Origin of the sequence: Clostridium frigidicarnis, from assembly GCF_900111985.1 — a bacterium.
Taxonomy (GTDB): domain Bacteria; phylum Bacillota; class Clostridia; order Clostridiales; family Clostridiaceae; genus Clostridium_Z; species Clostridium_Z frigidicarnis.
The window spans coordinates 115,343-173,013 of record NZ_FOKI01000003.1 but is presented as its reverse complement, the minus strand read 5'-3'; the positions used below and the strand labels follow the sequence as shown (position 1 = coordinate 173,013).

The 57,671-nt window shown below is 27.4% G+C and carries 40 protein-coding genes (2 of these 40 running past the window's edge); 29 read left to right on the top strand and 11 right to left on the bottom strand.

The genetic code is table 11. The annotated features are described in order from the left end of the window. Nucleotides 1-654, bottom strand: the 5' portion of a protein-coding gene (locus BM119_RS02805) for a methyl-accepting chemotaxis protein (RefSeq protein ID WP_090038697.1). Its footprint begins 594 nt before the window's first position; only the first 654 of its 1,248 coding nucleotides appear in the window; it begins with the start codon at nt 652-654; its stop codon lies off the left edge, out of view. A 383-nt stretch (nt 655-1,037) separates the two neighbouring features. On the opposite strand from BM119_RS02805, the gene BM119_RS02800 reads away from it, so the two are divergent. Then, nucleotides 1,038-1,976 (top strand): YihY/virulence factor BrkB family protein, encoded by a 939-nt coding sequence (locus BM119_RS02800; RefSeq protein ID WP_242948284.1) that lies wholly within the window; start codon nt 1,038-1,040, stop codon nt 1,974-1,976. A 211-nt stretch (nt 1,977-2,187) separates the two neighbouring features. On the opposite strand, the gene BM119_RS02795 is transcribed toward BM119_RS02800, so the two are convergent. From BM119_RS02795 to BM119_RS02785, 3 genes are all read right to left on the bottom strand, one after another. Then, nucleotides 2,188-3,345 (bottom strand): sensor histidine kinase, encoded by a 1,158-nt coding sequence (locus BM119_RS02795; RefSeq protein WP_090038696.1) that lies wholly within the window; start codon nt 3,343-3,345, stop codon nt 2,188-2,190. Then, nucleotides 3,335-4,030: a response regulator transcription factor gene (locus BM119_RS02790; protein ID WP_090038694.1), complete on the bottom strand. Its 696-nt coding sequence runs from the start codon at nt 4,028-4,030 to the stop codon at nt 3,335-3,337. The genes BM119_RS02795 and BM119_RS02790 overlap by 11 nt, the downstream gene beginning before the upstream one ends. A gap of 87 nt (nt 4,031-4,117) precedes the next feature. After that, nucleotides 4,118-4,312, bottom strand: a complete 195-nt coding sequence (locus tag BM119_RS02785) for a hypothetical protein (protein ID WP_090038692.1) — start codon at nt 4,310-4,312, stop codon at nt 4,118-4,120. 846 nt (nt 4,313-5,158) lie between these two features. Between BM119_RS02785 and BM119_RS02780 the strand changes: the two genes are divergently transcribed. Beyond that, the gene (locus tag BM119_RS02780) at nt 5,159-6,322 is read left to right on the top strand and encodes a hypothetical protein (RefSeq protein ID WP_090038690.1); all 1,164 of its coding nucleotides are present in this window, start codon (nt 5,159-5,161) and stop codon (nt 6,320-6,322) included. A gap of 131 nt (nt 6,323-6,453) precedes the next feature. Here BM119_RS02780 and BM119_RS02775 read toward each other — a convergent pair whose 3' ends face one another. From BM119_RS02775 to BM119_RS02765, 3 genes are all read right to left on the bottom strand, one after another. Continuing rightward, a complete protein-coding gene (locus BM119_RS02775) occupies nt 6,454-7,575 on the bottom strand; it encodes an LCP family protein (RefSeq protein WP_242948283.1) in 1,122 nt (373 codons plus the stop codon). A 276-nt stretch (nt 7,576-7,851) separates the two neighbouring features. After that, nucleotides 7,852-8,946 carry an LCP family protein gene (locus tag BM119_RS02770; RefSeq protein WP_090038689.1) on the bottom strand — a complete coding sequence of 365 codons (1,095 nt, stop codon included), beginning with the start codon at nt 8,944-8,946 and terminating at the stop codon, nt 7,852-7,854. 196 nt (nt 8,947-9,142) lie between these two features. Beyond that, entirely contained in the window at nt 9,143-10,165 is a 1,023-nt protein-coding gene (locus tag BM119_RS02765) for an LCP family protein (protein WP_090038687.1), read from the bottom strand. Nucleotides 10,166-10,725: 560 nt separating this feature from the next. Here BM119_RS02765 and BM119_RS02760 point away from each other — a divergent pair. From BM119_RS02760 to BM119_RS02675, 18 genes are all read left to right on the top strand, one after another. Further along, complete coding sequence (locus BM119_RS02760; RefSeq protein WP_090038685.1) at nt 10,726-10,950, top strand: DUF1659 domain-containing protein; 225 nt, start codon at nt 10,726-10,728, stop codon at nt 10,948-10,950. Between the two features lie 60 nt (nt 10,951-11,010). Next, nucleotides 11,011-11,235, top strand: a complete 225-nt coding sequence (locus BM119_RS02755) for a DUF2922 domain-containing protein (RefSeq protein WP_090038683.1) — start codon at nt 11,011-11,013, stop codon at nt 11,233-11,235. A 203-nt stretch (nt 11,236-11,438) separates the two neighbouring features. After that, the gene (locus BM119_RS02750) at nt 11,439-11,807 is read left to right on the top strand and encodes a hypothetical protein (protein WP_177199295.1); all 369 of its coding nucleotides are present in this window, start codon (nt 11,439-11,441) and stop codon (nt 11,805-11,807) included. Nucleotides 11,808-11,834: 27 nt separating this feature from the next. After that, nucleotides 11,835-12,548: a protein kinase domain-containing protein gene (locus BM119_RS02745; RefSeq protein ID WP_090038681.1), complete on the top strand. Its 714-nt coding sequence runs from the start codon at nt 11,835-11,837 to the stop codon at nt 12,546-12,548. A 95-nt stretch (nt 12,549-12,643) separates the two neighbouring features. Beyond that, nucleotides 12,644-13,210, top strand: coding sequence for a hypothetical protein (locus tag BM119_RS02740; RefSeq protein WP_090038680.1), 567 nt, complete (start codon nt 12,644-12,646; stop codon nt 13,208-13,210). Continuing rightward, nucleotides 13,197-13,397, top strand: coding sequence for a hypothetical protein (locus BM119_RS02735; RefSeq protein ID WP_090038678.1), 201 nt, complete (start codon nt 13,197-13,199; stop codon nt 13,395-13,397). The genes BM119_RS02740 and BM119_RS02735 overlap by 14 nt, the downstream gene beginning before the upstream one ends. Before the next feature lie 163 nt (nt 13,398-13,560). Beyond that, nucleotides 13,561-14,988 carry an MBOAT family O-acyltransferase gene (locus BM119_RS02730; protein ID WP_090038676.1) on the top strand — a complete coding sequence of 476 codons (1,428 nt, stop codon included), beginning with the start codon at nt 13,561-13,563 and terminating at the stop codon, nt 14,986-14,988. Nucleotides 14,989-15,007: 19 nt separating this feature from the next. After that, the gene (locus BM119_RS02725; protein WP_090038674.1) at nt 15,008-16,123 is read left to right on the top strand and encodes an alginate O-acetyltransferase AlgX-related protein; all 1,116 of its coding nucleotides are present in this window, start codon (nt 15,008-15,010) and stop codon (nt 16,121-16,123) included. A gap of 552 nt (nt 16,124-16,675) precedes the next feature. Continuing rightward, the gene (locus BM119_RS02720; RefSeq protein WP_090038672.1) at nt 16,676-16,891 is read left to right on the top strand and encodes a helix-turn-helix domain-containing protein; all 216 of its coding nucleotides are present in this window, start codon (nt 16,676-16,678) and stop codon (nt 16,889-16,891) included. A gap of 22 nt (nt 16,892-16,913) precedes the next feature. Next, a complete protein-coding gene (locus BM119_RS02715; RefSeq protein WP_090038670.1) occupies nt 16,914-17,147 on the top strand; it encodes a helix-turn-helix domain-containing protein in 234 nt (77 codons plus the stop codon). Nucleotides 17,148-17,322: 175 nt separating this feature from the next. Continuing rightward, nucleotides 17,323-18,225 (top strand): ABC transporter substrate-binding protein, encoded by a 903-nt coding sequence (locus tag BM119_RS02710; RefSeq protein ID WP_090038668.1) that lies wholly within the window; start codon nt 17,323-17,325, stop codon nt 18,223-18,225. Nucleotides 18,226-19,286: 1,061 nt separating this feature from the next. Then, nucleotides 19,287-22,562 carry a hypothetical protein gene (locus BM119_RS02705; protein ID WP_090038666.1) on the top strand — a complete coding sequence of 1,092 codons (3,276 nt, stop codon included), beginning with the start codon at nt 19,287-19,289 and terminating at the stop codon, nt 22,560-22,562. A 487-nt stretch (nt 22,563-23,049) separates the two neighbouring features. Next, entirely contained in the window at nt 23,050-26,751 is a 3,702-nt protein-coding gene (locus tag BM119_RS02700) for an Ig-like domain-containing protein (RefSeq protein WP_090038664.1), read from the top strand. 383 nt (nt 26,752-27,134) lie between these two features. Continuing rightward, on the top strand, nt 27,135-29,912 hold the full coding sequence (locus tag BM119_RS02695; protein ID WP_090038663.1) for a hypothetical protein: 2,778 nt from the start codon (nt 27,135-27,137) through the stop codon (nt 29,910-29,912). Nucleotides 29,913-30,504: 592 nt separating this feature from the next. After that, entirely contained in the window at nt 30,505-33,735 is a 3,231-nt protein-coding gene (locus BM119_RS02690; protein WP_090038661.1) for a hypothetical protein, read from the top strand. Between the two features lie 610 nt (nt 33,736-34,345). Next, nucleotides 34,346-35,161: an SLAP domain-containing protein gene (locus BM119_RS02685; RefSeq protein ID WP_090038659.1), complete on the top strand. Its 816-nt coding sequence runs from the start codon at nt 34,346-34,348 to the stop codon at nt 35,159-35,161. A 425-nt stretch (nt 35,162-35,586) separates the two neighbouring features. Then, the gene (locus BM119_RS02680; protein ID WP_090038657.1) at nt 35,587-35,811 is read left to right on the top strand and encodes a hypothetical protein; all 225 of its coding nucleotides are present in this window, start codon (nt 35,587-35,589) and stop codon (nt 35,809-35,811) included. Nucleotides 35,812-36,262: 451 nt separating this feature from the next. Further along, complete coding sequence (locus BM119_RS02675) at nt 36,263-37,072, top strand: Rpn family recombination-promoting nuclease/putative transposase (protein ID WP_242948281.1); 810 nt, start codon at nt 36,263-36,265, stop codon at nt 37,070-37,072. Nucleotides 37,073-37,808: 736 nt separating this feature from the next. Here BM119_RS02675 and BM119_RS02670 read toward each other — a convergent pair. From BM119_RS02670 to BM119_RS02660, 3 genes are all read right to left on the bottom strand, one after another. Further along, complete coding sequence (locus BM119_RS02670) at nt 37,809-38,873, bottom strand: hypothetical protein (RefSeq protein WP_090038655.1); 1,065 nt, start codon at nt 38,871-38,873, stop codon at nt 37,809-37,811. 13 nt (nt 38,874-38,886) lie between these two features. Next, the gene (locus BM119_RS02665) at nt 38,887-39,870 is read right to left on the bottom strand and encodes an MBOAT family O-acyltransferase (RefSeq protein ID WP_341465743.1); all 984 of its coding nucleotides are present in this window, start codon (nt 39,868-39,870) and stop codon (nt 38,887-38,889) included. 678 nt (nt 39,871-40,548) lie between these two features. Beyond that, nucleotides 40,549-41,619 carry an acyltransferase family protein gene (locus BM119_RS02660; protein ID WP_177199294.1) on the bottom strand — a complete coding sequence of 357 codons (1,071 nt, stop codon included), beginning with the start codon at nt 41,617-41,619 and terminating at the stop codon, nt 40,549-40,551. Nucleotides 41,620-41,832: 213 nt separating this feature from the next. Between BM119_RS02660 and BM119_RS02655 the strand changes: the two genes are divergently transcribed. The 5 genes from BM119_RS02655 to BM119_RS02635 all read left to right on the top strand — a co-directional run bounded on the left by BM119_RS02655 (nt 41,833) and on the right by BM119_RS02635 (nt 49,378). After that, nucleotides 41,833-44,508 carry a hypothetical protein gene (locus BM119_RS02655; RefSeq protein ID WP_090038650.1) on the top strand — a complete coding sequence of 892 codons (2,676 nt, stop codon included), beginning with the start codon at nt 41,833-41,835 and terminating at the stop codon, nt 44,506-44,508. Nucleotides 44,509-44,800: 292 nt separating this feature from the next. Further along, on the top strand, nt 44,801-45,208 hold the full coding sequence (gene mntA / locus BM119_RS02650; protein ID WP_090038649.1) for a type VII toxin-antitoxin system MntA family adenylyltransferase antitoxin: 408 nt from the start codon (nt 44,801-44,803) through the stop codon (nt 45,206-45,208). Nucleotides 45,209-45,210: 2 nt separating this feature from the next. Then, entirely contained in the window at nt 45,211-45,627 is a 417-nt protein-coding gene (hepT, locus tag BM119_RS02645; protein WP_090038647.1) for a type VII toxin-antitoxin system HepT family RNase toxin, read from the top strand. A gap of 88 nt (nt 45,628-45,715) precedes the next feature. Beyond that, complete coding sequence (locus BM119_RS02640; protein WP_090038646.1) at nt 45,716-47,695, top strand: FUSC family protein; 1,980 nt, start codon at nt 45,716-45,718, stop codon at nt 47,693-47,695. A 267-nt stretch (nt 47,696-47,962) separates the two neighbouring features. Next, on the top strand, nt 47,963-49,378 hold the full coding sequence (locus BM119_RS02635; protein ID WP_090038644.1) for a hypothetical protein: 1,416 nt from the start codon (nt 47,963-47,965) through the stop codon (nt 49,376-49,378). Between the two features lie 300 nt (nt 49,379-49,678). On the opposite strand, the gene BM119_RS20365 is transcribed toward BM119_RS02635, so the two are convergent. Continuing rightward, nucleotides 49,679-52,261, bottom strand: coding sequence for an N-acetylmuramoyl-L-alanine amidase family protein (locus tag BM119_RS20365; protein WP_278336777.1), 2,583 nt, complete (start codon nt 52,259-52,261; stop codon nt 49,679-49,681). Between the two features lie 1,548 nt (nt 52,262-53,809). On the opposite strand from BM119_RS20365, the gene BM119_RS02625 reads away from it, so the two are divergent. The 4 genes from BM119_RS02625 to BM119_RS02610 all read left to right on the top strand — a co-directional run. Beyond that, nucleotides 53,810-54,679: a hypothetical protein gene (locus tag BM119_RS02625; RefSeq protein ID WP_090038642.1), complete on the top strand. Its 870-nt coding sequence runs from the start codon at nt 53,810-53,812 to the stop codon at nt 54,677-54,679. Between the two features lie 207 nt (nt 54,680-54,886). Next, nucleotides 54,887-55,957, top strand: coding sequence for a GDP-mannose 4,6-dehydratase (gene gmd, locus BM119_RS02620; RefSeq protein ID WP_090038640.1), 1,071 nt, complete (start codon nt 54,887-54,889; stop codon nt 55,955-55,957). 10 nt (nt 55,958-55,967) lie between these two features. Beyond that, complete coding sequence (locus BM119_RS02615; RefSeq protein WP_090038639.1) at nt 55,968-57,101, top strand: glycosyltransferase; 1,134 nt, start codon at nt 55,968-55,970, stop codon at nt 57,099-57,101. A gap of 154 nt (nt 57,102-57,255) precedes the next feature. Further along, nucleotides 57,256-57,671: the beginning of an oligosaccharide flippase family protein gene (locus tag BM119_RS02610; RefSeq protein WP_090038637.1), read on the top strand. 886 nt of this gene lie beyond the right edge of the window; only the first 416 of its 1,302 coding nucleotides appear in the window; the start codon lies at nt 57,256-57,258; its stop codon lies beyond the right edge, outside the window.

The following is a 57,671-nucleotide window of genomic DNA, read 5'->3' as shown; positions in this document are numbered from 1 at the left end:
ATGAGTTTTAGATGTTGCCGTCATATCAGCCTTCATTTTAGCTGAAAGATCATGTAAAGCCGATAGACCATCTGAATTATCCTGAATAATTTTATCTGAATTATTCTTAAGTTCCTTTGAAAGATCAACTATCAAATCAACTTGTTCTCCTAAAGAATTAAGTTTTGTAGATATTTCAGAAGTATGAACTGCTTGATTTTGAGCGCCGCTTGCTAAATCATCTATTGTATTAGAAACAGATTCTATAGCGTGTACCATTTCATCTGATGATGATGAAAGTTCTGAAGAGGCAAGTAAAGTTTCAGAGGATATGTTTTTAAATTCATCAACTAAATTTTTGAATTTTATCCTCATTGAACTTATAGACCTAGCAAGATCACCAACTTCTGAATGGCGATTTGCTAAAAATTCAAAGTCCTTATCTTCTATTAAATCAAATTGCTCAGTTTTGTCTAAAACATTTTTAGCTTTTAAAATGTACTTACTAAGAGTTGCATTTAATACAATGAATCCTATAATTAATGAAAGTGCAACATTTATTAAAATTATAAGTGCAAAATGGATTTTAAACTTACTCAATAGTACAGATATAACAGATATTGATAAGGTTATTAATGATATAAGTAACAATAGTTTGGTAGATATTTTTTTCAATTAGAACCCCCCCAATTTAAACATAACATTATTATAATAATTATAGCATAAAAATTTGAATATATTTCAAGCAAAACAAAAAATTAACTTGTTTAAAACATAAGGCACATTCAAAAAAATAACAAGTCAGTATACTAGTTTATTTTCTTTCATGTGCCTAATAAAAACTAAGAAATTATGTATAATTAAAAACAATATGCAAAAATAAATTGAGATTTTAAAATATGTAAAATAATTAATGGTATAAATTTACAATAGTATAAGGTATAATATAAATGTGGCAAGTTACAAGTTAAGAAAACATGTGGTTTTTAACAATAAATTGTAAATTGTAACTCAAAAAAAGTGTATACATTAAAAAATGTAGTTAACAATAACTTTATATGATGGAGAAGAATCGTTCTATATTGAAATACATGTATGTTTTGTTTAAAATGATAAGATACTCTAAAAATAAAAAGGACGTGAAGTTTATAATGATGTCGGTTATTCATAAGGTGAAAATCATTCAAAACAAGATAAGTGATGATGATATATTTGCTCTAGCATCTCAGTTAGCATATAGTTTAGTCTTAGCTTTTTTCCCTTTTTTGATATTCTTAATGACCCTTATAGGACATTTAAAGTTAAATCCAAATGAAGTACTAAATACATTAAATGCTTTATTGCCAACTAGTGCATATAACCTTATAGAGCAGACGGTAAAAGATATATTAACATATCAAAATGGAAATATATTATCACTGAGCTTAATCTTAACTATATGGACAGCTGCTTCTGGGTTTAGGGCCATAATAAGAGGTCTTAATAAAGCATATAGTACAAATGAAGTAAGGGGATACATAAGTACGTTTTTTTTATCTATAGTTTTTACAATTGCAATATGTATAATAATAATAACAGCATTAAGTTTATTGGTATTTGGTGACATAATAGGAAAAGAAATATTTAAATTAACAAAATACGATCTCATATTTATACAAGTCTGGCAGCTCCTTCGGTATGGTGTAATTATAGTAATGATGATATTAGTTTTTACATTATTATATATATATACTCCATGTAAAAGACAGAAGTGGGTTGATGTATTGCCAGGAGCAATATTTGCAACTTTAGGATGGATAATAACCTCAGCATGTTTTTCATATTATGTAAATAACATAGCTAACTATGCAAAAAGATATGGAGGCATAGGAGCAGTAATTGTTCTTATGACGTGGCTTTATTTAAGTTCATTAATAATACTTCTTGGTGGAGAGGTAAACGCATTTTTAACCCAAAAATCAATTTTTTTAAGGGATGCAAAGCAACATAAAAAATAGTTAATATTATCAATAATATTAACTATTTTTTTATTTTATTTAAAAACTTATTATTTAAAAATAAAGAATTTTAGCCTGGCACTTACAAATTTCAGTTTAAATTTAATTAACTTGAATCTTAACTTAATTAATAACAACTTATCAATTTATAAATTGACAAGTTTGAAAAATTTAATATTAAAATAGTTTGTAACTTGTATAAGTTTTTTACTTAAAATTGCTTAGGTAAATCATAGATATAATAAGGTAGTAGTACGTTGACTGTCGTTCCAACATCTTTATTACTCTTAACATTTATTGTACCGCTATGCTTTTCTATTACAGTTTTTACAATTGATAAACCTAAGCCAGAACCACTGATTTCACGGGAACGGGATTTATCAACACGATAAAATGGATCAAATATATTTTCAATCTCATCATGGGGGATTCCAATCCCCGTATCAGATATACTAATAACGGCCATATCATTACACAGTTCTGTAGATACTTCAATACTTCCACCTTGCTTATTGTACTTTACTGCATTTTCAAGTATATTGAAAAATGCTCTGTAGATAAGAGGTTTATTTCCTAGCACATCAATACTAAAATCACTTAAATGTATGTGAATATTTTTAGATGATATAGTCTCATCAAGTTCTTTTATAATATCTTGAAATACTTTATTAACTGATATGATATCGTCAAATTCTTTGATTTCATTATAAGTTAACTTAAGCAAATCATCTACAACTTGTATTAGACGTTGAGTACTTTGTTCTGTAATATCTATATTTTCTTTATAATCATCAATAGATGGATTTTCGTCTAGTTTCAAAACCTGTATTCCTGACTTTATTATAGCAAGGGGAGTTTTTAACTCATGAGCTGCGTTGGCAGCAAATCTTTTTTGATTAGAAAAAGATTTATCCAATCTACTAAGCATCTTGTTAAATGAAGTAGCAAGACTACCAATTTCATCCTTGGTAGAAAAATTTTCAATGGGCTGAGATAAATTATATTCATTAATATTTTTAATTGTATTACTAAGATTATTCAATGGTTTTAATGCTCTACTAACTATTATGTAAGTTGCACCTATTCCAACTATAATAATTCCAATCATCCATATAAGGATAGAAACTTTAAATTGCTTTTTAGCCTCTGAGATCTGAATTGTAACACCAAGTTGAGAATTGTCTTTTTCACGAGAGATATTACTAGGGATAATCTCTGATGAGAATATAGCATTTTTATTTAACTGAGGATAAGAAAATTTATTATCAATATTATAAATTGATGTTGCAGTTAAACACATGGCTATAGCTATAATAATGCAACCAGTAAGAATTGTTAATCGCATTTTTAGAGATAGTTTATTTATCATAATCTTCACCTTGGTTTTCTAAAATAGTATAACCTTGACCACGTATATTTTTAATTATTTCTTTTTCACCTAATATCATAGAAAGTTTTTTCTTTAGAGAATGTATATGGAATTTTAAAGAGTTTGAAAATAAATCAACATCACTATCCCATATATGTTCAATTAATTCCTCAGAACTTATAACTTTATTTTTATTCAACATAAGGTACTCAAAAATAGAGTATTCTTTTTTTGTTAAATTTATTAAGTGCTCATCTATAAATACACTTTTTAAGGAAGTATCCATTTTTATATTTTCAAAATTAAGGATGGTAGGATTTTGGATAAAAGAACGTCTTAATAAACAGCGTATTCTTGCATCTAATTCTTTAAAATCAAAAGGTTTTACTAAATAATCATTGGCACCATTGTCAAGACCAGTAATTTTATCATCAATTTCTGAACGTGCTGAAAGAATTAGTATTTTTATTTCATTATTCTTTTGTCTTATAAGGCTTAAGACTTCTATACCATCTATTTTAGGTAAATTTAAATCAAGAATAATTAAGTCATATTCATTGATTTCAAAGAGTTCAATTGCTTCTTCTCCATCAAAGGCTAGATCTATAGCATAGCCACATTTTTTAAGTCCTTTACAAATAATATTTGAAAGCATTATTTCATCTTCTACCAATAAAAGTTTCATTTATATCACCACTTTCAATAAAAGTTAATAATTACACAATAGCGGTGCACTATAATGCATCGCTATTGTAAGTTTAATTGATATATTTTAGTTAAGTTGAGTTTTTCCTTCAGAAGATGACATATCAAGATCTTCACCAGAAGTTTTAAGTGTACCCGCTTCAACTGGAGCAAGTTTTGATGATATACCATCATAGTTACTTGTTGCTGCAAAAGCACTAACGGATGTTAGTCCCATAATAGCTGCAATAATTAAACCTGTGTGCATTTTATTTAATTTCATAATACTTCCCTCCTGTATATTTATTAATTTATACCATGGCTACTAAAATTGCTAATACTCCCGAGTCTTAAATGGGAGATAAGTACTGATATGTGCCTCTGGATTACTTTTAATCAAATTTAATCTGAATATTAGAATCATTTGATTAAGTTGTGATTTACAACCTATGATTTAAGTATACAGAATAGAAAGTTAGATAAAGGTTAGTTTTTTATATATAATAAAAACTTATTTTAAAAGTTATATGTGATTTACAATTATTTTGTGTATGAGTATTTCTTATTATACTAAGGCACATTCAAAAGAATAACAAGTCAGTATAATAGTCTTTAAATAAGTGGAGAGGTGAAAACCTTTGATGAGTGACAAGAGAGTGACAAGTGACAAGTTGAGGGTAAATCTTCTTAGGAAGATTTAAGTGAATTGAGAATTGATGATTGAGAATTGACAATTGAAGGATAAATCTTCTTAGGAAGATTTTAAGATTTTAAAAATATACTTAAAGAAAATCTGTGATTTTTATCCTAAACTTTCAACTTTCCACTCTCAACCTTTAACTTTATATTTAGAAAGTCCGTGACTTTCAACAATAATCGTCAATTCTCAATTGTCAATTAAAAAAGGGTGCAGCATTTTGTTCTTAAAAATACTGAGATGAGATTATGAATGTAATTAGGATTTACATAACTTTATAGGATATTAATAGAATAATTTGTATTGTTATGTAAAAAACATTGTAAAATATACTGGATTTTTTTATAATTAAGATATAATTTTACAAATATATAAAGTGAAATTAAAAACTATGTTAAAAATACAAATTTATTGTAAAGGATACATTTATTTATGAAAAAATTTAAACTTATGTCAAAATACAAAAATCCTAAATTCATAATTTTTACTATTATATCCTTAAGTATAATTAGCATAATTAGCGTGTATTATTTAATGCATTATAATAAATCATATATAAGATATACTGAAAATAATATAGTTGTGAAAACTAATGAATTGAATTTAGAGTATGATGAGCTTCCTGAAAAAGATATATTTATATCAATGGTAAATTCATCTAAAATATTAATAAGAAATGAAGAAGGCATTTGGTTATATGATAGAGATAAAAATGAGAAAAAATTAATATCTAGAGTTTTAAACAATGATCATGTGTTTGAAAATGCTGTATATTCAAATGGTTGGGTTGTCTGGATAGAAGATAATAGAAAAGTTTTTGATGGAGATAAAGTTATTAATGAAAGTGAAGGTCTAATGGGAGAAAGCTGGATTGTTGTAGCTAAAAATATAAATACGGATGAACAAATTATTATAGATAAATCTCATAAAATGAAGGATTTAAAATATATATATTCTCCAGATGATATAGAGATAAGTAACGATACTATTGTATATAAACATATCGATTTTCAGGATGATGATTATGTATTTGTAGTGAAAACATTTGATTTATCTACAAGAAATTTAGATGTCATTGAAACTATAGGAGATATAAAGGATAAGTGGATAACAGATGTGTCTATTCATAACAATAAAATTGGATGGATTAATCTTGACAAAAAACACAATTATAGTGATTTATATCTATATGATATTGATACCAAGGAAAAAACAAAGTTGGACAGTGGAAAATATGGTAGGGAACTATATATTTACAAAGATAAGATATATGCAACAAATCATGATAATATTGGGCCAGATGACTTTGATGAGCTTAGGGAGATTGATATAAACACTAAAGAAATAAGAAAAATAATAGATGGAACTAATCATATAAGTAAATATTTGGATGCATCTTCTGATGGAATCATTTTACTATCCACACCACATGGAGAGAAAAGTTCATATTATGATATAAAATCAAATGACTTTAAAGATCTTGGAGAAAATAAATTTATTAACTACATAAGTAATGGATATATAATTTATTATGAACGTATTGAAGGCAGGGATCATAGTAAAAGTAGAATAATTCCAATTGAAGAACAAAATTGATTTTAGGCACATTCAAAAAAATAAAGGTAAGTATATAATAGAAGTGATTCATAATAGTTATAATTAGATATAACTATAATAAAAAGAGGCATATAAGCGGGTAGCTTATATGTCTCAAAACTTTTCTACTTTTAATTTGATGTAGTGATAGATGGTTTTATATCTTCAAAGATATATTTATGAAGCTTGTCTTTAGTTGCTTTTTCATCAAAAGGCAAGTACCATACACCATTAATTGTTTTTCCACCATCAACATAATCACCATCAACAGGAAATCTTTCTTGTTCTAAATTAGTTACTCCTTTTAATAGAAGATCAGAACCAAGTTTCATTATATCCGTAGAGGATAATGATGTAGTAACCATTGGTAGAAGATCAGAAACTATTTTAGGGAATTCAGTAGGACCAGCATTCTTTATTTTATCGAATAAAGCTTCTAAAACCCTTCTTTGCCTATCAGTTCTTTCAAAATCACCATTACCAACATATCTTATTCTAGTGTAAGATAATGCTTGCATTCCACTTAGAGTTTGTTTTCCTGCTTTATCTATATAATCAGGATCGGTTCTACCAAGCTTTGCAAGTTCAACAACATACTGATTAGCAATTTTAACTTCCTCAGGTTTTACGTCTATCTCAACTCCACCTAAAGCATCTATTACTTTCTGCATATGAGCAAAGTCAACTGAAACAAAGTCAGTTATATTTAAATTAAAGTTTTTATTTATAGTTTTTATTGCAAGTTCAGGGCCTCCAAAAGCATGGGCATGATTAAGCTTATCTTTTCCATGACCATCTATACTTACGTAAGAATCCCTCATTAAAGATATTAATCTTATTTTCTTATTATCTGCGTCTATTGATAAAACCATAGTAGCATCAGAACGTCCACGTTCTTCTTCATTAGTTTTATCCAATCCAAATAAAGCAATATTTATAATATTATCTTTACCTAGAGATTTTAATCGTGCATTTAAATCGTCATCAACCCCAAGGTTTGCTTTATTTATTTTTTCAGTGTTAACTTTACCTAAAAGATTAACTACATAATAAGCTCCTCCACCTAGTCCAAGTAAAAATAGTAATGCAAGACTAAGTAAAATTATTCTAGCAGTAGGATTTTTCTTTTTTCTTCTTCTTTTCTTTGGATTAGGTCTTCTAGCACCATTGGAAGAAGGTCTAGGTCGAGGTTTAGTATTTCGGTTTGTAGGTCTCTTATCAGTAGAGTGGTATTTATCCATTCTAGTACTCATAGTATTTCAATCCTTTCGCTCAAACTAAAGATAGCTTAGATTTTTTAATAAAATAAAAAGCTTGTACAATTAATGATAAAATAAAATTGCATCAAATAAGAGCATTTTACTAAAAAAAATAAGCTATATAAGTTTCATAAAAAAATATTTTTTTATATGAAAATAAAAGAGAATTACACTATTTAAATGCAATTCTCTATTATTATACTATAATGTTTAAAAAAAATATAACAAAAAGGTGAATTTTACATTGATTTTAAAAAATCTTAAAAATTATTAAGATGGTTTTATGTCCTCGAAGATATATTTATGAATCTTGCCTTGGGTTGATTTTTCATCAAAAGGCAAGTACCATACTCCATTAATCATTTTTCCACCATCAACATAGTCACCATCAATTGGGAATCTTTCCTGTTCTAAATTGGTTATACCTTTTAATAAAAGGTCAGAACCAAGTTTAATTATATCAGTAGAAGATAGTGATGTAGTAACCATTGGTAAAAGATCTGAAACAATTTTAGGGAATTCAGTAGATCCTGCATGCTTTATTTTATTAAATAAAGCTTCTAAAACTGTTCTTTGTCTATCTGTCCTTTCAAAGTCACCATTACCAACATTTCTTATTCTAGAATAAGATAATGCTTGCATTCCACTTAAGGTTTGTTTTCCTGCCTTATCTATATAATCAGGATCAGTTCTACCAAGAAGTGCAAGTTCAACAACATATTTATTAGCAGTTTCAAGTTCTGTAGATTTTACGTCTATTTCAACTCCACCTAAAGCATCTATTATTTTTTGCATATGAGCAAAGTCAACTGAAACAAAGTCAGTTACATTTAAATTAAAGTTTTTATTTATAGTTCTTATTGCAAGTTCAGGTCCTCCAAAAGAATGAGCATGATTAAGCTTGTCTTTTCCATGACCATTTATATTTACGTAACAATCTCTCATTAAAGATACTAATTTTATTTTCTTATTATCTGCGTCTATTGATAAAATCATAGTAGCATCAGAGCGTCCAAGTTCTTCTTCATTAGTTTTATCTAATCCAAATAAAGCAATATTTATAATATTATCTTTACCTAAAGATTTTAATCGTGCATTTAAGTCTTCATCAACCCCAAGATTTGATTTGTCTAATTTTTCAGTGTTAACTTTACCTAAAAGATTAACTGCATAATAAGCTCCCCAACCTATTCCAAGTAAAAATAGTAATGCAATACTAAGTAAAATTATTCTAACAGTAGGATTTTTCTTTTTTCTTCTTCTTTTCTTTGGATTAGGCTTTCTAGAATCGTTAGAATATGGTTTAGTATTTCTATTTGTAGGCTTTTTATCAGTAGAGTGATATTTATCCATTCTAGTACTCATAAATATTTCAGTCCTTTCGCTCAAACTAAAGATAGCTTAGTTTTTTAATAAAATAAAATGCTTGTATAATTAATGACAAAAATAAAAGAGAATTACACTATTCAATGTAACCCTCTATTATTATACTATAATGTTAAAAAAAAACATGGTGGAACAGTAAATTTTACATTAATTTCACATTGATTTTAAAAAATTATTAAGATGGTTTTATATCTTCGAAGATGTATTTGTGAAGTTTTTCAGTAGTTGCTTTTTTATCAAAAGGTAAATACCAAATACCATCTATAACTTCACCAGTGTCTTTACAATCCTCATCTAAAGGAAATCTTTGCTCTTCAAAGGTTGTAACACCATTTAAAAGCATATAAGAACCTATTTTAATTATTTCTCCAGAAGAGAATGATGTCTGAATATATGGTAGAAGATTAGACACTAAAGCTGGAAACTCAGTTGCACCAGTGTTTGCAATTTTTTCGAATAAAGCTTCTAAAACTCTTCTTTGTCTATCAGTTCTTTCAAAATCACCATTACCAACATACCTTATTCTAGTATAAGCCAATGCTTGCATACCAGTTAGATTTTGCACACCAGGTTTTTCTATATACTGAGGATCAGTTCTACCAAGTTTAGCAAGATCAACAATATACTCATTAGCTGTTTCAATCTCAGATTGTTTTATATCTATCTCAACACCACCTAAGTAATCAACTATTTTTTCCATATCTGCAAAATCAACAGAAGCAAAATCTGTAATATTTAAATTAAAAGTTTTATTCAAAGTTTTTATTGCAAGTTCAGGACCTCCAAAAGCATGGGCATGATTAAGTTTATCTTTACCATGACCATCAATATCAACATAAGAGTCCCTCATTATAGAAATCATTTTAACTTTTTTATTATCCATATCTAAAGAAAGAATCATTGTGGCATCTGAACGCCCAAGTTCTTCATTGTTTGTCTTATCTAAACCAAATAAGGCTATGTTTATAATATCGTCTTTACCCATAGCTTTTAATTGAGCTTTTAAATCCTCATCAACACCTAGATTATCCTTATCTATCTTTTTAGTTTCTACCTTAGAGAAAATATGATGGATATAAGAATAGGTTCCTCCAACAGCAATTATAAGTAAAGTCAAAATGCTAAGTAACACTATTTTTAATTTACTTCTTTTTTTCTTTTTTTTATTTGAAGTGTTTTTATTTTCGTTATTTGTCATAAATATACCAATCCTTTCAAAATAGTTATTAGATACATGAAAGAAAACAATAAGTCAAAGATGCTATGTATATTTGACTTGTTATTTTTTTAAATGTGCCTTAATCAAATTATTCTTAAAATAAGATAGAATTTGATTAATAGGATAAAACATAAAGTATAGTAATTATAACATTTTTTAGAATAGATAGGACAAGTTAAAAAGTTAACAAATTATTTCTAGGAGAACTAAAAATTAATAAAAAAATGATGTACTATATCTAAATATGTAATTAACTATAGTATTGTATCTTAGATGGGTTTTTATTAAAAAATTTAAAAAGGCTAGCAGGAAATTTTTGCTAGCCTTTTTAAAATCTCTCAAAGCAGTTAGTGTAGAGAAATTTAAACATATTATCAGCATTTTTAGTATTGTAGAAATCTACCATTAAAGTATTGAATTCAACTTTATGTTTTGCCTTTATATTTAGTTCATTTAAATCAATATAATAAAAATCATAATCATATTTGTAAATAACTAGAGAGGCTGCATACTTGGTATAGTGAAAGGAGTTGATTGATATGGCAAAATCAACATTAGCAAAAAGTTTATTAAGTTTGGTGATTAAGTCTGGTGAAACTGCAGAAGGAAAGGATGTATTTAAAAAGGTGAGGATAGGATTCATAAGTGAAAAAGCAGAAGATGAAAAGTTGTTTGAGCTTGGTCTAGAGGTAGAAAAAGTTATTTCATTTAAAGTGCAGGACATAGTAAAGGAAAATTCTTATACAATAGAAAACGTTCAATAGTAGTTATAGAGTAACAAAATCTTATTAAGTCATTAAATTATTAAAAGGAGTGGAGAATAAATGAATACAAAGACAATTAACCTAACATTTCTAACAGAGATAGGTAAGAAGGTAAGCCTTAGAATACCTAATGCAAAAGAAGATGTTTCAAAGGAAGAAATAGATACTTTGATGGATAAATTTATATCAACTGGAGTTTTATTATTTGATGGAGCAAAGCTAATAGAAAAGGTAAGTGCAAAAATAATTGATCAATCAGTGGATGTTATAAAATATAAGGCATAAGAATTACTTGATGGCAGAACCTTTAGGGGTTCTGTCTTTTTTAGTGGCAACTTAGATAGTGCAAAAACCTAAATTTTCGCTAAATTATCTTAAAAACAACTAAAAAATATGTAACTTAATATAGGTTTTACTCATAATATAAATTAAGTGTAATATAACTTAACTTGTATTATACCTAATAAATAATAGAGAGGTGTTTTTATATGAGTTTTTATAGAAGTGAGTCATCTAAAGGTTGTAGACATTATAAAATGAGTAGTAGATCAAGTAGCAGATCAAGTAGTAGATCAAGTAGCAGATCAAGTAGTAGATCAAGTAGATCAAATAGTAACTCAAGTAGCTCATATAGTAGATCAAGTAGTAGATCAAATAGTAGATCATATAGTAGATCAAGTAGCAGATCAAGCAGCAGATCATATAGTAGATCAAGCAGCAGATCATATAGTAGATCAAGTAGTAGATCATATAGTAGATCATATAGCGAATCATGTGGTAGATCATGTTGGAGACCATGTAGAAAACCATGCAGAAGATCATGTAGTAGATCATATAGCAGATCATACAGTAGATAATAAGTATTTTTGTGAAAAAGTATTAATATGGATAAATATTATAGAGTCAAGGAAATAGTAAATGGATATTCTATCCTTAAAATAATAGGCGAAGGGCGATATGGTATTGTATATTTAGCTATAAATGATAAAGGTGAAAAATGTGTAATAAAACAATTAAAAAAAGAGATGCTTAGACAAACTAGAAAAAAATTGTTTTATGAGAAGCAGATATTACAAGGCTTAGATAATCCAAATTTCCCAAAATTTATATCAAAATTTAAAGATAAGTACAGAGAAGGCTATATATTGGAATATATAGAGGGAAGAGTATTTGAGGATTTGTTAGCTAGAGATAGATATAAGTTTAGCAAAGATGAAATTTACAAAGTTGGTAGTCAACTTTTAGAACTGATAGAGGTATTGCACAATAATAATATAGTACACCGAGATATTAGACTTCCTAATGTAATACTAAAGAAAAATAAAGAGATAGCTTTAATTGACTTTGGTTTGGCTAGAATTATAGATCATAAAAGATATGTAAAAAAGATGGATTATTGGTTTCTAGGTGATTTTTTAATTCACTTATACTATTCATCTTATGAAGAAACCGACTCAGAAGAAAGGCCTTGGTATGAAGAACTTGATTTAAATTTAGAAGAAAAAATTTTCCTAAGAAAACTCATGGGTATTGACCCTAGTTATAAAAATATTAAAGAAATAAAAAATCAACTTGAAAAAATTAAAAATATGAATTAATTTTTTAAATAAGCCATGTGATTTTGATGGTACCTATAATATCACATGGTTTATTCCTAAATAGTGGAATAGATTAAACAGAGGAGGTATATATTGTGGCAAGTTCAATTAGGATATTAAAAATATATCCTGAAAGCTTCAGAGCAAATGTGTATTCTACCAAACATTTTAGAATGATTGGTCTAATAGATGTAAGCATTAAATATACCTATGGAATAGAAAGAGTAACCTTACCTTTTTTTAGATCTTCAGGAACCAATAGTGGAAAAATTAAAGGATTATGGTATCCTATCGTTGGAATAAAGACTCATACAGGAAGATTTACGGAATTTACAGAGTATCTGAATTTTGTTTTAACAAATTGTACAAAAAGAGAGAGTGCAAGCAAAGGATGGCTGGCTAAATCTTTATTTTTTCCTAAAGAATATATGGATAGTTCAAGAATAAGAGGGTTTTCTAACGGAGTGCATTACGAAAGTCTTTTAGAAATAGGTAAAACTCTAAGATATTTGTATGAAAAAGATAAGTTTTATGAAATGGACTCATTAGATGCTAGAAATTTAAATAGTAGAGTAACTTCAAAGCAAATATATCAAGATAATAAACATACTCAAAGGGAAAACTTTGAGAGGTTTATAAAAGATATATTTGATAAAGATTAATAACAAAACAGACTTTAAAATCTGTGTAATATTTCAAAAATCGGAACTACTAATTGATATGGATTACACATTCTTAATGGAAGATGATATCTATATACATATAGAGTTCCAAACTAGGGATAAAGTAAAAGCTAATTTAACAACATTTAAGGCAGGATCTTTTGAAGATTCTGCTCTTTTTCATTGAAAAAGATAAAAGTGACAAGTTGTAAGTGGCAAGTTACAAGTTACAAATGATAAGAGTTATATATTGAATGGGGAGTTGAAATTGTAATAATAGTACATTTGTGGTATTATACTTAGGTTAATTGTAGAAATTACCATTAATTTTAGTTTAAGGAGGCATGGGAATGGTATTTACATCAGCCGTATTTTTGTTTATGTTTTTCCCTGTGGTTTTGGGTGGGTATTACATAATTCCTACTATAAAATTAAAAAATTTATGGCTATTAATAAGTAGTTTAGTTTTTTATGCATGGGGAGAGCCAAGGTTCATTACAATAATGCTTTTAGAAATAGTTATAAACTATATTTTGGCATTTATAATCAATAAATTAGATAACAAAAACATAATGTTAAGAAAAATAACATTGATTTTCACAGTAGTAATTGATTTAGGTATATTGGGATTTTACAAATACATAAATTTTGCAATAAGTAATATAAATAAATTTACATCATTATTTATATTAGAAGGAAAAATAAATTACATAGATATAATGCTTCCAATAGGAATATCGTTTTTCACATTTCAAATACTTTCCTATGTAATAGACGTATATAGAAAAGAAGTTAAGGTTCAAAAAAACATAATAAACCTAGCTTTATATGTAGCACTTTTTCCTCAATTAATAGCCGGCCCTATAGTTAGGTATATAGATGTAGAAAAAGAAATAAGCTACAGAAAACATAGCTTACCTTTAATGTATGAAGGAATAACAAGGTTTATTGTTGGATTTTTTAAGAAGATGTTTATAGCCAATACATTGGGATTCATAACTGATAGCATATTTAAAGATATATCCACAGTAGGAACATTGTCAGGGTGGATGGCTATATTATGTTACATGATGCAGATATTTTATGATTTCTCAGCATATTCGGATATGGCAATAGGACTTGGTAAAATGTTTGGATTTAACTTTAAAGAAAATTTTAACTACCCATACATATCAAAAAGCATACAAGAATTCTGGAGAAGATGGCATATATCCCTATCCACATGGTTCAAAGATTATTTATATATACCACTAGGTGGAAACAGAAAAGGTAAATATAGAACATATATAAATCTATTTATAGTATTCTTTGCCACAGGAATATGGCATGGAGCAAGCTGGTGCTTTATAGCATGGGGATTATTCCATGGACTTTTTATGATACTTGAAAGAACAAAAATAATAAATATAAAAAATCCTTTCATAGGAAGAGTATATACATTATTAGTTGTAATTGTTGGATGGGTATTTTTTAGAGTAGAAGGAATGCACAATGCTTTAGATGTACTTAAAAAAATGTTTGATTTTAATGTTACAGATATAGATATAAATAATTGTATGAATTATATAAATGGACAAGTTATATTAGCATTTATATTGGCAGTAATAATATCCACTCCTTTTATAAAGAATACATACCTAAAGATAAGAGATAAAAATTCTTATCTATCAAATTGCGTAGTGATATTTAAGGATATAGTATTATTTGCAGTTTTTATTATATCAATAAGTTATATGGTGGCTTCAAGCTACAATCCATTTATTTACTTCAGATTTTAATGAAGGATTGGAGATAATAATGAATAAGAAAGCTAAAATATATATGGCAATTAGGATAATAATATTTTTATCTATTATAATAATTCCACTAATATTTACAATACTAAAACCAAGTGATAAAACCATAGGGAATGAAGAAAAAGTGGAAAAACCACAAATTTTAAGTGAGGGTAAAATAAATAAGGATTATTATAAAGATTTGGATAAATATTTTACAAACAGTTTTAATACTAGAAATGAACTCATAAAACTAAATGCAGTATTTAAATATAAGGCATTTAATATGATGACAGGAGATAAAGTCATAGTGGGAAAAGATGACTGGTTATTTTTAAAAGAAACAACTAGTTGTTACACAGGAGATAAGATATATACAAATGAAATACTAGAGGATATGAAAAGAAACTTAATGGCAAAAGAAAAGTATCTTAAAGCTCAAGGTATAGAGCTAGTTCTTACAGTACCACCAAACAAGAACACAATTTATCCAGAATATATGCCAGAGGATATAAAAAAAGCAAGAGAAAACGGCTGTATACAAGATTTTTTTAATTATATGAAGAGCAATACGGATTTAAACGTTATAGATTTAAGAGAAGCTTTAAAGAAAGAAAAAGATAATAATCAGTTATACTGTAAAAGAGATACCCATTGGGATCATTATGGAGCATACATTGCTTATAAGGAAATAATAAATGAAATAAATAAGAAGATACCTAAATATAAAACATCACCAAAAGACTTTAAGATTGGGAAAAGTGTAGGAAAAGATAAGGTTTATGACTTGTCCAGTATGCTTCTTATAGACGGTTATACAGATGATATAATAACTTATATAGAAAATAACAGTCCAAACTATGAATATGTTATAAATGATGAAAATGAAAAAATAATAAAAACAGTAAATAAAGATAAAACATTGCCTAAGGCAGTTGTTTTTAGAGATTCATTTTCAGCATCACTAATACCATTTTTATCAGAGAATTTTAGTGAGGTAACTTATTATTGGGGGACAAGACTTAATTTTGAGGATGTATACTTTAATAAACAAGTAATAGAAGAAAATAAACCAGATGTAGTTATAGTTGAAATGGTTGAAAGATATATGGACAATATGAACTTGTATTTTGAGTAAAAAATTACAAGTTGCAAGTGACAAGTTATGAGTTGTAAGTTTTGGGGTGATTAATAAGAGAGCTGAAATTTTAAAATTTCAGCTTTTTTGATGTATAGAAATTTTTAATCATAAGATGCTGTGTTGAAGGGCTTTTGAGTTTACAATTGATGATTGAGAATTGACAATTGAAGGATAAATCTTCTTAGGAAGATTTTAAAAATGAAAAATACAATTAAAGAAAATCTGTGATTTTCAACCTAAACTTTCAACTTTCCACTCTCAACCTTCAACTTTATATTGAGGAAGTCCGTGACTTTCAACAACAACTGTCAATTCTTAATTGTAACGTCATAAACGGCAACAGTGGGAAAAACATAAGATAAGTGCATAAGAAAGTAAGTTTTTGTATAATAATCTTAAAAAACCAAATATTTTACAGAAAAATGGGATTTGTAAACAATTACACAAAGGTGATATATTGTAAGTAAAGAGGGGAACGAATTCTATCGTTTCAATAAATATAAATACGTAAATTAAAGGAATTTACGAAATTGAAGGGAATGATGTTTTATGGCAATACAAGATACTAGAACCCTAGTTTGGAATGAAAGAATACAATTTTTAAGAAGGGTTAAGAAGTGGACACAAAGGGAGGCAGCAGAAGTGTGCATTACAAATCAAAAGTCATTTTGGCGTTGGGAAACTGGAAGAAACTATCCTATAAAAAGAAATCAAATATTGATAGCGAAAGCTTTTGGGGTTAGGGTAAGCGATATATTTTGTTGAATTAATAAGGGGGGAGTAAAAAATGAATGAATATTTATACACTGTTGATGAGATATCAAAAATCTTAAAGATTAATAGGAATTCAGCATATGATTTAATTAGTATGGGGGTTTTGAGGGCAATGAAGCTTGGGAGACTTAAGGTAACTAGAACATCCTTATTAACATTTTTAAAAGAGTATAATGGGAAGGATTTATCAGATTTAGGTCATATAAAAGAATTAAATGTAAAAAGCAATGCAGCACTTTACAATTAAAAACCATATAAGAAATCATAACTTTTCACTAAAATTTATAATTTAATATATGTTTTAAATATTGTAGCATTAAGTTAAAATATAGATATAATATTAGGCACATTCAAAAAAATAACAAGGCAGTATGCTAGTCTATTTCGTGTGCCTTAAACCAATGCAGAAAGGATAGTAAAGTATGAAGAAATTTATTTCAATAGCTATGTTGAGTGTTTTTATGTTTACATTAGGGGGATGCTCATCTGTTAATAAAAAGATGGATGTGGCAACTCAGGAAAAGACAATAATAAAGATAGGAACTACATTAGATGGAGATTATCTAAAAGAGCTAATAGATACATTTAATATCTATTATCCCAATACCATTGTTGAATCTAAGGTCTATGACTTTCAGGGTATAGAGGATGCTATAGATAAAGATGAAGTGGATATTGTATATGGATTAAGTGAAACGGACCTTAAAAAGTTACAAAAGGAAGATAAATTGTATCAGTATAAGTCAAAGGAATATGACAATATAAAAGATCAGTATAAAAACAATGATAATTATTATATAGGCATTGGAGGGTTTACTCCAGTTATAGCATATAATAAAGAAATATTAAAGAAAGAAAACTTAAGTTTACCAAAGGATTTTAATGATCTACAAAAGGATGAGTATAAGAATAAGGTAATAATGCCAAGCGAAGATACCACAATGTATGAAGAAATAGTAAAAGCATTAGGAAAAGGTAATACAGAAAAAATATATGAAAATGCAAAACATACATCAAAATTTAATCATGGCATAGCAGAGGTTTTAAACAATGAAGAAGTTGGAATAGTTATTGTTCCAGATTATGAAGGGTTATTCTCTGCATGGGACGATGGAAATGTAGAACTTATATACTCAAATCCTATTAATGTTATGGCAGAAGGTGTTGCTCTTATTGATAATAAAGAAGTAAAACCTCAACATAAGGAATTTGTAGATTGGGTTCTAGGAGAAGAAGCTATGAATGTTATGAGAAAAAATAGGGCTTTGCTTTCAAGAAAAGAAATTAAAAGTGTAATGCCAGGAAGCGATAAATTCGTTGAGTGATGAGTTGAATTTTTGAGCGAGTGTTTATATTTAATAGTGATTGTATAGGAGTCTGAAAACATAGGGAGAAATCTCTATGTTTTTTTACTTTGTAGGATATTATGAAATTTCAAATCTGTGATTTTCAACCTAAACTTTTAACTCTCAACCTTCAACTTTATATTTAGGAAGTCCATGACTTCCAACAATAATCGTCAATCGTCAATTCTCAATTTAAAAAAATTCCTACCTTAATATAATAGATTTTATTGTGAAATATGTATTGTACTGGGTAGTATAACAATATTTATATGATTATAAAAAAAGATATTATCTAAAAGAAGAGTTGTTCTATATAAAATATTTAAGTTTGTAAAAAAAGTATAGATATAACTCTTTAATATAGATAATACATAAAAAATAGAAGAAAAGTAAAGAAATTAAGGTAAATTTATCATTAATATGAAATAATTTCACAAAAAAATAATAAATTTAATTAAATTATAAAAAAAAATTATATTTTTTTATAAATAACACTAAAGTATTTGTAGAATAAACCGACTATATAGTATAAGAAGTCACAAAATATGATATATTTCATATGTTAAAGTGAGTAAATATAGGTTATTTTTTGTATAAATTTAATTTTATAATATAATTTCAAAAAAATATGTAAATAAATAAAATAAAGGATTTTATGGTTTTATGTAGAAACTATATAAGTACAGCTTAGATAGGCAATTATATTACATAATGTGGAGGATTCCACTGTCAAAAAATATATTGCAATGGTACAAGCAACATAGTATAATTAAACTTGCTTAGTAATTATTTCTTTATTATGAATAATTTTATTTTTAAGGTAATAATTATTATGATTGGTTTTTAAATTATATTTTTCCAAAATAATGAATGCCAGTACATTCATTGATAAAAGTTTAAATGTTGATCTAATTACATATTAGTTTGCAATTAAACATTTCATATTATGTTGACATATCCTTAAGGACAAGCTTTAAGGATTTTATATAGTCAAATGTATTTTTAAAAATATATGTTTTATTTATTAGGAGGGAATTATTGTGAAGGATACACAAAAAAGATTTTTAGGCGCAGTTTTAGCTGCAAGTTCAGTAGCAGGAATAGTTGCACCATCAGTGACAGCTATGGCTACAGTAGTAGACGATGAAAGCAAAGCAACAGCAGAGGATTTAAAAGCTGTAATAGCAGAGTACACAACTAAGTTAGAAGCAAATCCTATATTTGCTAACTACCATAGAGTACAATACGCTGCAGAAAGATTAGCTCAATATGATAAGGTTGCTTCTCAAGAAGCTTTAGTTAACATAGGTGGATATGCTGACAAAGTATTTACTGAAGAAGTAAAAACTATAGTTGATAAAATGGATGGATTTGCATCAAGCAAATCAATGGCTACTTACGATGAGTTAGTAACTAAAGACATTAAAGCTATGGAAAACAAAGAAAACGCTGAATACCTAATGGGTAGATTAGACGTTTGGGGTAAAGCAATAGTATTTGAAGTTGACCCTAACTATGTAGTAGCTACAGACGCAATAATCAAAGTTGCTGACTTAAGAAAAGCTGGAAAGCTTGACGAAGCTCAAAAACAAGTAGATGTTGCTAAGAAAGCTATAAAAGAAATAAAAACTTACGCAGTAAACGGTGCTTACTTAGAAGCTTCATTAAAAGTTGAAATAGATGCTATAGAAAATGAAATAGCTAAACAAGACTTACATGTAACTTCAGTAGTTGCTAAGAATGGTAGAGAAATCGAAGTTAAATTCAACAAAGCTGTAAGCAAAGATTCAGCTGAAAAAGTTGAAAACTACGAATTCGCATCAGCAAATTCAGATGCAAAAACTATAGATGCTGATGAAGCTGAACTACAAGATGATAATAAAACTGTTAAATTAACTCTTAAAGATAATTTAACTTTAAACAATAAGACAAATGCTAAATACTTAGTTAAAGTTCATGATGTTGTAACAGATAATGATAAAAATATGGATGATTTCTCAGAAATTATAGCATTGTTTGATAATGTTAAGCCAGAAGTTACAGGATTAGAGTATACAGATAGTGATACAGTAAGAATAAACTTCTCAGAACCTATAAATGCAGCAGATGGAGCAGCAGCATCATCAGCAGTAAAAGTTAAATTAAACGGAGCAACTGTAAGTGTAAAATCAAGTGCATTTAAATTAGATGATGATAAAATGTATCTTGAATTAAGTAAATCAGCTGCAAACTTAGAAAAAGATAAAACTTATTCTATAGAAATAGATGGATTAACTGATTATGCAGCAAATTCATTAACTAAATTTACTGGAGATATAACATTCAAGAAAGATGATGTGGATCCTGAAGTAGAAAAGATAGAAACTTTATCACCTACAGATTTTAAAGTTACTTTCAGTGAAAAAATAAAACTTCAAAGAGCTACTGAAAAAGATGAAGAAAAAAATGTTTTATCAAAAGGATTTAGTGTAAAAGTAGATGGAAAAGATGCAGAAAATATAGAAATAAAGGACAATGAAAAACTTAAAGATGCAGACGATAAGACTTTTACAGTTAAAATAAAAGATGCAAACTTTAAAGAAGGAAATCATACAGTTACTATATATGGATTTACAGATCTTTCAGATAATAAGGGAGAATCAGTAACTGAGGAAGTTAACTTTGAAAAGAGTCATCCAGTATTAGAAAATACAACTCCAGAATATAAAACAATGTCTATAAAAGACAAAGATGGCAAGATAGTTAGCCATAAATTTGCTGTATACACTTTTGATAGAGATGTAGAAGTTTCAAATAAAGATGTGACAGTTAAACATGTTGATAGTGATGGAGTAACTAAAGAAGATCCAGCTACACTACATGATAGTAAAGAATTATCTTCTTTAGAGTCATATGAAATAGCTGTAGATATCAATAACTTAGAAGAAGCTAAATATAATTTTGATTTAGAAAAAGTAAATGTAGTAGATGTATATGGCCAAGACGTAGAAAAAATAAATCTACAATTTACTAAGAGTGCTAATGGATCAAAAGCTGAGGTAGCTGGATTTGTAAAAAATAATCAAGAAGGAACAGATCAAAGCAAAAAGAATAAAGTTGTAGTAAAATTCAATGAAGATCTTACAACATCAGCTTTAGATGCTTCAAAATACACTGTAGATGGAATTCAAGCATTTGAAAAAGCTGAACTAAAAGGTGATAAAAAGACATTAGAATTAACTCTTAAAGATGGAGTAATAAAAACATCAGGACAAAAAGTACTTGCAGTTACAGGAGTGAACGGTGTTAAGGACTTTAATGACAATGTTATTAAAGGTACAAAAATAGAATTCGTTGAAAATGAAAGACCAGTTATAGACAAAGCTGAAGTTATATCTTATAACACAGTAAAATTAACTATGTCAGAAGTAGTTAATGACTTTAAAGGTAAGCCATTAGAAGTTAAAATTAATGGAAACAAAGTTAAAGAAGATGTAACTGTTACAGGAAAAGGTACAGATACTTTAGTTATTAAATTACACAGTGCTGATGAATTAAGAAATTCTAGTGATAAAGTAACAATAGATGTATTAGAAGCCGACACTACAAATTCTATAGCTGATAAAGAAGGAAATAATGCTGAAAAGACAACTATTAATGCAGAAGTTAATTTTGATTCATTATTAGCTGATGCTATAAAAAAAGTAGAAGCTTATGAAGATGGAACTGGAACACTTGACGATGCACAAAAAGCAGTAGATGATTTAAAAGATGGATCAGCTGATAAGATAAATCTACAAGCAAGAATAGATGCAAAAAAAGGTGAAGCTGCAGAAGCTGAAAAAACTAAAGCAAAAGAAGAATTAAATGCAGCTATAATCACTGCTACAGATGCTATGAATGATGTATCTGTAACAGAAGGAGTAGTAGCTGGAAATACTATAGTTGGTTCAAAAGCTACTCTTGATACAGCTATTAAAGTTGCAAAAGCAGCAGTAGATGATAAAGATAGCACTACAAAGGACTTAACAGAAGCAAAAACAACTTTAAAAACAGCTGTGGACACATTTAAGGCAGCTAAAGTTGTAGCAATAACAGGATTAAATGATATCACAATTACTGGTACAGCAAGTGATGAATCTAATACTATAGGTTTAGCTGATGTAACAAAAACAGTTGTTACAAGTAGTAAAACAGAATTTGCTACAGTAGAATTAAGTGGTAAAAATGTAAAAGTAACAGGAGTTGCAGCAGGAACATCAACAATAACTGTGGAAGTTAAAGATGCTAACGGCCATGTTATAGAAGTTGGTAGCTTTGTAGTTACAGTTTCATAGTAAAAAAAAGAACAACTTAACAAAGGTTGAGTTTGAGATTAAGAACTAAAAAATAAATTAAAAGTATAGTCAGAAATGGCTATACTTTTTTTATACATAAAAATAAAATTTTTTGTACTCATCAGTGTAACATTTCCAAGTTATTTAAATATCATGATAAGGTAGGATTTGAAAATTGAAAATGGACAATTGACGATGATGGAGATTTTTCTTCGTGATGTTCAGAAAAATTTATGATTGGTAAGTAGTTTTTTATCTTAGATTTTTCGTAGAAAAATCAACCTTAACTTTCAACTCTCCACTTTCAATTTTCAACTTCAAAAAAACGTGATAAGATTTATTATTAAATTAGTGTTAATATTTTACAATATATGTTTACAATTATTGTAAAAGTAGTATAATGATGCTAAGATATCAAGTGAATGCTAATTTAAAGAAAATCTATAGTTAAAAATGTATTTTTAAAGATATAATTGGAGGGATTATGATGAGGGAAGCACAGAAAAAATTTTTAGGTGTGGCTTTAGTTGCGAGTTCAATTAGTGGGATAGTTGCTCCATCAGTTGTAGCAATGGCAACAGTAATTGAAGATGAGGAAAAGGCAACTCCAGACCAATTAAAATCAGTTATTAATGAGTACAGTGTAAAGCTAGATAAGAACCCTATATTTGCAAATTATCATAGGGTACTGTATGCAGCAGAAAGATTGGCTCAGTATGATGAACAATATTCAAAAGATACTTTAAGTAGTATTGCAAAATATGATAGTAAAGTATATACAAAGGATATTGTTAAACTTGTTGATAAGATGAATGAGTTTTCAATGTCTAAGGAAATGAAGATTTATGATGAATTGGTAAATGATGATATACCTTCATTTGCAAAGATAGATAAAGAAAGTGCAGATTATTTATTAGGTAGATTAGATGCTTGGGGTAATGGGATAGTTTTTGAAGTAGATAAAAATTACTCAAAGGCAACAGATGAAATCGTTAAAGTTAATACATTAAGAGAAAAAGATAAGCTTGAAGAAGCATTAGATCAAGTAGAAGTTGCTAAAAAAGCTATAAAGAATATAGTTACTTACAAAATCAATGGAGAATATTTAGAAGGAAAACTTAAGATAGAAGAAAATAAAGTTAAAGATGATATGGCTGAAAGAGATTTATATGTAAGAAAAGTAACTGTTAATAATGGAAGGGAAATAGAAGTTAAGTTTAATAAATCTGTAAGTCAAAGTTCAGCTGAAGATACAGAGAACTATTCATTTAATTCTGCTAATTCAAGTTCTAAGGATATAGGTATTGAAGAAGCTGAATTACAAGATGATGATTGTACAGTTATTTTAAAAATTAAAAGTGGATTAAATACAAATAGTGATGCAAAGCATATGGTTTCTATCGAAAAGGTAATGACAAATGATGGAACAGAAATGAAGGATTATTATGAAATATTAAATCTTTATGATGATGTTGCTCCAGAAGTAGATAATATTAAGTATATTGATGATAATAGAATAAGAATAAATTTCTCTGAACCTATTAATATTGAAGAGGATGATTTATCTGCAAGTGTTAAGATAAAACTTGACGGAGCAAAGGTAAATATAAGTAAAAAAGCATTTAAACTAGATGATGATAAGAAATATATTCAAATAGATTTATCTAAGACTGGTATAGATAGAAATAATAAAAGATATACCATAGAGATTGATGGAGTATCTGACTATGCTGGAAATTCATTAGAAAAGTATAAGGATGATTTATTAGTAAAGAAGGATAATGAAGATCCTGAAGTTACTGAAATAAAAGCATTATCTAAGAATGATTTTAGAGTTGAGTTTAATGAAAAAATATATAATGATAAATTTAGGGTTATTGTGGACGGAAAAGAAATAACCTTAACTAAGGGTTCAAATCTTAAAATTGTAGATGAAGATGAAGATGATATGGTTGAGGCAAAGTATGATATTACTTTACCAACAAGTACATCAGAAGGACGTAAATTAATAACAGTATATGATTATAAAGATTTATATGAAAATGAAGGAGATTCTGCTACAGAGGAAGTTTACTTTGAAGCACAACATCCAGTATTAGAGGACACCACACCGAAATTAAAAACAACTAAAGATAGGAGATATCAAGTATTTACTTTTGATAGAGATGTTAATGTAGGTGAAAATGAAAAGGATAGGTTAATTGAAGTTAAGCATGTTGATAGTGATGGAGTAACTAAAACTGATAAGGATATAAAACTAGTAGATGAAGATAATAACGATGCAGATTTAGAAAGCAATGAAATAGCATTAGATATAACAAAATTAGAAGAAGGAAAATATACCTTTGACTTTGAAACAAGAAATGTAGTTGATCATTATGGTCAAAAGATAGAAAAAGTAAGCTTGAAGTTTAATAATAATACTAATGATAAAACAGGTAAAGTACTTGATGTAATACCAAATGATCCAAAGGAACAACCTGATGAGAGTGATAAACAAAAGGCATTAAATAAGGTAATAGTTGAGTTTGATAAAGAAGTTGGTGAAGATGCTAAAAATGAGAGGAAATACACTATAGATAATAGACAAGTGTTTGAAAAGGCTGTTTTTGTTGATGATAAAATGCATGTTGAGTTAACTCTTAAGAAGGATGCTTTATCTAATACTGGTAAGAAAACATTTAGAGCAGAAGGAATAAAAAATGTTAAGGACTATGATAAGAAATTAGAGTTTAAAGACAATACTAAACCAGAAGTAACTAGAGCAGAGAAAACAGGTCTTAATACAATTAAGCTTATTATGTCAGAGGAAATTAAAAAAGGTGTTACTATAAATAAGGATGATATAAAAGTTAAGGTTGAGGGAAATACTTTAGAAAATGATATAAAGGTTACAGGTCAAGGAACTGATGTATTAATTATAACTTTAAGTAAAGAGGACACTTTAAGAAGTTCTAGGGATGAGGTAACTCTTGAAATATTAGATGATAACAGAATATCTGATGAAGCAGGAAATATTGTAGAATCAGGAATCATAGATGATGTAGAGGTCAATCTTGATGATATGTTGGTTACAGCTATAAATAAGGTAGAAGTTTTAAAAGATGCATGTGCAAAAGATTTATCTGATTCTAAAAATTTAGAAGATGCAAAAAAATCTAGACAAGATGCACAAAATGCCGTTAATGACCTTAAAAATTCCCCTGATAAGACTAATTTACAAAATGACATAGATGAGCAAAGTAAAATAATTGATGCCAAAGATACTGGTAATAAGTTAGATGAGGCAATTAAAAATATAGGAGAAGTAACTATAGACAACAAAAATAATACAAAGAATTTAACAGAGATATTAGAAGAAAAAGCTAATAATGAAACTACAGTAAGCTCAATAAATAGTGTGGATACTAAGTTAGAGGGGGTAGTTGCTAAGGATGGTAAAATAACACCACCAGCTACAGAAAATAAAAGTGGTGAAGTTAATGTTACTTTAAAAAATGGTGATACAACTAAAACAGTAACAGTTAAAGTAATAGTTAATGAAACAACAGTTCCAACTATAGGAAATGAAGCAACTTATAAAGATGGTGTAATAACTATAAAAGCTAGTGAAGCTTTAAGTCCATTACAAGAGGGAGATATAGTTGTAGATGCTACTAATGTAGGTGATTTCAAAGATAACCCAGCAGTTTTAGATAAAGAAGATTATACAGTAACATTAAATAAAGAAGATAATAGTAAGATAAATGTGACACTTAAGCAAAGTGGTTTAGATAAACTTAAACCAAGTGACAATTGTAAGGTTAAGGTAATAGTACAAAATACAGTTAAAGATTTAGCTGGTAATACTTTGAAAGAAAATAAAGAGGTAATAGTTAATATAAAAGATGAAACTGCCCCAATTTTAAAAGAAATTAAATGTGTAGATGCTAACAATGTAGAAATTAAATTTAGTGAGTCGCTTGATAAAACTAAATTTGAAGGCGAAGGATTAAAAGGATTTTCAGCAAAAAATTCAGGTGAAACAGAAGAGTTAATTACTAAAGTAGAGATATCAGATGATGGGTTAACAGTTACACTTACAGGAAGTAAATTTGAAGCAGGAAAAACAACTGTATCATATACAAAAGGAACTGTTAGTGATAAAGCTGGAAATCAATTGGATAGTTTTCAACAATCAATAAAGTAATTAAAGGTGACAATAATTCATTGAAATATACACTAATTGTGTAAAGTTGAGCGAGAATTAAGAATGAAATAACTTAATAAAAATTAAAAGCATAGTCAAAAATGGCTATGCTTTTTGTTTACCCAAAATGTTTTGATACTCTCAATCATGAATTTATAATGGAAAATGTGAATGAAAGAATTAGTGATTAAAATAATAAGAGGCTTTCTCGAATCGTGAATATTAGAAGATGATGTATTTAGTATTTAAAGTAAATATTATTTTAGGTTGAGAATAAGTTCATTGAAAATATATTATGATGATGCTAACCTATAAATAGTATTTTTGTTTTATAAAAACTATAGTGAAAGTTTATTGTAAACATATATTTTGGAGGGGTTAGGGTGAAGAAACAAGAGAAAAAACTTTTAAGCATTGCTTTGATTACAACTTCAGTTAGTGGAATAGTTGCTCCATTACTTACAGCAATGGCAACAGTAGTAGAAGATGAGGAAAACGCAACAGAAGAACAATTAAAATCAGTTATAAATGAGTATAGTATTAAGTTAGAGCAAAATCCTATATTTGCAAATTATCATAGAGTAAGGTACGCAGCAGAAAGATTAGCAAAATATGATGAGCAGTATGCTAATAATATTTTAAATAGTATTGCAAAATATGATAGTAAAGTATACACAGAGGATATTATTAACCTTGTAGATAAGATGAGTAAATTTGCAGAATCTAAGGAAATGAAAATTTATGATGACTTGATAAATAATGATATCCCTTTATTTGAAAACACAGATAAAGAAAGTGCAGATTATTTAATGAGTAGATTAGATGTTTGGGGTAAAGGTGTAGTGTTTGAGGTTGATCCCAATTATTCAAAGGCAACAGATGAGATCATTAAGGTTAATTTATTAAGAGAAGAGGACAAGCTTCAGGAAGCATTAAATCAAGTAGAAGTGGCAAAAGAAGCTATAAAACATATAGTTACATATAATATAAATGGAGAATATTTAGAAAGAAAACTTAAAATAGAAGAACATAAGGTTGAAAATGATATAGCTGAAAAAGATTTGTATGTAAGAAAAGTATCACTTAATAATGGTAGAGAGATAGAAGTTAAGTTTAATAAAGGGGTAAGCGAAAGTTCAGCTGAAGATATAAATAATTACTCATTTAAATCTATTAATTCAAGTTCTAAAGATATAAATATTGAAGATATTCAGTTACAACAAGATGGTTGTACAGTTATTATAAAAGTTAAAGAGGGCTTAAACTCAAATATTAATGCTATGCATATTGCATCTATTAAAAATATAATTACAAATGACGGAAAAGAAATGAAGGATTACTATGAAATACTAAATATTTATGATGACCATGCACCAGAGGTAGAAAATGTTAAGTATATTGATGATAATAGAATAATGGTGGATTTTTCTGAACCTATCAATGCTACAGAAGATGATATATATTCAAGTGTTAAGATAAAATATGAAAAAGCAAAAATTCCTCTTAGTATATATGCATTTGAATTAGATAAAAATAAAAAATATTTTATTTTAGATTTATCGAAAACTAATATAGATAGAAATGATAAAAATTATACATTAGAAATTGATGGATTAACTGATTATGCTGGAAATTTATTAATAAAATATAGTGATGACTTATTAATAAAAAAAGATAAGGAAAACCCTAGGGTTAATAGTATAACATCAATATCTAAGAATGTTTTTAGAGTTCAGTTTAGTGAAAAAATATATGATGATATATTTAAGGTTATGGTAAATGGACAAGAATTAGTTTTAAAAAAGGGTGAGAATTTACAAGTTATAAATGAAGATGATGATAATGTTATAGAGGGACAATACGATGTTACTTTACCTAAAAGTTTATCAGGATTATATAACTTAATAACTATATATGATTATAAAGATTTATATAAAAATAAGGGAGACTCTATTACAAAGGAAGTTTATTTTAAGGAACAACATCCAGTATTAAAGAACACTACACCAAGGTTAAAGATGACCTTAAGTAAGACATACCAAGTCCTTACATTTGATAAAGATGTTAATTTAGGTGAAGCTGAAGAAGATAGAATTGTTCAGGTTAAACATACTAATAGTGATGGGGTAACCATAACTGATAACATACCTTTAGTAGATAAAAAGGATTTAGATGCAAAATTAGAAAATAATGAGATTGGGTTAGACATAACAAATTTAGAAGAAGGAAAATATACATTTGATTTACAGCCAAGAAATATAGTTGATAATTATAATCAAAACATAGAAAAGATAAGCTTAAAATTTTATAATAGTACTCAATATAAAACAGGTAAAGTAATTAATGTAATACCCAATGATCCAGATAAACAGTCTGATGAAAAACATAAGGAAAATGCATTAAATAAAGTAATAGTTGAGTTTGATAAAGAAGTTGAAGATGATGCAAAGAATCCGAATAAATATACCATAGATAATAAACAAGTATTTAAAAAAGCTATATTTATTGAAGATAAAAAACATGTTGAGTTAACTCTTAAAAAGGATGCATTATCTACTAGTGGTAAGAAAAACTTTAAAGTTCAAGGAATAAATAATGTTAAAGATTATGATAATGATATAGATTTTAAGGACAATACTAAGCCAAAAGTAGAGAGGGTAGATAAAATTGGTCTCAATACAATAAGAATTGTTATGTCAGAGGATATTAAAAAAGATATTACTATAAATAAGGATGATATAAAGATTAAAACTGACGGAAATAATTTAAGTAATGATATAAAAGTTACAGGTCAAGGAACGGATATTTTATTTATAACTTTAAGTAAAGAAGATACTTTGACAAGTTCTAGGGATAAAGTAACCCTTGAAATATTAGATGATAACAGGATATGTGATGAAGAAGGAAATAATGTGGAAGTAGGCATCATAGAAGATGTAGGCATTAACCTTGACAGTTTATTAGTTGAGGCTATTAATAAAGTAGAGGATTTAAGAAATGCATGTAAAGAAGATTTAGCTGTTTTAGAAAATTTAGACAAGGCAAAAAAGGCCAGAGAAGCTGCACAAAAAGCTGTTGATGACCTTGAAAATTCTCCCGATAAAATTAATTTGCAAAATGAAATAAATGAGCAAAGTAAGATAATAGAGGAATTTTATTAGAGAGAACTATAAGAAAGTCACAAGTAAAAAATAAGCTCATGTGGGTACGCCACATGAGCTTATTTTTTTACTCCAACTTGTCACTTGTCATTAAAAGGGCATAGCCTTTTTCATATTATTATTACCACCTGAATAAATATTCATTCTGTACTGTTTAGTCAGTGAATATTACAAATTATTTTTAATAGGTACTAAAAAAGTAATAGAGAAACTATATATTAATAATGAGATTATTAAATTGAAAAAATTCATTTTTGTACTGCTGGGTATAAAAGATTTTAAGAAAATATGAATATGAAAAATATTAAAATGTTAAATTTAATAAAAATATTCATTAAAAACATGGTTTTTATAAAAAAATAAAGGTGAATTTGAATAAATAAATAAAAAAGTTAACTAAATATATACAATAAATATCATTGAAAGTTTTCTCAAAATTTAGTAAAATGAATTTATGGAAGTTATTTGAAGGGTAAGTGGGAAAATAACCAAGTTATATTATGGAAATTTATTCATGTTTTTTAATTAGCCTAATAAATAAAATATATATTTTTAAAAATACATTTTTCTTTAAAATTGGAGGGGTTATTTTATGGGGACTAGACAAAAAAAATTATTGAGTGTTTTCTTGACTGTAAGTTCTATTATGGGCATAGTTGCGCCAGGAATTAATGCTAATGCAACACCTATAGAAGATGAATCAAATGCTACAGCAGAAGAGTTAAAGGAAGTAATAAAAGAATATAGCGAAAAATTAGCTGAAAAACCTAACTTCGCAAATCATCATAGGGTTAATTATGCTGCTGAAAGACTTGAAAAATATGATGCAGAAGCTGCAGCAAGAGCAAAGGAATTTATTGCACAATATGATAATCAAGTATTTACAAAAGAAGTAGTTGAAGTAATAACTAAAATGGATACCTTTTCAACAACAAAAAACATGCAATTATTTGATGATTTATTAAATATAGATATACCAGCACTTGAAAAGATAGACGTTGAAAGTGCTGATTATTTAAAGAGCAGATTAGATGTCTGGGGACAAGCAGTTGTCTTTGATGCAGATCCAAATTACGTAAAGGCAACTGATGAAATAATAAAGGTTCAGACTTTAAGAGAAGAAGGAAAACTTGAAGAAGCCTCAACTCAAGTAGGAACAGCTAAAGAGGCTATAGGCAAAATAGCTACCCTAGAATTAAATGGACCATATCTAGAGGCAAAGCTTAAAGTTCAAGAAGATTTAGTTAATGAAGAAATAGCAAAACAAGATTTATATGTAAGAAACGTAGAGGCTGATAATGCAAGAGAAATTATAGTTACGTTTAATAGAGACATTACATCTCACACTGGAGAAAATGCAGATAACTTTGAAATTACAGCCGCAAACTCTGATGCCAAAGATGTAAGTATAGTTGCAGCAGAATTAAATGATGATAGAAGTGTTTTATTAACTGTATCAGGATTAAATAATAATGAAAATGCAAAATATCTTGTTAAGGTTAAGAATGTTGCAACAAAAGAAGAAACTGAAATGAAGGATTATGGAGAAATACTTAATTTATATGATAATACAGCTCCTAAAGTAAAATCAGTTGGATATTCAGAAAGTGATAAAGAACTAACGGTAAAGTTTACAGAACCAATAATGAATAAAGCTGATTACCCTAACACTATAAAACTTAAAAGTGATGGGGCTACAATTTATATAAATAAGGATCAGTTTACTAAGAAAGCAGCTAAATGTATAATAAATGTAGATTCTCTTAATTTAAAAGAAGATAAAAAATATTCAATAGAAGTAGATGGATTAACAGATTTTGCAGGTAATGCATTAACTAAATATGTTGGGGAGATAGAAATAAAAAAGGATAATGAAGATCCAACATTAAATGGTATAGATGTTTTATCAAAGAATGTATTTAAGGTTTCATTTAATGAAGCTATTAAAAACAATGATTTTAAGGTATTAGTTGATGGTAAAGAAAATGCAGCTGAACTAATAGATACAAATGAAGATGACTATGAATATGAATTTAAATTATTAGATGTTCCAGAGAATTTTGAAGGAAATAAAATTATAACAATTTATGGTTATGAAGATGTGTCTGGCAATAAGGGAGACAGTGTTACTAAGGAAGTTAAATTTGAAGCTAAACATCCAGCATTAGATATTGATAGTCCAGATGCAGAAATTAAGATTTTTGGAGAGTTAAGGTATGCAGTATTTACATTTGATAGAGATTTAAAGAATGATAAGGGAAATGATATTAAGATTGAAGTTAAACATGAGGATAAAGATGGTATAACTATTACTGACAATGTTTCTCTTTTATATAATGGTACTCTTGAAGATATAGATGCAAATCAAATAGCTTTAGATATAACTAATTTAGATCAAGGGAAGTATAGGTTTGATCTAGAGTCATCAGATATTATAGATAAATATGATCAAAAGATAGAAAAAACAAGTTTGACATTCAATAATAATACTAGTGGAAAGACTGCTAGGGTAACTAGTGTCCAACCAAATGACCAAAAGAAAGATGAAGATAAGGTAATAGTTAAATTTGATACAGATCTTGGAGCTGATGCTAAAGAGCCTTCAAATTATACAATAGATGGTGTTCAAGTATTTGAAAGTGCTATTTTTAAAGAAGATAAAAAGACAGTTGAATTAACACTTAAAGAAGGTTGGATAACAACTACTGGAAATAAGACTTTTAGAGTAAATGGATTGAAAAATGTAAAATCTTATGAAGAAGTATTAGAGTTCCAAGAAAATGTTAAACCGGAAATCTCTAAGGCAGAGGTTGTTTCATATAATAAGATAAAATTATCAATGTCAGATGTAATTAGTAGTGAGTACACTATTGATAAAAATGACTTGAAAGTTAGGGTTAATGATACAAGCGTACAAGGAGACATAGTAGTTACAGGACAGGGTACGGACACTTTGATGATAACATTAAGTCCAGAAGACAAATTAAGAAATTCTGATGATAAGGTAACTATTGAAGTATTAGAGGATAATACTATATCAGATTTGTATGGAAATACTGTAAAGTCAGGTCTTATAGGAAATGTTGAGGTTAAACTTGATAGTTTATTTGATACAGCTTCAGCTGAGGTAGATAAATTAAAGGATCAATGTGATAAGTTAATTGATGATAAGATAACTGATTCAAAAGATGTTCTTAAGGCGGCTGAGGATCAATTAGTTAAGGCTAATAATGCTGTTAAAGAATTAGATGAGAATTCAGTAGATAGAAATAAGCTACAAGACAGAATAAAGACAGAAGAAAATAGAATAAATGTATTTAAGACTAAAGTAGCAATAAATGATTTAAAATTAGCTTGTGATAAGTTAACTGATCCAGTAGTAACTGAACCTTTTGCGGATGCAGAAGCTAAACTTAAAATTGTTGATGCCAACATTAAAGTGTTAAAGGATGCTTCAGTTGATACAACTAAACTAGAGGAAGACCGAAAAGTTCAAAGTGATAGAATTGAAGAGTTTGAAGTTAAAGTTGCTAAGAATGAATTAGTAGTTGGTAATTTAATAATTGAAACAGTAGAAAGTAAAGAGCAAGTTACAAAGATAAAAGATCATAGTAATGGAGCTACTTATGTTTATTCAGTTTCAGAAAATAGCAGCCTAGCTACAGTAGATGATAAGGGTAATATTCAAATAGTTAGACCAATAGATAAGGATTCTGTTGAGATTGAAATAACAGTTACTATTTCTAAGGGAAACAACACTGATACTAAAAAATTTACTCTTACAATACCAAAGGACATTAGTAATCCTATAATAATAGTATAAAACGAATCTTCATTCAGTGGCGTTTTTTACTATGTCAATATTAGATAAGTTAATATAGGGAAGTAACAAACTTGTACAAGTTACAAGTTAAGAGTTGAAAGTTACAAGAACTTGTCACTACTTTAGTTTGGTTACTTAAGTAATATATTTTTAATTCAATAACAAGTATGTTTTATAAGAGCATAATCTTTTAGATTGTGCTCTTATGTTTTTTAATTTTTACAATAGTTAAAGAAATGTCTTTATGTTATAATTGATATATGTTTTATGATTTAGAAGTTTATAATTAAGTTGAATCCAAAATTAATTCTAAATATGTGGATAAATATATTTAGTGGCAAGTTGCAAGTGACAAGTTGCGGATAAATCTTCTTAGGAAGATTTTAAAATTAAAAAAATGTAATTAAAGAAAACCTGTGGTTTTCAACCATAACTTTCAACTTTCCAATCTCAACCTTCAACTTTATATTTAAGAAGTCTGTGACTTCCAACAATAATTGTCAATTTTAAAAAGGGCGTAGCCTTTTTTTATAAAGTAGAGATAATATAATAAATAATATTTAAATATAATAATAAATAACAATAAGAAGTACGGAGGATTTGAAGTAGTATGAGTAAGTTCAAATTTAATATCAATTTAACAGGTGGAAGAACTTTAAAGGAAAAAAAGCTTAAGACATTAATATTACAAGAAGAAGTAAGAAAGTTACCTGAAATGGAAATGGATCAGTTGAAGATGGATACATTATACATACATGATATGGGCGATGAAATAGAGTGTAAGCTTATGTTAAGAAGTACAGTAAAGGCTCCATTAACATTATCAGATATGAAGTTTATAATGAAAGATGAAAATGAAAATGTTATAACTAACATGACTATAAACTTAAATTTTCTTGGAACAATAGATCAATATTCAGCAACACCAGTAACATTAACTGTTAATAAGAAAAACTTAAATTTAGAAGGTATTGATTTAAGAAAGTGTAAGCTAGTTTTTGCTGAAAACATAGGAGCACATACATCTACAAGTTTAACTCTTGATCATGTAGATGAAACTATAGATGTTTTACATGTAAGAGCAATTGAAAGACATATAAGCGCAATGGAACCTATGAAGAAAGAAACATGGGGACTTGAGCAATTTAAAGTTGTTAAAGAAGAAGATGATTCAGTAAGTGTTATATTCCTTCTTAAAAATGCTTTTGATAAAGGCTTTACAATAGACAAGCCTGTTGTTAGACTTAAAGATTCTATGGGAATAACTATGGCGAGCACAACAGTAGATAAGCTAGGAGAAGTAAAGTCAGGAACTGTAGGAGCATTTAAAGTTAACTTTAAAGATGAAGATATAATATTAAAAAATACTGATGAATTATTATATGGTAAGCTTGACATAGCTAATGCCGTTTCAGAAGATAAATAATATACTTAAGAAGTAACAAATTTTAACTGAATTTTGTTATTGTAAGACCAGCAGTAAGTGTTTATTGCTGGTCTTTTTTGTTATATAGGCAATTATAGAAATTTTCAATCCTAAAATGCTGATAGAACCTAAACTGCCAACTTTCTATTCTCAATTATAACGTAGAGCAGCCACTTTTATTCTTTGGTTATATTTATTGAGTTATGTAAATCTTATACTATAATTAAGCCATATTTAGAATATGTTCTATTAAACAATGATATAATTATAATATGATGTATTTTATGTATAATATATACATAATGTGTAATCATAAGTAATAAGGTGAACTTTAAGTAAACCTATAGGTATTAAGCATTTAAAAATGATATACTATATTTCTAAAGAGCAAAGTTTATTGATATTATACTTTTTGGAGGTACAATATGGAGAAAGAAATATTACAGTTATTACAGAATATGAATGATAACATAAATGACTTAAAAAAAGATGTATCAGGTATGAAATTGGATATATCAGATCTTAAGTCAGATGTAACTAATTTTAAAAAGGATCAAGATAGAATTGAAGTTGAATTAGATTCTGAATTTGATAAAAATGATGAATTTAAGCAATTTAGAATAGAGATGAATAAAAAGTTGATTGTTTGAAAAATGACTTAAATGTAATAGAGCTTGTAACAGCTAAGAATTGGAAGGAAATTTTAGAATTAAAAACAAAACATTAATTCTATAAGATCCAACTAGTGAAAAGTTTTAGAATTTGAAAATTTAGGATGTAAAAGCTTATTATAAGATCGGCATAGATTGGTTATTGCGGGTCTTTTTTATTTGTGTTTTTTCATTGTTTAGGGTGCTTATCATTCTATTTTAATACTTAGATGAATTTTAAAAGATTATACTTATAAATTTAATAGCAAGTATTGAAATTTTCTGATAAGATGAGAATATAAATACTAATAACAGTCAAAGGTAAAAATAGAGGAAGTGATATGATGAAACCTAATGTAAATACAGATGATAATTTTATAATGTCACCTAAAATAGATTTGCATTTAAGCTTTTATTTGGTGATCCTAAAAATATAAATTTATTAAAAGCATTGCTAGTAGCAATATTAAATATAGAAGAAAGTGAACTCAAAGAGTTAAAAATAATAAATAATGAATTGCCAAGACAGTTTCAAGAGGATAAAAAGGGAATTCTAGATGTTAGGGCAAAAACTAAAGATGAAAAAGAAATAAATATAGAAATTCAAGTGTTAGCAACTAAATATATGGCTGAAAGAACTACATTTTATTGGGCAAAGATGTATACAAATCAAATAAAATCAGGGGATACTTATGATAAGTTAAAGAAATGTATAACTATAAATATAGTAGACTTTGAATGTATTCCCCTTGATAAAATACACACAAGTTACCATATAACAGAAGATGAAACAGGTTATAAACTTACAGATATATTTGAAATTCATTATCTAGAGTTAGCAAAACTTGAAAATAAGAATATAGATAAAGACGAAAACTTAGCAATAACTCAATGGATGGAATTTATAGGATTAAAGTCAAAGGAGGATATGGAAATGCTTGCTGAAAAAAATGAAGATATAAGAAAAGCCTATGATTTATTACAAGTAATGAGTAAAGATGAAAAATCAAGAATGGCATATGAAGCAAGGGAAGCAGAAATTCATGACCAAATGACAAGAATCAAAACAGCTAGAGAAGAAGGAATAAATATTGGAATAGATAAGGGAATAAATATTGGAATAGATAAAGGAGCAAATGATAAAGCAATAAAAATAGCAGAAAAGATGATAAAAAGAGGAGACTCTATGGAAGATATAGTTGATATTACAGAACTTCCAGAAAATAAAATAATAGAATTGAGAAATAAATATTTACATTAGTATTAAAAAAGCCAATACTCACACTTAAAATCTTATTATGATAAAGCCTTAAAAAGGTTTGTAGAAAATGTAGTTAAATCACAAAATAAATTTCATATAAATTATTATTTTAAATTGAACATTCATAATAATAAAATTATCTAAAGAAAAGTGAGGGCTAAGCGTTAGCAAATTATCTGATGAACCGTAAGTATTCTTAGTGAAAAAAAGCATTAATTCCGTTAAGAATTTCAATTTGCTAAACGCAGTGATTTGTTGGAATTTAGGCATCTTTTTTAATATGAGGAATCATCTAAGAAAAGTGAGGCATAAGCATTAACAAATTATCTAGCGAACATTAATCGTTCTTGTTATAAAAAAGCATTGATGGTGTTAAAAACTCCAATTATTTGAAGCAAATCAAGTTATTGGATTTTAGCCATATAAAGTTTTTTATACCTTACAATACTTTGTGCAGTCAGCTAGTTTGTATTGATTAGTCCTTATTTTAAATTGAACATTCATAATAATAAAATTATCTTAATAAAAATAGGATGATAAGCGTTAGTAAACTATCAGATAAACCGTAAGTATTCTTAGTGAAAAAAAGCATTAATTCCGTTAAGAATTTCAATTGTTTGAACGAAGTGAGTTATTGAAATTTAGGAAGTAATGCTTTTTTTTACTTTAGAATACTAGGTGAAATCTGCTTGTTTACGGTGCTTATCATCCTATTTTTATGTTTATATGACTTTTCTTATAGTTTGTATTTTTCAACCATGTTTTTTAAATGTGATATTTTTTCATTATAATTTGTTGGTGTTAAAATATAATCAGAGTTATTTATATTTTTCTCCATATAGTTATTCACTGTATAGGTATAATGAACAATATCTTTATAATTATCAAGGTTTTTAACTATTCCTTCATCAGTTTGAAAGTCTAGAATTGATACATTTTTATGATTTAATAATTCTTCACTTACTCTATTTTTTATATATATAAAGTTTTCAAAGTTTCCCTTATACTGAAGATCTTTAAAGTACAGTATTGAGTAAGGAGGAAACACTATATAAAATTTTGTGTTTGGGTTTTCGTTTATATATTTTAATAAATGATTATTAAAATTATCCATAACTTTATTTATATAATCCATATCAATAGTGTTTTCTTTTGGATTATTCAATGGATCTAGAGTATCTGATTTTAAATTTTCTAGCTCATTTTGAACAACTACATTTTTGGAGAATTCATATAAATCTCCAGTAAAATAAGCATAATCCCTATTTTTAAATCTCTCATCTTTAAATCTATAATTATAGTCATAGATATTTTCAAGTCCATTAAATAATATGTTTAAGTTAAGAAGATACCTTATATCATCTAGTTTTTTATCATTATAAAGATATAAAGGGGTTTCTTTTGCAGCTTCAGTTGCTCCCTTTTCATAGGCAAACAAATCAAAGGTTGTTATTATATTTTTTACATCTTTATTTTCTCTTTTTAATATGTCATATATGAGAGAATACTCGTAAGAGCTAGAACCAGACATACATATTTTTAATGGATTCCATTTAAGTTCATTTCTTAAATATTTATTTGTAAAATTTTCACTTGTTGAGTTACTTATTATAAGTGAATCATAATCAAAGTTTTTTACAAGACCAGGATTTATATTCCTTTCTTGAGGTATTAAAAATAATGGTGAGTAAAGGGTAGATTGTCTAAAGTATTGGTAAGGGTCTATTATATACATGGCTGTCATACACAATACTGCGGCTAAAAGAAATCCAATGATTAATTGTTTAAAATATTTCCTCATAGAACCCTCCTATTTAAAAGTTAAAGTATATAAATTGTGATACCTTATCTAGTGATAATAAACATACACATAGTAAGGCTCCAGTTAATAATCCTATATATTTGTAATTGTTAAAGCTAGTTAATATAACTTTTGAATTCTTTAAGGTAAATACAAGTATTATAACAACTAAAAGGATTATAATATAAGGTAGTCCACCAACTAGTTTTAAACTTCCCATATTATACATAGTTGAATAGTCAAATAATTTTCCTATCATTATAAAGCTTGATTCTAAATCCTTTGATCTAAAGAAAATCCAAACTATATTGACGAAGTTAAATGTTAAAAAGCAACCTAAAATTTTAGACATTTTAAATCCTAGTTTCGTCCATATCCTATGAATTATTATAGCAAATCCGTGAAGCACACCCCATATTATAAAAGTGTATCCAGCTCCATGCCATATTCCACTTATTAAAAATACTATAAACATATTAATAAGTGTTCTTAAGAAGCCTTTTCTGTTTCCTCCTAGAGGGATGTATATGTAATTGGTTAAGAATCTTCCAAGAGTTATATGCCACCTGTTCCAAAATTCTTTTATATTTGATGACTTGTATGGGCTTAAAAAGTTAAATGGAAGTTCTATGTTAAACATAAGTCCTATACCCATAGCCATTTCAGAATAAGCACTAAAGTCTAGAAAAATTTGCATTGTGTAACTTAATGCACCTACCCAAGCTAAAGGCATGGTAACACTATTTAAATCACCAAAGATGGTGTTAACCTTACCCCCTAAATAATCAGCTACCATTACTTTTTTAAATAAGCCTATGGAGAAAAGAGTTAAGCCTTTTATGAAATTTTCCATGTTAAAATTACTTTGATTCTCAACTTGAGGTATTATTTCAGCGTGTGAAACAATTGGGCCTGCTACAAGATGAGGAAAGAAAGTTATAAATAAAGAGTAATCTATTAAATTGTAATTTAATTCTTTCTTTTTATATGTATCCACTAAAAAACATATTTGTTCAAAGGTAAAGAAGCTTATACCTAAAGGAAATATAATTTTTTTTATAATAATGTCTAAGTGAAATATTAAGTTCACATTATCAACTAAGAAGTTTGTGTATTTAAATACGCCTAAATAAAATACATTGAAAATCACACCAAGTATTAGCAAGTATTTATTGTGATATTTTTTCATTATTTTATATAAGGTAAAGTTAAATCCTAGTGAAATAAGTATAATTATTAGGTTTTTTATATTCATAAAGCTATAGAAAAATAGTGATGATACCACTAAAAAAACCTTTGATAAATTGTTTAGCTTTAGTTTTACTAAAACATGATAAGTTATAAGCACCAAAGGCAAAAATATAAATATAAACTGATATGAGTTAAATAACATTTTTATCTCCTTTTATTAGGCATATGAAAGAAAATAACAAGTCAAAGATCACATGAAATAGACTAGCATACTGACTTGGTATTTTTCTAAAATGCGCCTTAAACAAATTAATATAGAAATTATATCATATATGATAGTTTTTGAATTGAGAATTGAGAATTGATAATTTACAATTGACAATGAATGAAGAAATTTTCATAGAAAGATTTCTAAAATAAAAAAATCTTATTAAAGAAAATCTGTGATTTTCAACAACAACTGTCAATTTTCAACTGTCAATTCTCAATTATAAAGTGGTTTAGCCACTTTTTTAAATATAACCGGTATATAAGTTGGGATTAAAATTCCACAGAAAAAGTATAGGGGCCAAAAAGAATCTATATTAAACTTATAACTTACATCATTAAGATTTATTATATCTACGTTATATATTTTAACTATAAAAATATTTAAAATAAAAAACACAAAAAGATGATTACTCATTATATGAAGAGTATTGTCTCCTATATTATAAAGAATATCTTTATTAGGGAGAACCGTACATAGTGCTTTTGCTAAAAACATATAAACATATATTCCAGTGAGACTTGTTATAAGTGGTAATAGAACATGTCCCTTAAAATCCATAAATACAAGAGTATAGTTAATATCCCAAAATTTTATTAATCTTAACTGAATTATTATAATTAATATAAGGATGCTTGTTCTAAATATATTTTTATTTTCAAGTGTTGTTTTATAAAATAACCCAAAATAGAAAAAGAATAATCCAAACATTAATCTAAGAGTTATTTGAACAATTATTAATGTAGTTCCGGTAAACATATTTCTAAAATTTATTGAAGTATAAGTACTTATTATTGCAATTAATGTAAAAATAATAAGATGAATATATTTATTCAATGTAAGTTTCTTTAAAGATTTATAAAATAATATAAAAGCAATTTGTACAGTAAACAAGTAAATCATAAACCATGCAGATAGATATAAAAAGTATTGATGTCCATCTATAAAAGGCTGAACAAAAAAGTTTTTTAATGTGAGGATCATATTATTAAAATCTGGAGGCGTTCCAAGACTTAAATTATATTTTATAAATATTAAATAAGTTACTACTGCAAAAAATAAATTATATAAAAAGTATGGAACTATAATTGATTTAAATCTCTTTTTAAAGAATAATTTTAAATTTTCCTCATACTCATCTTTATAAAAATATCCAGAGGCAAATATGAAAAGTGCCATATGAAATGAATATGGGGGAAAGGTCTTTGATACACTATATCCGCTATGCCCCATAACAACAGCCATTATTCCTAAGGCTTTAAATACAGTCATTTCTTTGTTTCTCATCTTAATTTTCTCCTTGTTTAAAATAAGCTTTAGCATAATTATATCATAGTATATTTATCAGGTCGCAACCATCTGTAACACCTCTTCAATGAGGATTTGTTCTATATAAAACTTTCTATACAGGAAACGTACAGGAAACTAATTTAATATAAATAGCAACACGAGAAATATATTTTTAAAAATACAGATTTTATTTATTAGGAGGAAATTATTATGAAGAATATACAAAAGAAGTTTATAGGTGCAGTTTTAGCTGCAAGTTCAGTAGTCGGAATAGTTGCACCATCAGTTACAGCTATGGCTACAGTGGTAGATGATGAACAAAGTGCAACAGCAGAGGATTTAAAAAATGTAATATCAGAGTACACAGCTAAGTTAGAGGATAATACAATATTCGCTAACTATCACAGAGTACAATATGCTGCAGAAAGATTAGCTCAATATGATGAGGATGCTTCTCAAGAAGCTTTAGCTAATATAGCTAAATATGCTGATACAGTATTTACTGAAGAAGTAAAAACTATACTTGATAAAATGGATGGATTTGCAACAAGTAAATCCATGGCTAGTTATGATGAATTAGTAAATAAGGATATTCCATCTATGAAAGATGCAGAAAATGCTAATTATTTAATGAGTAGATTAGACGTTTGGGGTAAAGCTGTAGTATTTGAAGTTGATCCTAATTATGTGAAAGCAACAGACGCTATATTAGAAGTTGCTAATTTAATAGATGATGGAGAATATGATAAAGCTGAAAATCAAGTTGTAGTTGCGAAAGCTGCTATAAAAGCAATTGAAACTTACGAAGTAAATGGAGCTTACTTAGAAGGAAAGCTTAAAATAGAAGAAGACATATTAGTAGAAAAAGCTAATTTAAAAGTTGTTTCAGCAGAAGCTATAAATGCTAAAGAAATTAAAGTTGTATTTAATAGAGAAGTTGATGAAGATTCAGCAGAAGCACAAAATAATTACAAGATATATGTAGGTGGAGATGCAACTGGAAATAAGGTAACTAGTTTTGCATCAAGTCTTCAAGATGATAATAAAACTGTAATTTTACAAATAAGTGATAATGATGAGAATTATACAAAATTAGAAAATGGACAAAGCTATAAAGTAGAAGCTAAAGATATAATTGGTGTTGACGGCAAGAAACTTGAAACTTATAGTGGGAGTTTTGCAATATTTAACGATAACACTGCTCCATCTTTAGTTAATACTGAGTATACTGGATCAACAGTTAAATTTACTTTTGATGAACCACTAAATAGAGAATCTCTTCCAACAGTAAAAATAGATAATACAACTATATCTTATGATACTACTAATGCTTTCTCAGAAGATGCTGGAGAATACGAATTAACAGTAAGCTTAAGTGGATATGATAAAGCACAAGAGTATGGAGATCATACAGTTAAAATATCAGGAGCTACAGACTACTCAGACAATACTGCTGATATTTTAACAACTAAATATACTGCAACTGAAGACAATGAAAAACCAGTTGTTACTTCAATAGAGGAAGATTCACAAAATAGATTTATAGTTAAATTTAACACAGAAGTTAAAAATTTTGATAAAGATAACCTTGAAGTTAAAAAAGGAAATCATAAGTTTGAAAATGTAGAGTTAGTAGAGTCAAACCCTAAGAACAATGAATTTACATTTGAGGTTAGTGATGATGATGGAAATGCGCTTTATGAGGATGACGAAAATAGTGTACAACTTAGTGTTAAGGTAAAAGACTATACAGGAACTAATGATGTATTTGGAGATGATGTTACATCAAAAGCAACTTTAAATAGGGATGAAACAGCACCAGAAGTAAATGAAGCATTAAACAGGGTTGAGAATAACAAAACTTTAGTTGTTTATTTTGATAAAGATTTAAAAACTGTAAATGAAGGTAAAATATCTATCGTTAGAGATGGTGTTAGAGAATATGTTAATACTGCAGAAGTTAATGGTAAGAGATTAGAAATAACTTTAAAAGAAAGTTCATTAGATGATAGTATAAAAACTTTAGAAACTGGAACTTATAATATAACACTTGAAAAAGGTACAGTTCTTGATAAAGCTGATAATAAAAATGAAGCTACATCTACAAGTATAAATTACACTAATGATGAAGCAGAAGAATATGTTTTAGCAGATGGAGCAATAACTGTAGAAGCAGATGAAAATATTAATAAAAATGTTATAACTGTTAATTTTGGTACTAAAATGACTAGCTCTGCTTTAGATCTTTCAAATTATACAGTTGATGGAGTAAAGTTAAGTGATTCAATGTATGCAGGAACAACTGTAGCATTTACAAGTTCAACAAATAAGAGTGATGTTGAAATAACATTATCTAGAGGAACAGTTGAGGTTACAGGAAATAAAAGTGTTAAGTTATCTAAGAAGTTAACAACTGACAAAGGTGAATATGTAACTATTGGATCAGACAAAGAGTATAAAGAAGATGTGGAATTCTTTGATGATACAAACCCAGAGGTAAGCAAAACTGAATTCATAACGTCAAACAGTGGAGATACTACTACTAAGATATTAAGAGTTACATTCACAGAAGAAGTTACTAGTAATGATGCAAGTCTTGACGATTTAAAGGACGACTTTGTAGTTAAAGATTCTTCAGGAAATAAAATAAGCATAGAAAATATAGCTGTAGATGCTGATAATCAAGATACTATAGTTATTAAGTTAGCTAAAGATGTATCTGTTAATAAGACAATAACAGTAGGGGTTACAGATGATAAAACAGACAATCCTTCAGGCATTAATGTATTTGATACAAGTGCCAACCTTGTTAATGAATTAGAAACTGGTAAATCAACAGTATCAGGAAAAGAAGTTAATAAAGACGTATTTAACTTTTTCGAATAACATATAGATTTTATAAATTTTTTCCATGCACTGAAAATAAATTTTGTAAAATTACATTGAAAAGTTAAAAATAATAGAGCAGTCAGAAATGGCTGTTCTTTTTATATATTAGATAATAAATAAAAATTAGTTGTGTAAATTACATATATAATAAAGCAATTGTTTTGAATACCATTAGTGTTTAGTGGTAAAATATTTATATAAGTGACAAGATAGAGTGAATTGGCTAAGAGTGTCAACTGTAGTTGAGAGTTAACGTTTATTGAATAAATATTGAAAGGAATATAATGTTATGGTTAATCTTATAGAGGTAGGAAATTTTATAAAAGAAAAATTTGAAAAGTATAATATAAAATTTGCATATATATTTGGATCATTAGCTAAAAATAAGGCAAATAATATGAGTGATATAGATATAGCAGTTATGTTTAATGAAAAGTTTAATCCTTTACAAGATGCAATTGTAAGAGGTGAAATTGTAGAAGAGGTTAAATTTAAATTTAATATGCCTTGTGATGTTGTATCTCTAAATAAAGCATCAACTATCATGAAGTATAATGTTGTACAAGAGGGAGTAGTTATTATTGATGACAACAGTAGAGCTGATTTTGAATCATTAGCATTAAGAGAGTATTGGGACTTTAAGCCTTATTCAGATTATTATGATGAAATGTATCTAAAAAGTATTAAGGAGAATTAAATATGGTAAAAAGAGAAATTGTAATATTAAGATTAGATAAAATAGATGAGTATATAAAATTCTTGGATAGAGTAAAAAATTATTCGAAGAATAGATATGTTGAAGATCCATTTATATATGGCTCAAGTGAAAGGTTTTTACAATTAACGATAGAATGTGTTATAGATATAGGAAATCATGTAATATCAGATGAAGGATATAGAAAACCTGAAACTAATAGAGAAATTTTTACAATACTTTATGAAAACAAAGTTATTAATTCTACCTTGAGGGATAATTTATCTAACATGGTCAGTTTTAGAAACATATTGGTACATGATTACTTAAAGTTAGATAGAGGAATAGTGTATGACATTATAGTTAATAACTTAGGTGATATAAAGAGTTTTATTAAATATGTAAAAAAACTTATAGTTTAAGCATTAGAGAGTCAAGGATGATATAGGGCCTAGGATAATTATTCCATTATTCTGGTTTTTATAGGGTAAGAAACGAAGGGGAAAAAACATGAGTGGATTATTAAATTGGAATAAGTTTAAAGAGGAATTTTTAAGAGCATATCCAGCTGCATTAGTATCTCTTACATTGTTTTTCTCAAATCAAGCATTATTTGGTGCAAAGAATGCACTTATAGCACCATATATGACTGTTTTATTTATAAGACTTAGAAATGATATGTTTAAAGAGAGAAATACTACAAAGGCATTTTTTATTCACATACTAATAGGGGTACTATCATTTGTAGCAGGCATAAATCTTTGGTTAACAGTTATAGTAAATTTAGTAGTTGTATTTTTATTGGTTTATTTACTAACAGATGAGTATAAACCAACAAATTACTTTCCTTATGTAATGGGATTTGTATTTCTTCAGACAATAAATGTAAGTATATATGAACTTGGAACAAGGTTAGCTGCAATATCATATTCATTTATAGTAGTGTTTATTGCTTTAAGAATATTTTCACCTAAAAACATTCATTTGAAAATACATAATATAGTAGAAAAAGGTTTTGAAAATATAATCTTGCAATTAAATTTACTTGTAAATCATGGATATGATGAAGTAGAAGAAAAACAGCGTGAACTATTTTCTATAAACAAAAGTTTAAATTCAGTTTTATATGAAAGTAGAAGAAGAGCTTATTTTACAACAGTTGGAGGAAAGACCTATTTTCCTTTTGTAGTTGTGTTTCAACATATGAATAATATAACCACAGATTTTTTAAATAATAAGGCTTTATTTACAGATAAGAATATTAACTATCTAAGAAATTTAAGAACATTATTAAATGATTTTATTCTTAACTTAAAAAATAATAAGAGTAAAGATTGTATAGAGGATTTAATTAATTTTTTATCTGACAATGAATTAGATAATAAAGAGCTTAATCTTAACATGATTTACATATTAAATTATTTAATATCTACCGTTGAAAATGTATCTAATGAGAATACTCACCATAAAAAAGAAACATCTAAAGAGTGGAAAATACCTAAAGAATCAAGACCTTTAGGAAGATTAAATGATCATTTAAGGTGGGATTCTTTTAAGTTAAGATTTGCTTTAAGGTTATCAGTAATCATGTCTTTGAGTTTTATAATAACAGATATTCTTGATATTCCTAAAGGATATTGGTTGTCTATGAATATATATATTATGATACTACCATTTTATGAAGATAGTACAAAAAAAATAGCAGCAAGATTTAAAGGTACATTTATAGGCGTGATGCTATCATTCGTTTTATTTCATATATTTAAAAGTGATATTTCACATATTATAATAGTAGTTATTTCAACATTTTTAATGTATTCAAGAATTAATTATGGAGCTATGTCTATATACATAACATGTTATTCATTAGCTATAAGTACACTATCTATGGATAATAATACTGTATTAGGACTAAGATTTATATATACATTTATAGCTGCATGTATAGCTATAATAGCCAATAAATATATTTTTCCTATGAAGAACGATACAGAGGTAATAAATATGATGAATAAATTAATAAGGTTAGATAAATTTATGGTTAATGAGTTATCTAATTCTATTAATGGTAAGTATAATGGAGATCTTATAAGAGAACTTCTTTTAAAATCATATTTATCCAGCGAAAAAATAGATATTCATAGTAAGGCAGGCACATTATATAGAGATTCTCAGTTTTTTGATAATTTTTTATTGATAAATAATAGACTTGTAACAGAAATTGATCATGTTAATTCACTTTTATCTATTGAAAGTGTCAGAAGAGTAAATAAGAAGGAAATAGAAGAAGTAATAAATAATATGAATTACGTTTTACAGCATACTCAAGATTTAATAAATAATAATGTGAGTTTTGATAATGTAGCTTTAACAAGAATAAACAAAAAAGGTATTATAAGCGATAGTTTTTATATAAATAGCCATATATTAAAATGTATGGATACGGTTTATGATCTTTATTCTTCTGTGGCAGATGATGATATGTCTTAAATTTAAGTGGAATTTTAAATTGTAAAAAACATAGGATTAAAATTATATAAATAAGTATTATAAGAGGGTATGAATTTAATGTTTTTTAAGTTCATACCCTTGAATATTATGTATAAATTCTATATAATAAAGATTTAATGTAAATAAAAAATTAAGAAATGAAAAACATGTTGACAATTATACGAATATTAAAAAAACATAAACATTTAACTATAATTTGGAAAGTATTCATGTTAAAATATCTTTATACATAAAGGAGGAGAAAGTGTGAAAAAATCAAGAAAAAAATTAATAACATTGATAATGTGTGGGTCAATAATGGCAACATTATTAATTCCATCAATGACAGCTAAGGCAGATGAAGCTTTTCAGCAAGAGCTTAGAAATATAATAAATGAAAATTTCTCTAAATTAGAGCAAAATCCAAAATTCTCAAATTATCATCAAATACAATATGCGGCAGAAAGATTATCAGACCCTAATGAAGCTAGTAAAATCCTTGGAAGATTATCACAATATAGCGAAAAAGCATACACTGATGAAGTTATTGGGATGCTAGATAAAATGAGTGAATTTACTAAAACTAAAAATATGTCTTTATACAATGATTTAGTTTATGAAGACATTCCATCTATGGATGATAATGAAAACAGCGAATATTTGAAAGGTCAATTAGCTAGTTGGGGAAGTCAATTAGTATTTGATTATGATAAAGGATACTCAGCAGCAACTGATGCAATTATAAAAGTGGGCAAGCTTAGAAATTTAGGCCATTATAGTGAAGCATTAATTCAAGGAGAAATATCAAAGGAAGCTATAAAGAATATAGCAACCTTCAAAGAAAATGGGGAATATTTAATTAAAAATCTTAACTATGAAATACAAGCTACAGAAAAAAGGATGAACATTGATGAAGACTTACCAGCTGTAAGATTCATAAGAAATAATGGAGGAGTATTACATATATCTTTTAATAGACATATGAATTTAGATGAGATAAAAAATATAAACAATTATACTGTTCAATGGCCAGATAAAAGTGAAGGAAACTTAGACTCTAATTCATATATAAAAGTAATTAGTGATAAAGATATAGAAATTCATAGCGATTTACCAGAATCAGTATTAGCTATTTTATTTAATGATAATATAAAGGATACTGAAGGACATAATCTTGTTAAAGAAGGCGCTGTAGCTATTCCAGATTATATTTTAGATGTTATGATTGAATATCAGAATGAGGAAGGATATCTTAGTGATGATGCTATAGTTGATGATATTGACTTAGAGGCTATAAAAAACCAGTTGCATAGATTGAATCCTGAAACGGAGATGAATGATATAATTGCATATAGATCAGTATGTGAAAGTGTATCTTATGATATTCTTGAAAATTGGTCTCAAGAGTATATAGGAAAAAGAGTAGGATTTACAGGTGTAATTAAGAGCGTAAAAGATTTAGGAAACAACAACATAGAAGCTACAGTAAACATAAACGATTCTTCAAATGTAACTAGAACAAGACAAATATGTGTTCATTACACAAAATTTGATGGACAAACTGGTCTTGAACCAGGTGAAAGTGTTATGTTCTATGGAATATACAAAGGGAAAGAAGCCAATGGAAACGGAGGCAAAACTCCAAGTGTAAAGGCTAAGTTTTTTACATCAGTAGCAGGCTAACATATTTGGAAGTTGAGAGTTGAGTGTGGAAAGTTGAGAGTTATGGATGATTTTTCTTTGAAAAATCTGAAATTTAATTGTAAAATTCAAAGGTTTTTAACTTTTATTGAGATAGGAGTTAAAAATCAGGGATGAAATCTTGTTAAGACGATTTTTAAAATGAAAAAAAGTTTTTTAGAAAGTCTATGGAATTTAAACATAATTTTAAATTAATACACAAAAAAGACTAGCTAGATTTTTTCTAGTTAGTCTTTTTGTTAATTCACAATTGAAAATTAAGAGTAATCTTTCAGTTTTCAACTAATTATTACGCCAAGCTCCACTTCCATCTAAGTAATATCCATCCACAGTAGTATTGCAAGCCATTGCACCACTAGAATAGAAGTAGTACCAAGTTCCATTTACTTGTTGCCATCCAGTAGCCATAGCTCCAGATGAATTTAAGAAGTACCAAGTATCTCCTTGTTGTAACCAACCGGTTTGCATTGCTCCATTTCCAGTAAAGAAATACCAAGTATCTCCTACCTTGTACCAATTAGTAACCATTCCACCACTATTGGATAGATAGTACCAAGTATCCGCAGTTTGTAACCAACCAGTTTGCATTATTCCATATCTATCAAAGTGATACCAAGTTCCATCGATAAAGTTCCAACAGAATTTAACATAATCACCGTTAGAATCTACATATGAATAAGTGGAATCTACATTTTGAATCCATCCATAAGGGGAACCTATAGTTAAAGAATATTTGCCAGTATAAATGTATTGTTTGGTAATTGTTACATAATAAGTACCAGCATTAAATTTCTTTTCTATATTCTTAAGACCAGGTTCAGAGTCATTACCTTGGAAAGAAGAATTAAGAACTATATTTTGGTTAGCATCTTTTATTTCCATATTTGCACTTTTTATATTAGATATTAAATTTATCTTTAATCTACATGGTTCTGATAATGTAAATTTAAATACATCTATTTTATTAGTTTCAGATATATAACCATTTATTTTATTATTAAGACTTATTGGTTGAGCGTTTGCCATTGTATCATTTGGCTCTATAACATTAGTATCATTTGAAGAGAACCTAGTTTTAAAACTATACTCACCAGTGTGTTTTAATATATCTTTTCTTACATATAAATAGTAAGTTCCAGGATCTAAATCAACGTCATAAGTTTCTTCTTTAGGCTCATTATAATTGGCAGCTAAAGATTTTTTTACTAGACTAGTTTGATTCATATCTTTTAATTCGATTATTACACTATCTATATAAGATTTAAAATCAAGGCTTAATCTACCTTTTTCAGATACAGTAACTTTGTATATATCAGTATCATCATTTGCAGCAAGTAGTCCATTTATTGAAGTACCATTTGGTAATATTTTTTGAGCTTCATAAATTGTATCATTTGGCTCATCTTCATTATTCTTAACAGTAGATACACTTGCTTCTATGGAATATCTACCAGGTTTTATTATTGCAGGGGTGCTAATACATAAATAATATAATCCACTGTTTAAATCAATATCAATGTCTTTTAAAACGGGATTTGTTTCTGCACCATTAGCAATAGTTTTATATATAGATTTTCTGTTTACATCTTTTATTTCAATTATAGTTCCTGGAATATAAGTTTTAACATTAAAATACACACGACCAGGTTTTTCAACATAAGTCTTATATGTATTTTCATTATTTTGAAGAGTTAATTCTCCATTTACAGTTGTATTAAATGGAAGGACTTCATCCCATGAACCTTCATTACTAACTTCAAGATCGTATTTTCCAGTGAAATTAAGTTGTTTATCTACAAATACATAGTAAGTACCAGGACTTAGTTTTTTTTCAAGGGTCTTAACTCCTGGGTTATCTTCATCTCCTTGTGCCATTGATGCCCATACTATTTTTTGATCTTCATCTTTTAAAGCTATTCCAGCACTTTTTATATAAGCCTTAAAATCGAGACTTATTTTTCTCTCGCTGTTTAATGTAAATTTAAATACATCAACAGAGTTTTCAGAAGTTAGGAATCCATGAATAGTATCACCAAAATCTAACTCTTGAGCTTCATCTATATTGTTGTTAGGTTCTTCTACATTAGTTTCTACTGATGTAAAATCAGCTTTAACAGTATAATTACCGCTTGGATTACTTAGAACCCCTTTAGTAGATATACTTAATGAATAAGTACCTTTATCTAAGTTAGAAGTAAAGGTCTTAGTTGATGGGTTACCGGTTGCACCAGTAAGCAGAAGTAAATTCACTACTTTGTTATTTGAATCCTTTAACTCTGCAATAGTTGGATTCATTTCAGCACCTACAGTTACAGTCAAACTTCCAGGTGTTGCTAAATTGATTGTATAGTTATCTTGAGGATTTGATGAACTTATATTTCCAGAAACCTCTTGTCCAAAAGGGAGATCACTAGATGAAAAGTCAGCTCTCAATGTATAACGAGATGAACTTGGTCCAGATACTACAAATGCGTAATTTCCTTCATCTAAATTCATATCAAAAGTTTGAGAATCAGGGTTACCAGATACTCCGTTTATATCAATTTCTTTTAAAGATTTGTTGTTAGGATCATTAATTTCTCCCGGTGTAGCTATCTTTATTAATTCACCTTTAACATTCTTGCTTTCTGAATCTAATTTTACAGAAAAAGCACCAGGCTTTGTTACATTAAAAGTATAAGCATGGGGTTTGTAAAAAAATAGTCCAAAACTAGTATTGATATCAGTTCCAAAAGTTATAGGTTTAAATGTTACTGAAGTATAAGATCCATTAGAGATTGGTGATGCTTGTACTTCTTTTACAGGTATAAAAGAGCATAGCAAGCAAAATACAAGAATCAAAGCTATACTTCTTATTTTTTTCATAAAAAATCCCTCCATTAAAATATTCTATTATAAGAGTATAACATGATTTTTATAATTATTACTAACTTTATTGTGAAAATTCTAGTAGTTTTAGTAAATATAATGAACTCTCATTAAATTGGTAGTTACCAGATAAAAATACAATATATATTTATATATTATTTGAATATAATAAATAAATCACAAAGTATATTAGAGAAATTTAAAGTGAAAATATAATCTTATATAAAAATAAAGATAATTGAATTTTAAGGTTTAATATGGTAAAATTAAAATTGAAAGATATATTTTAACAAAATATATTTTTTAATTTTCTATAATATGAAATAATTTATGGATACGCTAGGGTATATTGGCTTGAAGATAACTGTTATATCATAGATTTTATGATTTTGGATAGGTTTTGTAGTTAAATTAAGAATCATAAGATTTAAATTTAAAAAGGTATTATAAAATATTTAATTAAGGTATCCGGAACAATAATTTATATAGAGTGTAAAGAATTAATCTACAGATCTATTTTGTGGATTAATTTTTTTTGTGTGTAAATAAATATAGAACACCATCTTAAGGTTAGATGAATTAATCTAGGGTACAGTTGGTGGCCATCAGATAAAATATACTTACTATATAAATAGGAAGGGATTTTTTAAAAAATTAAATATAACAAAAAATATTTTTATAATTAGAGTAATAATTGTTATTAAATTAGAATACTATTTAATGAATGTATAATGAATAGATAGAGAAAAATAAAGAATTAATTATTAATAAAGAATTTTTGTATTGAATTTAAGTTGATTAATTGTAATGAAAAGTATAGAAAAATTAAATAATTAAATTATAAAATATATATTTTTTAAATATTCTAAATATTTTAAGAAAATCACTTGAAATATTTGAAAGTATAGGGTTATTATGATAATATATAAAGTATAAGATTGTTTTTAAAGTAGGTTATAAAGTGTATTTATGATTTACTTTAAAATATATATTGCAAAAAAATGAATTTTTTGTCGGGTAGTATACGTAGAGAGAGATAGTAAGTTAAATATATATATATTTAACAGCTACCTGGTAAAATGTATTAAAATCGCTCAAAAATCCTAAGCCACCCTATTGGGGTGGTATTTTTTTGAATTATTATTTTCTTTCACGTGTCTTATTAACTAGAAGTTTACAATTGATAATTAGAAATTTACAATAAATTAAAGTGATATTAAGTATGTATTAATAGCACTTTTTTTGTTGTACAGAAAAGTATAAAAATTTTAATCCCAAATTGTGAATTTTCAAATCCCAATTTTCAATTAAGGTGAGGTATAACTAGGCTTGTTATTGAAATAATTAAACATGGAAATAATAAAAAGATATGAAGATTTAAAGATATGACTAATAAATTTAATTTTACAATTAACAATTTCCCTTTTATGGGGTACAATTATATAAGAAATTTATGTTGGTGGGAAACTTGAGAAACTATAGTAATTGAAAAATAAGGATTGAAAACTTATAAAGTAAATATTTTAAGTTAAGGTGGGAGACACGATGAGAGATAAAAAATTGAAGATAATTAGTGGAGTTATAGCTTTGGTTATTTTACTTCCTGTTTTATATCAAATTATTTTTAAGGATGGAAGAAAAGGATATGTAGATGAATTAATACATGGTGTGGAAACAGAGAAGACAATGACAGCTTATAATAAGGCTTATTTAACAATTAAAAATTTAGATGATGAGCCTCTTAAGGATGAGTATCTTGATAAGTTAACAGATTACAAGGAAGCATGTACAACAGATGAGGTTAGATCTGTTATGAAGGACATAGAGGAACTTGAGGACACAGGAGATGTTGAAAAGTATAATTATCTTTTGTTTGAGCGTTTAGAGAATTTAGAGGATCCTAGAAATGGGTATTATTATAGATATGAAATATCTCAAAAAAGTGATAACTTGTTTACAAAGGATTTTACAAGAGCTCAGGATGGAGTAAATGTAGCTACTGCTGATTTAAATTTATTAAATCTTCAATATGCAAAGCAAAGTGTAGCATATGTGAAAAATGAAAAAAACAAACAATATTTACAGGATGCTATAAATTCTTTAGAAGAAGATTATAATGAAACTTTAAAAATATACGATATTAAGTTTGTAAATGATACGGAATTACGTATAAGGCTTACAGAACCATTAAAAATAGATTCTATTAATAAAAGCGACTTTACAATAGAAGATACAAATGTTACTAGAGTGGAACTTACTAATGATAATGAAGAAATTATTGTTAACTTTAAATCTTTTGAAGAAAAGCAAGATTCTGTGGAATTAAAAATAAGTTCAATGGAGTTAACTGATAGAAATACAAAATCTTCACATCATTTAGTTTATAAACCACATGAAACTATTAAGTTTGAATAAACTTAAGGAATTGAAGAGTGAGAACTTACGTTAGTTGAAAATTGAGAGTTGAGAGTTGAGAGTAAAGGTTGTTTTTCTTCACGTTGTTCAGAAAAACTAATAACTAATTTTAATTTTAGATTTTTCTTAGAAAAATCAACCAATACTTTCCACCTTCCACTCTCCACTTTCAACTTAAAAAAGAGTTGAGGAAGGAAGAGGTTTTTTATGAAAAAGAGAGCGTTAATTACAGGAATAACGGGTCAGGATGGAGCTTATCTTACAGAGTATTTATTGGGTCTTGGATATGAGGTTCATGGAATTATTAGAAGACATAGCACCATAAGTACAGATAGAATAGATCATTTGTTTGAAAATAAAGAGGTAGGAAATAAGACCCTTTTTCTTCATTATGGAGATTTAACTGATTCAAGTAATTTAAATAGATTAATAGAAAAGATAAAGCCTGAGGAAATTTATAATTTAGCGGCTCAGAGCCATGTTCAAGTTTCTTTTGAGGTTCCAGAGTATACTGCTGAAACTACTGGAATAGGAACTTTAAGACTTTTGGATGCTATAAAGGAAACTGGAGTTAAGTGTAAATTTTATCAAGCTTCTACATCAGAGCTTTTTGGTGGTCTTCCAGGAACAGCTCCTCAAAGTGAGAAGACTCCTTTTTATCCAAAGAGTCCTTATGGGGTAGCAAAGCTTTATTCTTACTGGATTACTGTAAATTATAGAGAAGCCTATAATATATTTGCGGTTAATGGTATATTGTTTAACCATGAATCACCAAGAAGAGGCGAAACCTTTGTTACAAGAAAAATTACAAGAGCCATTGCTAATATAATGGCAGGTAACCAAGAAAAATTATCTTTAGGAAACTTAGATGCTAAAAGAGACTGGGGATTTGCCGGAGATTATGTTAAAGCTATGCATTTAATGCTTCAACAAGAAAATCCAAGGGATTATGTAATAGCTACAGGTGAAACACATACAGTCCGTGAGTTTTTAGAGATTGCATTTAGTAAGGTTAACATACAAATACAATGGAAGGGTACTGGAGTAGATGAAAAGGGTTATGATAAGAAAACTGGAAGACTTTTAGTTGATATAAACTCAAGATACTTTAGACCAACAGAAGTAGAACTTTTATGGGGAGATGCTACTAAAGCAGAAGAGGAACTAGGATGGAGAAGAGAAGTTAACTTTGAAAATCTAGTTAACATGATGATGGAACATGATATGAAGACAATAGCAGGAATAAGTATAGAAGAATATCTAAATAATAATAAATAGGGGTTTTGAAATGTTTAAGGAATTAAAATACGCCTTAAAAAAGAAACTTAAAAGAACCTACATGGTTCAAAATATAAATCTTGATATTACCAAAAATCAAAAAAGGGTTTTATTAGCTTATATAAATAATTCACTTATTATGGATTTAGGTGACATTAGTAAAATAACTCACACCAATACTTTAGAACAAGCTCAGATTTTAAAGGTGTTAATTAATAGGGGGTACTGCATAGATTCATGTCATCTGTTTGATGATTTGGCTATGGAGACTATTAAAAATAAACACTACGATATTATAATTGGCATGGGGGATAATTTTAGAAATGCTTGTGAATTAAATCCTAATGCAAAAAAGATTATTTACATAACTGAGATGGAGCCTAAAGAAGCTCATAGACGTGAAGTTGAAAGGCTTAAGTATTATGAAGAAAGACATGGTAAGCTCTATTCTACTCAAAGAAGTGGGGTTTATTATAAGGTAGAGGATTTTAAAAACTTAGATTATGGAATAGCTCTTGGAGATACAGATGTATTTAAAGATTATGATTTTGAAATAAAAAGAATATATCCATCAGGATTAAAAAATAAAGAATTTAAGTTTTATAAGAAAGATTTCAAAAAAATAAAGAATAACTTTTTATGGTTTGGTTCTCATGGTGCAATACATAAAGGATTGGATTTGCTTATAGATATTTTTTCAAAGAGAGAAGATATAAATCTACATATTTGTGGATTAAGCAAGGAAGATAGAAAGAGAATTTCTATACCTAACAGAAAAAATATAATAAATCATGGATTTGTTAATGTGAATTCTAAAGAGTATTTAGACATTGTGGATAAATGTACCTTTGCTATATTACCATCATGTGCTGAGGCAATGTCCACAGCCATCTTAACATCAATGAGGCAAGGACTTATACCAGTGGTGTCCAAAGATCTTGGTTTTGAAGTTATGGGAGATTTAGTTTATATTTTAGAAGATTATAAATTAGATTATTTAAATAGTTATATAGATAAGTTATTAACTATAAGGGAAGATGAGCTTTATGATTTAAGTAACAGAGTTTACTTAAACAGCAATCAAGAGTTCTCATTGGAGAAATTTACAGAGAGATTTGAACAAACAATTAAAGAAATCTTATAGAAGTTGAAAATTGAAAGTTGAGAGTAAAGGATGTTTTTTTACTTTGTTAAAAAAACTAACAATTAAAATTTAATTTTAAGATTTTTCGCAGAAAAATCAACATTCACTTTCCACTTTCAACTCTCCACCTTCAACTTTATGAAAGGTGATAGTTATGAATATAGATAAAACATTAAAAGTTCATACCCTTATTAATTATTTTTCCAAGTTTTTTAATATTGCTATTAACTTTTATATGGTCAGGATTACTATAGGGTATCTTGGAGATGAGAAGAATGGTCTTTGGGCTACTCTTCTTTCTATTGTTTCTATGATGGCAATAGGGGATTTGGGTATTGGTAATGGACTTAAGAATAGAATAACAGAAGCTCTTGCTAGAGATGATGAGAAGCAGGTAAAGAGTTACATATCAACGGCTTATATAACTATAGGAATAATTTCTGTGTTTGTATGTATAGTAACTCTTTTAATAAGTAAGGTTTTTGTTAAAACTGGTTTTGGATATAGTGATTTTAAAGGAGCATTATACATAATAATTATAGGGTTTTCATTTAATTTAATAAGTGGAAT

Excerpts from the sequence above, each read along its gene's own strand:
- BM119_RS02800 (WP_242948284.1), top strand. The coding sequence starts at position 1,038 with ATGATGGAGAAGAATCGTTCTATATTGAAATACATGTATGTTTTGTTT.
- BM119_RS02795 (WP_090038696.1), bottom strand. The coding sequence starts at position 3,345 with ATGATAAATAAACTATCTCTAAAAATGCGATTAACAATTCTTACTGGT.
- BM119_RS02790 (WP_090038694.1), bottom strand. The coding sequence starts at position 4,030 with ATGAAACTTTTATTGGTAGAAGATGAAATAATGCTTTCAAATATTATT.
- BM119_RS02785 (WP_090038692.1), bottom strand. The coding sequence starts at position 4,312 with ATGAAATTAAATAAAATGCACACAGGTTTAATTATTGCAGCTATTATG.
- BM119_RS02780 (WP_090038690.1), top strand. The coding sequence starts at position 5,159 with ATGAAAAAATTTAAACTTATGTCAAAATACAAAAATCCTAAATTCATA.
- BM119_RS02775 (WP_242948283.1), bottom strand. The coding sequence starts at position 7,575 with ATGAGTACTAGAATGGATAAATACCACTCTACTGATAAGAGACCTACA.
- BM119_RS02770 (WP_090038689.1), bottom strand. The coding sequence starts at position 8,946 with ATGAGTACTAGAATGGATAAATATCACTCTACTGATAAAAAGCCTACA.
- BM119_RS02765 (WP_090038687.1), bottom strand. The coding sequence starts at position 10,165 with ATGACAAATAACGAAAATAAAAACACTTCAAATAAAAAAAAGAAAAAA.
- BM119_RS02760 (WP_090038685.1), top strand. The coding sequence starts at position 10,726 with ATGGCAAAATCAACATTAGCAAAAAGTTTATTAAGTTTGGTGATTAAG.
- BM119_RS02755 (WP_090038683.1), top strand. The coding sequence starts at position 11,011 with ATGAATACAAAGACAATTAACCTAACATTTCTAACAGAGATAGGTAAG.
- BM119_RS02750 (WP_177199295.1), top strand. The coding sequence starts at position 11,439 with ATGAGTTTTTATAGAAGTGAGTCATCTAAAGGTTGTAGACATTATAAA.
- BM119_RS02745 (WP_090038681.1), top strand. The coding sequence starts at position 11,835 with ATGGATAAATATTATAGAGTCAAGGAAATAGTAAATGGATATTCTATC.
- BM119_RS02730 (WP_090038676.1), top strand. The coding sequence starts at position 13,561 with ATGGTATTTACATCAGCCGTATTTTTGTTTATGTTTTTCCCTGTGGTT.
- BM119_RS02725 (WP_090038674.1), top strand. The coding sequence starts at position 15,008 with ATGAATAAGAAAGCTAAAATATATATGGCAATTAGGATAATAATATTT.
- BM119_RS02720 (WP_090038672.1), top strand. The coding sequence starts at position 16,676 with ATGGCAATACAAGATACTAGAACCCTAGTTTGGAATGAAAGAATACAA.
- BM119_RS02715 (WP_090038670.1), top strand. The coding sequence starts at position 16,914 with ATGAATGAATATTTATACACTGTTGATGAGATATCAAAAATCTTAAAG.
- BM119_RS02710 (WP_090038668.1), top strand. The coding sequence starts at position 17,323 with ATGAAGAAATTTATTTCAATAGCTATGTTGAGTGTTTTTATGTTTACA.
- BM119_RS02700 (WP_090038664.1), top strand. The coding sequence starts at position 23,050 with ATGAGGGAAGCACAGAAAAAATTTTTAGGTGTGGCTTTAGTTGCGAGT.
- BM119_RS02690 (WP_090038661.1), top strand. The coding sequence starts at position 30,505 with ATGGGGACTAGACAAAAAAAATTATTGAGTGTTTTCTTGACTGTAAGT.
- BM119_RS02685 (WP_090038659.1), top strand. The coding sequence starts at position 34,346 with ATGAGTAAGTTCAAATTTAATATCAATTTAACAGGTGGAAGAACTTTA.
- BM119_RS02680 (WP_090038657.1), top strand. The coding sequence starts at position 35,587 with ATGGAGAAAGAAATATTACAGTTATTACAGAATATGAATGATAACATA.
- BM119_RS02670 (WP_090038655.1), bottom strand. The coding sequence starts at position 38,873 with ATGAGGAAATATTTTAAACAATTAATCATTGGATTTCTTTTAGCCGCA.
- BM119_RS02660 (WP_177199294.1), bottom strand. The coding sequence starts at position 41,619 with ATGAGAAACAAAGAAATGACTGTATTTAAAGCCTTAGGAATAATGGCT.
- BM119_RS02655 (WP_090038650.1), top strand. The coding sequence starts at position 41,833 with ATGAAGAATATACAAAAGAAGTTTATAGGTGCAGTTTTAGCTGCAAGT.
- mntA (WP_090038649.1), top strand. The coding sequence starts at position 44,801 with ATGGTTAATCTTATAGAGGTAGGAAATTTTATAAAAGAAAAATTTGAA.
- hepT (WP_090038647.1), top strand. The coding sequence starts at position 45,211 with ATGGTAAAAAGAGAAATTGTAATATTAAGATTAGATAAAATAGATGAG.
- BM119_RS02640 (WP_090038646.1), top strand. The coding sequence starts at position 45,716 with ATGAGTGGATTATTAAATTGGAATAAGTTTAAAGAGGAATTTTTAAGA.
- BM119_RS20365 (WP_278336777.1), bottom strand. The coding sequence starts at position 52,261 with ATGAAAAAAATAAGAAGTATAGCTTTGATTCTTGTATTTTGCTTGCTA.
- BM119_RS02625 (WP_090038642.1), top strand. The coding sequence starts at position 53,810 with ATGAGAGATAAAAAATTGAAGATAATTAGTGGAGTTATAGCTTTGGTT.
- gmd (WP_090038640.1), top strand. The coding sequence starts at position 54,887 with ATGAAAAAGAGAGCGTTAATTACAGGAATAACGGGTCAGGATGGAGCT.
- BM119_RS02615 (WP_090038639.1), top strand. The coding sequence starts at position 55,968 with ATGTTTAAGGAATTAAAATACGCCTTAAAAAAGAAACTTAAAAGAACC.